Origin of the sequence: Klebsiella sp. K5-204 (assembly GCF_030128585.1) — a bacterium.
In the GTDB taxonomy this organism is placed as follows: domain Bacteria; phylum Pseudomonadota; class Gammaproteobacteria; order Enterobacterales; family Enterobacteriaceae; genus Klebsiella; species Klebsiella quasipneumoniae.
On sequence record NZ_JAKUZS010000003.1, the window covers coordinates 112,048 to 168,429 of the forward strand.

Genomic DNA, 56,382 nt, shown 5'->3' on the forward strand with positions numbered 1-56,382 from the left:
CCCTTCGACGGTAAAGTGCTCCACCACTTTGCCGCTCACCATGCCACCGAGAATACAGCCGAAGCCGTTGGTCATCATCAGGAACATCCCCTGGGCGCTGGCGCGGATTTCCGGGCGCACCTCTTTCTCAACGAACACTGAACCGGAGATGTTGAAGAAGTCGAAGGCGCAACCGTAGACGATCATCGACAGTACCAGCAGCACGGTGCCGAACGGCGTCGGGTCGCCAAAGGCGAACAGGCCGAAGCGCAGCATCCACGCCACGATACTCATCAGCATGACGTTCTTAATGCCGTAGCGGCTGAGGAAGAACGGGATGGTCAGGATAAACAGGGTCTCGGAGATCTGCGAGATCGACATCAGCACCGAGGCGTGTTCGACGATAAAGCTGCCGGCAAACAGCGGATCTTTATCGAAGCTGTGCAGGAAGGTATTACCGAACATGTTGGTGATTTGCAGCTCGGCGCCGAGCATCATTGAGAAGATAAAGAAGATGGCCATGCGCTTGTTTTTAAACAGCGCGAAAGCGTTAAGCCCCAGCATCTCCGTCCAGCTTTGATTACGCTGGGCGTTAGCCACCGGGATCGTCGGCAGCGTCAGGGTGAACAGCGCCAGCAATACCGACAGCGTCGCACCGATGTACAACTGCATATGGCTCAGCTCAAAGCCGGAGAAGCTGACGCCCCACATGGCGAAGATAAAGCCGATAGTGCCCCAGATACGGATCGGCGGAAAATCGGTAACGATATCCAGTCCCGCAGACTGCAGGCGATAGTAAGAGATGGTGTTAATCAGCCCCAGCGTCGGCATATAGGCCAGCGAGTTAAGCAGTATCACGAGGAACATTTCGCCCGGCGTGGTGACCTGCACCGCCAGATACAGCGTCAGCGCACCCACCAGGTGACAAACGGCATACACCCATTTGGCGCTAATCCACTTGTCGGCGACGATGCCGAGCAGCGTCGGCATCAGCACCGCAGCGATACCGAGCGAGCTATAAACCGCGCCGATTGCTGCGCCGTCAAACTTCAGGGTGACAAACATGTATGAGCCAAGCGTGGTAAGCCAGCTCCCCCAAAGACAGAACTGCAGGAACGACAGTATTTTGAGCTGCAGCTTAAGATTCATGTAGTTATCCTCACGAATATGGGCTTGTTATGTTTTTAAAATAACATTAAACCCGTTATTTTGATGCGATTCTATCATTCGCCAACCGAAGGCTTCTGTTAACTGCCGCAGAAAACCGAAAGATATTGCACCGTATGGCGCAGAAAAAACGCGGCCTCAGCGCGGGGCTGAGGCCGGTGTCAGGAGGGGGTTATTTACGGCGGTAGCTTTTCTGCGCCGTGTTAACTTTATACAGATAGCGGCGCGATTCCGCCGAAGGATGACGGGTAGTCAGGGTCTGGTAGACGTCCCCTGGCGCCATGCTGTTGATGATATTCGCCGCCTGGACTTTATCGCTGGAGAAGACCCGCAGCACGCTGCCGGCGCCGCCGTTATAGGCGGTGATCACCGCGTAGCGACGCGAGGTGGGGTTATCGATGCCGGCGAGGTAGACATTGTTCAGCATCGCCAGGTAGGCGGTACCGGTGTCAATGTTATTCGCCGGGTCGAACAGATAGCTGCGGCTTGGCAGGCCCGATTTACCCTGGGAACGGAAGACGTCTCTGCCGGCGCTGTGCTGGACCACCTGCATCAGCCCCATGGCGTCGGCATGGCTGACCGCATAAGGGTTAAAGGAGGATTCGGTCTGCATAATCGCGAGGATCAGCGACTCATCAACCCCATACTTACGCGAGGCCTGACGCACCATGCCGAGGTATTTATGCGCACGTTTGTCGAGGTGGTTCGGCACCAGGTTGATGGTGATGCTGTAGACCACGCGCAGGCCGTTGTTGCGGCTCTTCAGGCGGGTTTGCAGCAGATAGTCGGCAAAGCGCGCGGCGCGCCACTCCCAGCGAATCGATGCCCCGGTGTTATCCACCACCTGGCCATAGAGGAACGGCTCTTTGGAGATCTGAATGTCATCGACATCGGAATAGAGGTCGATGGAGTTGGGGTCATCGCCCATCAGCAGGGTTTTGACGATCGCCTGGCGCAGTCGTCCGCGCGGATCGGTGCCGGCGATGGTCTCGACGGTGATCGTCCCTTCATCGAAGTTGATGTGGCTGCGGGTTTGATACTGGTCGGTGTATTTGACGTAGTCCTTCGGCCCGGCGAGCAGGACTTCGTTGTACCCCCAAATGTTCTCGATGTTGTGGGCAAACTGGCCCATCAGGATATCAAAACCGTTGGTATCCTTGACCCAGGCCTCGTTGTATTCGGCGCCTTTTTTATTGGAGCTGGAACACGAAACGAGCAACGGCGCAATCAGCGCGAGCGCTAAGTATTTTTTCATCATTCCGGGCGTGCGTGTTGTGTTTGTTTTTAAAAGGCCGCAGGGCCCTTACTGTTTTTCCGGCGGCGTATAGCCTTCGATGTGCACGTCTTTCCCTTCAAACAGGAACTGCACCATCTCCTGCTCCAGCAGCTTGCGGTGCTCCGGGTTCATCATGCTGAGCTTTTTCTCGTTGATCAGCATGGTCTGCTTGTGCTGCCACTGCGCCCAGGCTTCTTTGGAGATTTCGTTGTAAATGCGCTTCCCGAGTTCGCCCGGATACAGCTGAAAATCCTGGCCGTCCGCTTCACGCTGCAGGAAGGTACAAAAAATGGTTCTGCTCATAATCAATCCTCTTTGATAGCCGAAAATTTATACCGGCGTTCCGGCTTTTAACTGTTGCAACAAGCGCTCCACGGGGGCCGCCAGACCGACGGACGGCGGCTGCGCTAAGTTATACCAGAGTGCGTTGCCTTCATCCATGCATGCGCCAGATGAGTGCACTGTAAGCCACATCGGCACAATATCCAGATGGAAATGGCTGAAAGTGTGGCGAAAAGCGGTGAGCTGCGTCAGATTATCGGCCTTAATCTGGCGCTGTGCCAGCCACTCGCGCAGGCCCGCTTCGTCGGCAAACTGCGGAAAACAGAACAATCCGCCCCACAGGCCCACCGGCGGACGCTGGGCGAGAAACACCTCGTCGCCGTGCTGCATCAGCAGGAAATAGCCGGTGCGTTCCGGAATGGTCTGCTTCGGTTTTTTGCCCGGATATTCTGCCCATGAATGATTGGCGTAGGCCACGCAGCCGTTGCTCAGCGGGCACAGTTCGCACTTCGGCTTCGAGCGGGTGCAGACCATCGCCCCGAGATCCATCATCGCCTGGTTAAAGCGCTCCACGCCCTTCGCCGGCGTGACCGCTTCGCTGATCTCCCACAGCCGTTTTTCCACCTCTTTTTTCCCCGGCCAGCCGCTGACAGCATAGCAGCGGGCGAGCACGCGCTTCACGTTGCCGTCGAGAATCGGATAATGCTGACCGAGCGAAAGGGATAAAATGGCCCCCGCCGTTGAGCGCCCGACGCCGGGAAGCGCCGCCACTTCGTCAAAGGTCTGCGGGAATTCGCCGCCGTGCTGCGTCGCCACCTGCTGCGCCGCTTTGTGTAAGTTGCGTGCCCGCGCGTAGTAACCCAGTCCGGTCCACAGATGCAGCACCTCATCCAGCGGCGCGTTGGCGAGATCGACCACCGTGGGGAAACGCGCCATAAAGCGTTCAAAATACGGGATAACCGTGGTCACCTGGGTTTGTTGCAACATCACTTCGGAGAGCCATACTTTGTAGGGCGTCTTGGCGATTTGCCAGGGCAGGGTTTTACGCCCGTATTTGTCGTACCAGTCCAGGACCTGGGCTGAAAATTGCGTGGCGAGAAAAGTCAAAGCTACGGCTCCGGGATCGCGATTACAGGGTGGCAGATTGCAGCACAAGGCCGAGTGGCTGTAAACCCTTGCATCCGCCGGGTAACTTTGGATAATGCCCGTTTTCCGAACACTTTCACTAGCAGACCTAACTTTTATGAAAAACGACGTCATCTCTCCGGAATTTGATGAAAACGGCCGTCCGCTGCGCCGTATTCGTAGCTTCGTCCGTCGCCAGGGCCGCCTGACGAAAGGGCAGCAGCATGCGCTGGATAACATTTGGCCGGTGATGGGCGTTGAATTCAACGATGCGCCGCTCGATTTCGCCGCCCTGTTTGGCCGCGAAGCGCCGGTCACCCTCGAAATTGGCTTCGGGATGGGCGCCTCGCTGGTGGCGATGGCAAAAGCCAAACCGGAACAGAATTTCCTCGGCATCGAAGTGCACTCCCCGGGCGTCGGCGCCTGTCTGGCCTCGGCCGAAGAAGAAGGTGTGCAAAACCTGCGCGTGATGTGTCACGATGCGGTGGAAGTGCTGCACACTATGATTCCGGATAACTCGCTGAATATGGTGCAGCTGTTTTTCCCTGACCCGTGGCACAAAGCGCGCCATAATAAACGTCGTATCGTGCAGCCGCCTTTCGCCGAGCTAGTGAAAAGTAAACTGAAGCTCGGCGGCGTCTTCCATATGGCGACCGACTGGGAAGCCTATGCCGTCCATATGCTGGAAGTGATGTCCTCGCTGGAAGGGTACCGTAACCAGTCGGCAAGCAACGATTACGTACCGCGCCCGGAATCGCGCCCGGTAACCAAATTTGAACAGCGTGGCCATCGTCTCGGCCACGGCGTATGGGACTTAATGTTCGAGAGGGTGAAATAATGGCCAAGAATCGTAGCCGTCGTCTGCGTAAAAAAATGCATATCGACGAGTTTCAGGAGTTAGGCTTCTCCGTCGCCTGGCGTTTCCCGGAAGGGACCAGTGAAGAGCAGATCGACCAGACGGTCAACGATCTGATCGAAGAGGTGATTGAGCCGAACAAGCTGGCCTTTGACGGCAGCGGCTATCTCTCCTGGGAGGGGCTGATCTGCATGCAGGAGATCGGTAAATGCACCGAAGAGCATCAGGCTATCGTGCGCCAATGGCTGGAAGCGCGTAAGTTAGAGGATGTGCGCACCAGCGAACTTTTTGACGTCTGGTGGGACTAAGTTTGACAAGGGTCGGCAACTGCCGGCCCGTTTTGTCTTAAGGGAGTTTTATGATGCGTAAAACGCTGCTGGCGGTGGCGCTCTCCGTCACCGCTTTGTCTGCCCATGCGGACTACCAATGTAGCGTCACGCCGCGTGACGATGTGATCCTCACCCCTCAGCAGGTACAGGTGAAAGGGGAAAACGGCAATCTGGTGATCAAACCAGACGGCAACCTGACCTTTAACGGCAAGGCTTATGCGCTCAGCGCCGCCCAGCGCGAACAGGCGCAGGATTACCAGGCCAGTCTGCGCAGCAGCCTGCCGTGGATTGACGAAGGCGCGCGTTCGCGAGTCGAAAAAGGCCGCAAGGCGCTGGATAAAATCATTACCGAACAGGTCGGCGCCAATAGCAGTATGCACGGTCGTCTGACCAAGCTGGACGCGCAGCTGAAAGAACAGATGAACCGCATCATTGAGCGCCGCAGCGATGGCCTGACCTTCCACTATAAAGCCATCGACCAGGTGCGCGCCGACGGCCAGCAGCTGGTAAATCAGGCGATGGGCGGCATTTTGCAGGACAGCATTAACGAGATGGGGGCGAAAGCGGTGCTCAAAGGCGGCGGCAACCCGCTGCAGGGCATTCTCGGCAGCCTCGGCGGTCTGCAAACCGCGATTCAGGACGAGTGGAAAAACCAGGAGGCCGATTTCCAGCAGTTTGGTAAAGACGTCTGCAGCCGAGTGGTCTCCCTTGAGGACAGCCGCAAAGCGCTGGTGGGCTCGTTAAAGTAAGCGACATCCCGCTACCTGCGTCCGCAGGTAGCAAAATCAGATTTCATTTATCCTGCCTGCGGTGGCGAACGCCTTATGATGCCTGCTGTATTCATAAAAGGAATTTGCTGATGAAAGAGGCATGGAAAACGCTCACCGTCCTGATGATCGCTTCCCCTTGTTACGTGCTGGCGGATGCCAACACGCCAACAGACGACGTGGTGAAAAAGCAGTTTGCTGAACAGACTGGCGGGATTATGCGCTTGCAACGTGTGACGCTAAAGCAGCTCGACGCCCGGGGAAATCAGGCGACCTATATGCTGGAAGGCGATATGGCCGCCACGGAAGATCTCTATATTTGCGTCGGCGTCGCGGGAGATTACTTTTTTTATGAGCGAGTCTGGACCAGGGGGCGGCCGGTAAAATTCTCCGCCATGATGACCGCGGTAGGGACCAAAGACTCCGGCTGGCAGACCGAATTCTTTTCGCTGCAAATGGCGGCGAAGAGGGGCGGGAGAACCTTGAAGGAAATCGGAGGGGATGAAAGTAAAAACCTGATCGTTAATGACCACAAATTTATGGCGCAATTTGCCAAAATTAACGCCAGCTTTGCCGCCAGCAAAGCCACGATGAAGACGTTGCAAGGGCAACAGGATGCGCTGAAAACCGAGATCGCCGCGTTAGAGGAGCAGATTAACCGTTCATGGGGTACGGATGCGAACGGCAAGACGCTCGATCGCAGCGACGTGCAGCAGGCGATGCTGGAAAAAATGTATGAAGTAGATCGGCAAAACGATCCGCTGAAATTCGAGAATCATTACTACAAAACTATCTATGAACCCGCCCTGGCCGCCTGTCAGAAAAAAGCGGTTTGCGATGCCGGGCCGCTGCGCGCCGAGCGCGATGCTGTGCTGAATGAGCAGAAGCGTAACTATTATCGCCAGCATAAAGAGATGAGTGAAAATATCAAAGCGGAGATGGCCGCGCGCGATAAAAAGATAGCGCCGCTGCAGAAGCAAAAAGGCGAACTGAGCGCGCAGCTGATGGCGCTGGAGATACGCTATCGGGATTTGGCTCGCGACGAAAAATACTGGCAGGAGGGGCTGGAGAAGATGCGCCGCGACGGGGTCCTTAAGTAGCCGAATCAGGTTCGGAATGGCCCGGCTGCGCCTGGCGGGTATAGGCTTGTCGGATAACACAATGTTCTGATATTGAAGATTTTTGCCTGATGGGCAGGGCGCTAACCGCCGCCCGGGCAGAAGCGTTAGCACGGGGGCTAACGCTTGTTTTTCCTCGGGGAGGAGAGCCCCTTCCCCTGGGCAAAACCCTACATTAGCCCCAGCAGCTGTGGAATAAACAGCGAGATCGGCGGGATATAAACAATCATCATCAGCGCGATCAGCAGGGCGGCGTAGAACGGCAGCAACGGTTTGATAAGCTGCTGAATTTTCACTCCTGAAATGGAGCAGCCGACAAACAGCGCGCTGCCTACCGGCGGGGTCAGCAGGCCGATGCACAGGTTAGCGACCATCATGATGCCGAAATGAACCGGGTTCATACCCAAATCCTCAGCAATGGGCAGAAATATCGGCGTGAAAATCAGCACCGCTGGGGTCATATCCATAAAAATGCCGACGATTAGCAGCACAATGTTAATCAACAGCAGGATCACCACCGGGTTTTCCGACACCCCCATTAGCGCATCGCTTATCATGTAGGGAATGTCGGCGTTGGTCATCGCCCACGACATGCCCACCGAAAAGCCAATCAGCAGCAGCACAATAGAGGTCATGACTACCGATTCCAGAATCAGCTTCGGCAGATCGCGCCACTTCACTTCCCGATAGATCAGTACCGACAGGATAAAGGTGTAGACCACGGCGATGGCAGAGGCTTCCGTCGCGGTAAAAATGCCGCCAAGGATCCCGCCCATCACAATGATGACCAGCAGCAGGCTGGGCAGAGCATCGAAAAAGGCCTTTGCCGCCTGGGCGCAGGTCGGCCGTTCGGAAACCGGATAGCCGCGGCGTTTAGCGATGCAGCCGCAGACCAGCATAATAGCCAGGCCCATCAGGATGCCCGGCAGATAACCGGCCATAAACAGCGAGGCCACCGAGACGCCGCCAGCTGTCAGGGAAAAGACGATAAGGACGTTTGACGGCGGAATAAGCAGACCCGTGATGCAGGATGAGACGTTTACCGCTGTGGAAAAGGTCGGATCGTAGCCTTTCTGCCTCTGTATGGGGTTGAGCGTGCCGCCTACCGCCGCGGCGGCGGCGACGGCTGAACCTGAAATCGAGCCGAACATCATATTGGCCAGCACGTTGACGTGGCCCAGAGAGCCCGGCATGCGTCCGACCATCACCTGCGCCAGATTGATTAAACGTATGGCAATCCCGCCGCTGTTCATCAGGGTTCCGGCAAAGATAAAAAAGGGGATGGCCAGCAGCGCGAAGTTATCAAGCCCGTTCGCCAGGCGTTGAGACACGGTAATCACCGCGATATCCCAGGGAAACATCAGCAGCATCGAACCAACGGTTGCGATACCGATGGCGAAGGAGATGGGAACGCCAATACAAACCAGAATAAAGAAAGCGCCAAACAGCGTAAGTGCAATATAGCTATCCATGAGTGCTCCTTATTCTGCATGTTTGATGTTTTTCAGGCCGTTACTGATAAAACACAATGCGTAAAACATCATCATGATGCCGGTGAGCGGCAGGATCAGATACACGTAGCCCATAGGGATCTGCATCGCGGCTGAGACCTGGGCGGTCGACAGCGTTTTTGCAATCAGTTTTACGCCGCCGGTCACAATCACTGCGCCGGCAAACAGCAGGATCAGCAGGTTAATGATGACGCTGAAAAGCGCCTGCCTGCGGGGAGAGAGCGTCATGGTGAGTAAATCAATCGCCAGGTGACGCTGGGCGCCGACGGTATAGGCCGCGCCCAGTAGCCCGACCCAGATCATTAAGAAGCGCGCCAGCTCGTCGGTCAGGGTGCTTGGCTGGTTGAGCACGTAGCGGCTAAATACCTGCCAGACGACGCAGACAACCAGCGCAATCATTACAGCGACAGAGAAGGCGGCGATGGTGCGGTCCACCGCCAGCTTAATGCGGTTAAGTATCATCGTTGATTTCCTGGTGCAAGCGGGCCAGCGGCCGGCCCGTTAAAGGTTATTCCGCGGCAGCTTCAAATTTGGCCAGCAGGGCGGCCTGGCTGGGATCTTTTTTAAAGTCATCGTATAGCGGCTGCACGGCGGCGCGGAACGGCGCTTTATCTATTTTGACTATTTCTCCGCCCAGGGCTTTGGCCTGCGCGCGGGTATCGGCATCGATCTTCCGCCACAGCTGTTGCTGATAAATCTCTGAGGCTTTCGCCGCTTTGATCAGAATGTGCTGCTGATCCGGCGTCAGCTTGTCCCAGGTTTTGCTGGAGATAACGAGGAAGTCAGGGATGGAGGCGTGCTCATCTTCAGAGAATACTTTCGCGATTTCGATATGGCGCGTCTGCACCCAGGAGGGAACGTTATTTTCCGCGCCGTCCACCACCCCCTGCTGCATGGCGGTATAAACTTCACCGAAGGAGATGGGGGTCGGGGAACCGCCCATTAATTCGACCATTTTTAACGTTGTCGGACTGGCCTGGACGCGGATCTTCAGTCCTTTTAAATCTTCCGGTTTAGTAATGGGCTTTTTGGCATAAAAGCTTCGCGTCCCGGCGACATAAGCGGAAAGGGCAAAGAATCCTTTCTCTTTCGTCGAGTTCATTATTTCCTTGCCCACCTCGCCGAAGACGACTTTATTGAAGTGATTCTGGTCGTTAAACAGGAAGGGTAAATTATAAATGGCGTAAATATTATCGAAGGACTCCAGATCGCTGGCGGAACCTTTGGTCATATCCAGCGCGCCGTTTTGTAATAACTCCATGGTTTCGCGCGCGCTGCCCATCTGACTACTGGGGTAAATACGAATCTTCATCTTACCGTCAGAAAGCTGGTTTACCTCTCTGGACATCTCCTCCAGCGCCTGATGCACCACATGGCTGCGCTCAAGGTTATGAGCCAGTTTTAACGTGACTTTTTCAGCCGCGACGGCCCCTGCGGAGAGTAGGGCCAGTAAAGCTATACCTACCAGAGAACGAGAAAAAGAATATTTTTTCATGAGTTGGCTCCATGCACTTGGGATAATTGGTCAATATCTTTAGCATCATGCTTTATTTCTGTATGACATATTATCTTTGTTGTCGTACATCTTTAAGCTACCTGACTCACACTTTCTGGCAATGAGGTAAGGAAATAACCGATCTTATTGCTGGATTGATATTTGGCTTGTATTAATTAATGCAAATTAATTTAAGGGTGGAATATTTAATAAGAATGAATCGGATATAATAAGGTATATATGGCGGAGGAATCGAGTTATTCCCATTCCCGCACTCTGCCTGGCGGGAATGGGATAACGATATTTATTCGCTAAGGAATAGTTCGAGAAGAGAATTTAAAAACAGCTTTCCATGCTCGGTGATCTGCCAGTTCTGCTCGTCTTCCTGCAGATAGCCCTGAGCTATCGCCGCGTCCAGCTGCGGACGGATCGCCGCTTCATCAAGACCGGTATAACGGCGGAATTCCGCGCGCGGCGCGGCCTCCAGCAGGCGAAAACGGTTCATAAAGAACTCAAACGGTTTATCCGCCTCTTCCACATCATGCTGACGTTCGAGGTAGCGGCCTTCCATATAGCCGCGCGGGTGGCGGGTTTTGGCGGTACGCAGAATGCGCCCGTCCGGGAAGGTTATCTTGCCGTGCGCGCCGCAGCCGATGCCAAGGTAGTCGCCAAAGCGCCAGTAGTTGAGATTATGCTGACACTGATAGCCCGGTTTGGCGTAAGCGGAAGTCTCGTACTGCTGGTAGCCGGCGGCGCTCAGCAGCTGATGCCCCTGCTCGAAAATATCCCATAGCGCGTCGTCATCCGGCAGCACCGGCGGCCGGGAGCCGAACAAGGTGTTCGGCTCAATGGTCAGCTGGTACCACGAGAGATGCGGCGGGTTGAGAGCAATGGCCTGACGCAGATCGTCCAGCGCCTCCTCCAGAGACTGGTCCGGCAAACCGTGCATCAGGTCGAGATTGAAACTGCGCAGGCCCAGGCCGCTGGCGAGGCGTGCCGCGCGTTTGGCCTCTTCCGGGCCGTGGATCCGCCCCAGCCGCTGCAGCTTCGGTTCGCTAAAGCTTTGTACGCCGATGGAGATGCGATTCACCCCGGCGCGCTGGTAATCCACGAAGCGATCGGCCTCCACGGTGCCCGGGTTGGCTTCCATGGTGATTTCCGCCCCGGCGGCCAGCGGCAGGCAGGCGCGGACGCCATCGAGCAGGGTTTGCATGGCCGGGCCGGACAGCAGGCTCGGCGTACCGCCGCCGATAAAAATGGTGCCTATTTCCCGTCCCTGGGCATACTGCGCATCGGCCCGCAGATCGTTCAGCAGATGCTGGACGTAGTCATCGTGCGGCACTTCGCCTTTCAGCGCATGCGAATTAAAGTCGCAGTACGGGCACTTCTGCACGCACCAGGGAATATGGATATAGAGACTCAGCGGCGGCAAATTAGCCATTACGTAATGCTTCCAGTAACAGTTTCAGCGCCTGCCCGCGATGGGAAATGGCGCTCTTTTCTTCACGGCTCAGTTCGGCCGCGGTTTTTCCTTCTGACGGGACGAAGAAGATCGGATCGTAGCCGAAACCGCCCTGACCCGCGGCTTTCCGGGCGATCACCCCAGGCCAGCTGCCGTGGCACACCAGCGGCGTGGGATCCTCGGCATGGCGCAGATAGACCAGTACGCAGTGGAATTGCGCCTGGCGCTGGTCGTCCGGCACGTCCTGCAGGGCGTCGAGCAGTTTCTCAAGGTTCTGCTGGTCGCTGGCGTCGACGCCGGCATAGCGGGCGGAGTAGATGCCCGGCGCGCCGCCCAGGGCATCGACGGCCAGACCGGAATCGTCGGCGATAGCCGGCAGGCCGGTGATCTGCGCCGCATGACGCGCCTTCAGAATCGCGTTTTCAATGAAGGTCAGGCCGGTCTCTTCCGCAGACTCGACGCCCAGCTCGGTCTGAGCGACGATATCGAGACCAAAATCTTCCAGCAGCGAGGCCAGTTCGCGCACTTTACCGGCGTTGCCGGTAGCGAGGACGACTTTTTGCATGATGAATCCTGTTTATTCAGTTAGCGCCGCGACCGCAGTCGGGATCTGTTGTGGGGCGATGATTTTAACTTGCTTATGGCGGCCCAGCTCGCCTTTTTCAATCAGTACCTGGCTTTTGGCGACGCGGAACTGTTTGGCGAGAAATTTCACCAGATGGGCATTGGCCTGGCCATCAACGGGCGGGGCGGTAATGGCGACTTTGAGCTCGTCGCCATGCACGCCCACGATGCTGTCGCGGCTGGCCTTCGGCTGAATATACAGCCTCAGCACCAGCCCGTCAGCGCAGCTTTCAACGGCACTCATAGCGCCATCCACAGCCCCGGCAGCAGTACGTTACCGGTGGCCTGCAGCACCTCGGCGATACCCATATTGATCACGTACAGCAGCAGCACCAGCACCATCGGCGAGAAATCGATACCGCCCATCGACGGCAGCAGGTTGCGGATAGGGCGCAGCAGCGGGTCCGCCAGCTGCATCAGCACATACTCCACCGGGCTGCGTCCCTGGCTGACCCAGCTCATGATCGCCATCAGCAGGAGCACCCAGAAGATCAGCGAGCCGATGGTTTTCAGCAGAATAAGCAGGGCGGAGATCCAGATGATCGGCTGGAAGGTGATCACCATAAACAGTACGATCGCTTTGATGACGCAGAGGATGAATGCCACCAGCAGCGAGGCGCTGTCAATCGGCCCCATTGCCGGGATAATCCGGCGCAGCGGCCCGACAATCGGCTGCGTGGCCTTTACCACAAACTGCGAAAACGGGTTGTAAAAGTCGCAGCGCGCCCACTGCATCCAGACGCGTAACAACACGACCATCGTGTAAAGCTCAATGACCGTTGAAAGCAGGAAAGTCAACGTCTTCATGGCGTTCCTCAGATTCCTTATTATTTGCTGTAGTCGCGCGCACCAAAAATGGCCGTGCCGATGCGCACCATTGTGCTTCCCGCCGCGATAGCGGCTTCCATATCGTCCGACATTCCCAGAGACAACGTATCGACCGTGGGGTACCGCGTTTTTAACCGCGCAAATGCTACCGCCATTTGCTGGGCGACGGCAAACTGCCTTACATATTCTGACTCAGGCGCGGGGATCGCCATCAGGCCGCGCAGCTCCAGATGAGGTAACTCAGCGATCTCCGCCGCTAAGGCATCGAGCGCTTCCAGCGGGATGCCGGATTTACTCTGCTCATCGCTAATGTTGATTTGAATCAGTACCTTCAGCGGCGGCAAATGCGCCGGGCGCTGCTCGTTCAGGCGGGTGGCGATTTTCAACCGATCGACGGTGTGGCACCAGTCAAAATGTTCGGCCACCAGCCGGCTTTTGTTGGACTGCAGGGGGCCAATAAAGTGCCACTGCAGACCGCTGACGCCTGCCTGCTGGAAATGGTTGATCTTCTCCACGCCCTCCTGGACGTAGTTTTCACCAAATGCCCGCTGGCCTGCCGCGATGGCTTCTTCGATCGCGCTCGCAGGTTTCGTTTTACTCACTGCAAGCAATGTCACTTCTTCTGGCGCACGCCCGCAACGGGCGGCGGCACCGGAGATTTTGTCCCGGACCTGTGCCAGGTTATGCGCAATATCGTTCATATTCCGAGGATGAGTTATGAAGCTGGAAGAAATCGTAGCCCTTAGTGTAAAGCATAATGTCTCCGATCTACACCTGTGCAATTCCGCCGCACCGCGCTGGCGGCGGCAGGGCAAGCTGGAGGCCGCTCCCTTTCCCGCGCCGGATATCGCGGATTTACTCAACGACTGGCTCGATGCCGCACAGTTCCAGCACTGGCAGGAGCACGGCCAGATTGACTTTGCGCTGACTCTGGCCTGCGGTTCGCGGCTACGCGCCAGCGCTTTCGCCCATACGCGCGGAATATCGCTGGTGCTGCGCCTGCTGCCCGTCCAGTGCCCGCGTCTGGAGACGCTGGGCGCGCCGCCTGCGCTAAGTGAACTACTGGCGGAAGAGAGTGGCTTGCTGCTGGTCACCGGGGCGACGGGCAGCGGCAAGTCGACTACCCTGGCGGCGATGGTCGGGCATCTCAACCAGCATCTTGATGGCCATATTCTGACGCTGGAGGATCCGGTGGAGTTTATTCATCACAGCGAGCGCTGCCTGATCCAGCAGCGGGAGATTGGCCGTCACTGTCCTTCGTTCTCCGCGGCGCTTCGGGTGGCGCTGCGCCAGGATCCGGATGTGATCCTGCTTGGGGAGTTACGCGACAGCGAAACCATCCGTCTGGCGTTGACGGCTGCGGAAACCGGGCATCTGGTGATGGCGACATTACACACCCGCGGCGCGGCGCCGGCGGTGGAGAGATTGATCGATGTCTTTCCGGCAGAGGAGAAAGATCAGGTTCGGAGTCAGCTGGCCGGAAGCCTGTGCGCGGTGCTGGCGCAAAAATTATTACCCGCACGTCAGGGCGGCAGAGTTGCGCTATACGAGCTTCTGGTCAATACGCCGGCGGTGGCGAATTTGATCCGCGAAGGAAAAGTGCACCAGCTGCCCGGTGTTATGCAGACCGGGATGCAGGCCGGAATGCTGACATTTACCCAGAGTTTTCAGCAACGTGTGGCCGCAGGCCAGCTGTAAGGGGGGCGTGAAGCGGGTTGGGTGGTTAAAATGATGTGTTAACTGAATGTTTAAATGCTGTTTCTGGATATTATTTGATAATACAAATAATCTTTCTGAATAAATTCAAATAAGACATTCAGCTAAGATATTTCGACAGTGAATACGCATTTCCAGGAAAAAAGTTTGATTACCTTTTGACAGCTTTGCGGTATTCGATTTATGCTGTTTACGGGAATAGGATGATTCTCATGGAATAACGTTTCAATTTGTAAATTGCTAAGGCTATTTATAAATTCATGACTGATTGTATATTTTTTTACTCATTTAACCACCATGATGGTGGATAGCAGCTAAGGAGAGTTTTAAGTGATTAATTTAAATGGAAATTCATCATCTTCTCGTCAGGTTACATTTATTACCCACCCTTCAATCCAGAGTAAAGCCTTTGCCAGCTATCTCAGCGAAACCCTGATGGCACCGGTAGTTTTACAAAATATTAATAAACCGCTGGCGCAGCGTCTGGCGAAAGACTCTGTAATATTATTTGATATCGCCGTTTCAAATAAGAAATTAAACGGGGTGTGGCGAGATATTATTCGGCTGCAGTTAGATAATCCCCGCTTGCTGATTATCAACAGCGCGCAAAAGTATGAGTTATACGAAATGGCGCAGTGGCCGGCTTTATATGGCGTGTTCCGCCATGACGATGATGAATCGCGCTTAATTGAGGGCGTCAAGGCCGTGCTGAACGGCGAACAGACGGCTGAATTGAGCGTGATGCACCCGGCGATGTACGCTGCGGACCATACATCGGCGCCGGTTGAAAACTCGCCGCTGACCGAACGAGAATGCGAGATCCTCAACGAACTGCGCTGCGGCGCGACCAACCTGGATATTGCCCGCGCGCTGTTTATCAGCGAGAACACGGTGCGGACGCACCTGTATAACGTGTTCCGTAAGCTGAGCGTTAAGAATCGCACCCAGGCGGTGAGCTGGGCTAACGAACATCTGCGCCACTAGGCGGGAGGATGTGCGCCGTTAGCGGTTCGCCGGCGGCGCAGAAGACAGAGCTTAAAAGCTCTGCTCGAAGTAGCTTTCCAGAATGACCACCGCAGAGGCCGAATCGACGCTGCCTTTATTTAGCGCCCGATAGCCGCCGTGTTCGAACAGGCCCGCCCGGGCCTCAACCGTACTCAGACGTTCATCGTGGAGAAGGATCGCGACGCCAAAGCGGCCATGAATTTTATTGGCGAAATTACGTGCGCGCGCCGTCAGCGGTTGCTCGGTGCCGTCCATATTCAGCGGCAGGCCGACGATCACCGCCTCAGGCTGCCACTCCTTAAGCAGTTTTTCGATGATATTCCAGTCCGGTTTGCCGTCCTGCGCCTTCAGCGCCGGCAGTGGCCGGGCGGTGGCGGTGATGCGTTGCCCCACCGCCACACCGATGCTTTTCGTCCCGAAATCAAAGCCGAGAAAGGTTCCGCTCATCATGCATGCCCCGCGACGCCTGGCATCGTCACGATGTCGATGCCAATCAGTTTAGCCGCCTCGCGCCAGCGATCGGCGATGGGCGTACGGAAAAGAATATTCTGGTCCGCCGGGGCGGTGAGCCAGGCATTATCTAAAATCTCCTGCTCCAGCTGCCCTTTCTCCCACGAGGAGTAGCCCAGCGCAACCAGCACGTTGCCCGGCTGCCGGTCGGTGCCTAAGGTTTCGAGGACATCCCGCGAGGTGGTGATCACCGTGTTATCCGAGATACGGATGCTTGAGGAAAAGTCAGAGGGCGGGGTATGTAAAATAAAGCCGCGGTCTTCCGCCAGCGGGCCGCCCAGCATCACCGGTTTATCCAGGCGGATCTCCGGATTACGCGGCTCCGGGACAATTTTGAGCTTCTCAAGGATCCCTTCCACCTGCAGATTTTCCAGCGGCTTATTGATAATAATGCCCATGGCACCCTCGTCGTTATACTCGCAGATATAGACCACGGAGCGGCGGAAAATGGGGTCCTGAAGCGCAGGCATGGCAATCAGAAAGTGATGCTGTAAATTCATTGTCAGAGGTTCTGTTCCTGGTTCAAAAAGCAACACCCAGTATGCGGGCAAAGTAGAATGGTGTCGATGCACTTTATCTGGCAGGCGCCTGAGCGGCGCCTGGCTGGAAGGGTTTCACCAGCGCGGCGATCCGCGCTCGCTGTGCCCTGAGCGGACGTTCGTCCGCCGTAGTGCTTATCGGGCGAGACGTCTTTCGATAGCGTCCATCAGCATGCCGGTGATCGAAATATCCGGGAAGGCGGCTTCGATCTCACGTACGCAGGTGGGGCTGGTGACGTTAATTTCCGTCAGACGGTCGCCGATGATATCCAGGCCGACGAAGATAAGACCTTTGGCCTTCAGCGTCGGGCCGACGCGGCGGGCGATGTCCCAGTCGCTTTCGGTTAGCGGGCGGGCTTCGCCGCGGCCGCCGGCGGCCAGATTGCCGCGGGTCTCGCCGCCCTGCGGAATGCGCGCCAGGCAGTAAGGAACCGGCTCGCCATCCACCACCAGCACGCGCTTGTCGCCATCTTTAATGGCTGGCAGATAGTTCTGCGCCATGCAGTAGCGGCTGCCCAGCTCGGTCAGCGTCTCGGCGATCACCCCAAGGTTCGGATCGCCGGCTTTGACGCGGAAAATAGAGGCGCCGCCCATGCCGTCGAGCGGCTTCATGATGATATCGCCGTGCTTTTCCCAGAAGGCTTTCAGCTGGGCTTTATTGCGGGTGACCAGCGTTTCCGGGGTCAGCTCGGAGAACCAGGCGGTGAACAGCTTCTCGTTACAGTCGCGCAGGCTCTGCGGCTTGTTGACGATAAGCGTGCCTTTCTCTTCCGCTCGCTCCAGAATATAGGTCGCATAAATAAATTCGGTATCAAACGGCGGATCCTTACGCATCAGAATGACGTCAAGATCCGCCAGCGGCAGGTCCTGTTCGCCGGTGAAGTCATACCATTTGTCGTAGTTCTGTTCGACGCTCAGCGTGCGCGTCCGGGCGCGGGCTTCGCCGTTGATCAAATAGAGGTCGTTCATCTCCATATAATGGAGTTCATAGCCGCGACGCTGCGCCTCCAGCAACATAGCGAAGCTGGTGTCTTTCTTGATGTTGATGGTTGCGATGGGATCCATCACGATGCCGAGCTTGATCATGGTTCTTCTCCGTTAACGCCTCAACCTAAGTCGCCAAAACGCACCTGCAGGGCGGTGATGGCGGTGAGCGCAGTAGTCTCTGTACGCAGAACGCGCGGTCCCAACAGGATATCAGTAAACTGGTATTTCGCGGTCATCGCTATCTCTTCAGCCGAGAGCCCGCCTTCCGGGCCAATCAGCAGACGGACACGTTCAACCGGCAGCGGCAGCGTGTTAATGCTGGCGCTGGCGCGCGGGTGCAGGTTGAGCTTCAGCCCGCTGTCCTGCTCGGCGCACCACTCCTCCAGCTGCATCGCCGGACGAATTTCCGGTACCACATTACGACCGCTCTGTTCGCAGGCGGCAATAGCGATTTTCTGCCACTGCTGGATCTTTTTCTGCAAACGTTCGGCGTCCAGTTTAACGCCGCAGCGCTCGGAAAACAGTGGCGTTATGAGGCTTACCCCGAGTTCGATCGATTTCTGGATGGTGAATTCCATTTTTTCGCCGCGGGACATCACCTGGCCTAAATGGATATGCAGCGGCGATTCCCGATCGTCGGGTTCGCCACTGAGGACTTCAACCGCGACGTTTTTCTTACCGGCCTCGGTGATGACGGCGTCAAACACCTGGTTACTGCCGTCGAAGAGCTGAAGGTGCTGACCAGCGGTCATGCGCAGGACGCGGCCGACGTGGTTGGCCGCGTCATCGCTCAACGCGATCAGGCTGCCGACAATGAGGCGTTCTGGATGATGGATGCGAGGAATGCGCATGCTTGATATTCCGTTCTTTGCGCAGATGCCAGCTTCCCGCCATTGGGCGGGAAGCACAGGGCTGCAAATTAACAATTGCCGCTAGTGTAGGTTAGCTCTTTTGCGCCTGGCAAGCCTGCAGGACATACGGATTATGGTTGCCCTGTACTTTCGCGATGCGTTCATCGCGTTCACACTCCCAGGCGGTGACCGGGTACTGTTTATTCCAGGCGGTAAACAGCTGAGTTTGCTGGCGGGAAAGATTCAGCTGGTAGCGGTCGCGCATATAGAAGTAGGTGCGGGCGATGGCGCCGCGTGCGCGGGCAGGGGGCTCGGCGATTTTATCTTTAAAATCGACCTTCATGGTGCACTGGCCGTACTGGCCTTCACCGCCGTTCCACTGGCTGTACATAAAGTTGCCGCGATCGCCATTCACTTCTCCCACCGCCGGCTGCAGATTGTGCATGTCGCTTTCCATCTTGCGGTACTCCGGATCTTTGGCGCAGTTTTTACGTCCACCCTCCTGCCAGCACTGGCGCTGATGGCCGAACTGCCACGCCGGCACCACGTGTTCCCATTCAACCCGGCTGGCGCGGTTCTCATTTTTACGCACTTTATAGCCGCAAGATTCCAGATCGATAACGCCTTTTTTACCCTGCCAGTCAATTTTACAGCCGCAGTAAAAGTCGCCGGGAACGTCGGCGTTTACTTTGACGCCAGCGGCCTTGGCCTGGGAAAAGCTGGTAATTTCGGCGGCCGCAAGCGGGCCACTCACTGCCGTGCACAATACTGCAACGGCTAAAACATGCATACGGGACATCGTTCACTCCGTGTCAAAACGAGCCCGCAACGTAGCGAATGAGGGTGCCGGATGCAATCAGTCAGATCAGAAAGTTTCTAATTAATTCCAATGGTTATTTTTCAGCCACCAGCAGATCGCCGCAGCGCACGCAGCGGTAAGTGGCTTCGCCGCGCACCACCCGGTTATGGCGACGAACGGTGAGCTGATGCTGCTGGCAGCGGCAGCGGTAGGGGAAGGTATTCTGGCGGACCGAATCAAGTTCAAAACGGTGGGTGCGACGCGCGGGAACGCCCAGGACGCTCTCCATCATCCATTTCCACTCTTTGCCGTGCGGGGCTACCCGGCCAAAGTGTTGCCACACCAGCAGGTGCGCCAGCTCATGGGGCACCACTTCATCGATAAACTCCTGCTGATTCTCCAGCAGCAGCACCGGGTTTAAACGAATTTCGTTTTTCTCCAGCCAGGCGGTGCCGGCGGAGGTACCGCGCTGCTGGTAGACCAGCGTCGGCTCCGCGTAGCGGCGTTCCAGCTTGAGGTTCGCTTTGGCGAGATGCTCCCGCAGGCTGCGCATCACGGCCTGCTGAATAGCGATGGGAATACGGGGTGTTTTCATAGCGCCAGAGGATAGTGCGGCGGAGGGGGGAGAGCAAGAGGAAGCTTCCTCCCGTGAGGGGAGGAAGCTCAGGCGGGTTAATCGCGGGCGCCGATCTCGCGCAGCGGACGACCCTGCATCAGGTTGCGTTCGATATGTTCCAGCGAGACGTTTTTGGTTTCCGGGATCAGCCACAGCGTCAGCAGGATAAACAGCACGTTCAGACCGCCGTACAACCAGAAGGTGTTGGCGCTGCCCAGCGAATTGAGCATGGTCAGGAAGGTAGCCCCGACAATCATGTTGGCAATCCAGTTGGTCGCTGTGGAGCAGGTGATACCGAAGTCGCGGCCTTTCAGCGGCTGGATTTCGGAACACAGTACCCAAATCAGCGGGCCGGCGCTCATGGCGAAACCGACGATAAACATCAGCAGCATCAGGACGGCGATGTACTGGGCGGTTGAGGAGTGAATGCCGATGTGCATCATGCTGCCCAGCACGCCCATCCCCGCGGCCATGACGATAAAGCCAAGGATCAGCGTCGGTTTACGGCCCCAGCGGTCGACCAGACCGATGGCGATAAAGGTAGCCAGCACGTTAGTCAGGCCGACGATCACCGTCCCCCACATCTGCTCGGTGGTGTTGGCATAGCCCGCCAGCTCAAAGATCTTCGGCGCGTAGTACATGATGACGTTCATCCCGGTGAACTGCTGCATCACCTGCAGCAGAATGCCGAGGAACACCGCGCGGCGGAAGTTGCTGTTGTCTTTAAACAGCGACCAGCCGGACTGTTTTACCTTCAGGCTTTCGCGGATCTCGTCGAGTTCGCGTTTCGCTTCGGCGCTGGTATCGCGCAGGCGCAGCAGCACGCGCTCGGCATCGACAAAGCGACGTTTAGCGGCGAACCAGCGCGGGCTGTCCGGCAGGAAGATAACGCCGATCAGCAGCAATACCGCCGGAATAATGATTACGCCGAGCATCCAGCGCCATGCGCCGCTGTAGCTGAAAGCGGTGTCGGAGAGGTAGGCGCCAAGAATACCGATGGTGATCATCAGCTGGTACATGGAAATCATACTGCCGCGAATTTTCTCCGGAGCGATTTCCGACAGATACAGCGGCGCGGTGTAGGAGGCGACGCCCACCGCCAGGCCCAGCAGCACGCGGGAAACCAGCAGGATCTCGACGTTTGGCGCGGCGGCGGAGAACAGAGAGCCGGCGACGAAGAGGATGGCGCCGATCATCAGGCTCTTTTTACGGCCCAGTTTGAAGGAGAGCCAGCCGCTGCCGACCGCACCGACGGCGGCGCCGAACATCATGGAGCTGACCACCCACTCCTGAGTGTGAGCGGAAATCTGGAACTCATTGGCAATAAAGGGTAACGCACCCGCAATAACACCGATATCAAGGCCGAACAGCAGGCCAGCCAGCGCGGCGAGGAAACAGACGAAGAACGTCATGGTCTTGTTTGAACGCCCTTGTTTTTTGTTGTCAGGCATAACGCCCTCCAGTTGAGTTATTGATTCTGTCGATGGTTAGCGTAGGACACTCGTCGGTAAAAAAACGTGATTATAGTCACGGCTGTGTAATCGTTTCCACAAAGGTAAAGAAACGTAATTCATTAAATGCTTTTTAAATCAGCAATATAAATAAGGATAGACGACAATTTTAAAAACGGTAATCAGAGTTAACCGAAACAATATGTAACATTGTGAAAAATGCACGCATGTGAAGGCGCTTGCAGGCAGCAATCGACCATTGTCATGATGTAATCGCTTTCATTGCATCGCCGCGGTTCGCTGAAGCAGGGCATGGGAGGGTGGGTAATGGACATAAAAAGGCCAGCGCGAGGCTGGCCTTGAAGAGTGGAAGCGGGGAGATTATTTCAGACCAGCCGCTTCGCGCAGCAGGGCCGCTTTGTCGGTTTTTTCCCATGGGAAATGTTCGCGACCAAAGTGACCGTAGGCAGCGGTTTCTTTGTAGATCGGGTGCAGCAGATCCAGCATCTGAATCAGGCCGTACGGACGCAGGTCGAAGAACTCGCGCACCAGCAGGGTCAGCTGTTCAGAAGGCACTTTTTCTGTACCAAAGGTTTCCACCATGATGGAAGTCGGCTCTGCAACGCCGATGGCGTAGGAAACCTGAATTTCGCAACGGTCAGCCAGGCCTGCGGCAACGATGTTTTTCGCCACATAGCGCGCCGCATAGGCTGCGGAACGGTCAACTTTAGACGGATCCTTACCGGAGAAGGCGCCGCCGCCGTGACGAGCCATGCCGCCGTAGGTATCGACGATGATCTTACGACCGGTCAGACCGCAGTCGCCCATCGGGCCGCCGATAACGAAACGGCCGGTTGGGTTGATGAAGAATTTAGTGGACGCGCTCAGCCATTCGGTTGGCAGAATCGGTTTGATGATCTCTTCCATCACCGCTTCCTGCAGCGATTTCTGGTCGATATCTTCCGCGTGCTGCGTGGACAGCACCACCGCGTCGATGCCGACGATTTTGCCGTCGTCATACTGGAAGGTCACCTGGCTTTTCGCATCCGGACGCAGCCACGGCAGGGTGCCGTTTTTACGTACTTCAGCCTGGCGCTGCACCAGACGGTGAGCGTAGGTCACCGGCGCCGGCATCAGCACGTCGGTTTCGTTGGTGGCGTAGCCAAACATCAGCCCCTGGTCGCCTGCGCCCTGTTCCAGCGGATCGGCACGGTCAACGCCCTGGTTGATGTCCGGAGACTGTTTACCAATGGCGCTCAGTACGGCACAGGAGTTGGCGTCAAAGCCCATATCGGAATGCACGTAGCCAATTTCGCGGACGGTGTTGCGGGTGATCTCTTCGATGTCAACCCATGCGCTGGTGGTGATTTCGCCGCCTACCAGCACCATGCCAGTTTTGACATAGGTTTCACATGCGACACGCGCTTTCGGATCCTGCTCGAGGATCGCATCCAGCACGGCATCAGAGATTTGGTCAGCAATTTTGTCAGGATGCCCTTCTGATACGGACTCAGACGTAAAAAGGTGTTTTGCCATATTTTATTTCACCTGTGGACGATTCGGATAGCTCATACTGTTGTGTAATGTGGCTTTGGTGGATAATCAGCGCAAAGCCGCGCAGGTAGCGACACGAGCAGTCTGAGTGTTAATCAGTATAGACGGATTAACTTCTGGACGGCTATTTTAGGTCAAATCTTAAGCCCATTTCCAGCCTTTTTTGATGGCGGTCGCATTTATCGGAAAACTCGCCTGGCAAATTTTCCTGACAACCGCGCAAACCTGCACATTTTTATTTTGCTTTTTACCCCGCTTCTCGGTATAAAACGCCGCGCGCGGCTCATTAAAAAAGCGCACGGGGATCTCCCCGTGGTGCCACTTCCAGCCGGGTTAAGCAGTCTGTATTTACAGAATCTCGCAACGGCATAGCGCCTGTTGCCCGGTATGTATAGCTTTGGCTTGTCGCCGACCCTGACCCAGGGCGGTGTGGAGGTGATACCAGATAATGAACCAACGTTTTTCGCTTGATTCGTCGCGTCGTTCTGTCGCGCGTCAGCACTCCGCAACCTGCATCTCTCTCATGCAAACCAGCCGATGTTCACCCCATCTCGGCGCTTCTCAGGATTCCAGGGCCGGTCGGTCGTCAGAAAACTGAACAAGGGCGCTCTTGCCTGGCAAGAGTTTTCTCGTGGTTTCTCCGGACTGTCATACTCTGTTCGGCTACGTGTTTTACGATGATATGAATAAGAAACCGGTCGCGCAGTCGCAAAACCAGCAGATAGTGCTGGGCTTTAGGACTGTTCATGGGTTGTTATCGCATCTTTGGACTGCGATAGTAGTTAACTGTCTTACACTTATTATTAAAAATTGAGGTTCGCTATGTCTGACGACATGTCTATGGTTTCGCCTTCGTCAGCAGGCGAACACGGTGTACTACGTTCCATGCAGGAGGTAGCGATGAGCTCCCAGGAAGCCAGCAAGATGCTGCGTACTTATAATATTGCCTGGTGGGGCAATAACTATTATGACGTCAACGAACTGGGCCACATCAGCGTTTGCCCGGATCCGGACGTCCCGGAAGCGCGCGTTGACCTCGCTGAATTAGTCAAAGCGCGCGAAGCGCAAGGGCAACGCTTGCCGGCGCTGTTCTGCTTCCCGCAGATCCTGCAGCACCGCCTGCGCTCAATCAACGCCGCATTCAAGCGCGCGCGCGAATCCTACGGCTATAACGGCGATTACTTCCTGGTCTACCCGATCAAGGTGAACCAGCATCGTCGCGTCATCGAATCGTTGATCCATTCCGGCGAGCCGCTGGGTCTGGAAGCCGGTTCGAAAGCGGAACTGATGGCCGTGCTGGCGCACGCCGGGATGACCCGCAGCGTCATCGTCTGTAACGGCTATAAAGACCGCGAATACATCCGCCTGGCGCTGGTGGGCGAGAAGATGGGCCACAAGGTCTATCTGGTCATCGAGAAGATGTCGGAGATCGCCATCGTGCTGGAAGAGGCCGAGCGCCTGAACGTGGTGCCGCGCCTTGGCGTGCGCGCGCGTCTGGCCTCGCAGGGGTCCGGTAAATGGCAGTCTTCCGGCGGCGAGAAGTCCAAGTTCGGCCTCGCGGCGACCCAGGTTCTGCAGCTGGTGGAGATCCTGCGTGCCGCAGGACACCTCGACAGCCTGCAGCTGCTGCACTTCCACCTCGGCTCGCAAATGGCTAACATTCGCGATATCGCCACCGGCGTGCGTGAATCGGCGCGTTTCTACGTCGAGTTGCATAAGCTGGGCGTCAATATCCAGTGCTTCGACGTCGGCGGCGGCCTGGGCGTGGATTACGAAGGCACCCGCTCGCAGTCTGACTGCTCGGTGAACTACGGCCTGAACGAATACGCTAACAATATCATCTGGGCCATCGGCGACGCCTGTGAAGAGAACGGCCTGCCGCACCCGACGGTGATCACCGAGTCCGGCCGCGCGGTGACCGCGCACCACACCGTGCTGGTTTCCAACATCATCGGCGTGGAGCGCAACGAATACACCGAGGCGACCCCGCCGGCGGAAGACGCCGCGCGCCCGCTGCAGAGCATGTGGGAAACCTGGCTGGAGATGCACGAAACCGGCAATCGCCGCTCGCTGCGCGAATGGCTGCACGACAGCCAGATGGACCTGCACGATATCCATATCGGCTACTCCTCCGGCACTTTCAACCTGCAGGAGCGCGCCTGGGCAGAACAGCTGTATCTGAACATGTGTCATGAAGTGCAGAAGCAACTCGACCCGAGCAACCGCGCCCATCGCCCGATTATTGATGAGCTGCAGGAGCGCATGGCGGATAAAATCTACGTCAACTTCTCGCTGTTCCAGTCGATGCCGGATGCGTGGGGGATCGATCAGCTGTTCCCGGTGATGCCGCTGGAAGGGCTGAACAAGTCGCCGGAGCGCCGCGCGGTGCTGCTGGACATCACCTGCGACTCGGATGGCGCCATCGATCACTACGTGGACGGCGACGGGATCGCCACCACCATGCCGATGCCGGAATATGACCCGGAGAACCCGCCGATGCTGGGCTTCTTTATGGTCGGCGCCTATCAGGAAATCCTTGGCAACATGCACAACCTGTTCGGCGATACCGAGGCGGTAGACGTGTTCGTCTTCCCTGACGGTAGCGTTGAGGTTGAGCTGTCCGACGAGGGCGATACCGTGGCGGATATGCTGCAGTACGTGCAGCTGGATCCCAACACGCTGCTGACCCAGTTCCGCGATCAGGTGAAAAACACCGGCCTCGACGACGCGCTGCAGCAGCAGTTCCTCGAAGAGTTCGAGGCGGGTCTGTACGGGTACACTTATCTGGAAGACGAGTAACCGCTGATGCCCGGTGGCGCTGCGCTTACCGGGCCTGCGTATGTCGGCCGCCTAAGGCGAAGCCGTCATCCGGCAGAAGGCGATACTCACTTGAACCCGTATGCATTACCGGCGATAATTCACGCCAATAAGCGATTTATCTATCAAACCCTTCCTCGTCGGGCCTAACGACGCGGAGGGGTTTTTTTATACTTATTTTTTACGTTCCACGACTGTGAAAAGAGGTCATATCCATGAGCACTTTAGGTCATCAATACGATAACTCCCTGGTATCCAATGCCTTTGGCTTCCTGCGTCTGCCGATGAATTTCATGCCCTACGACAGCGATGCTGACTGGGTGATCACCGGCGTCCCGTTCGATATGGCGACCTCCGGGCGCGCGGGCGGCCGTCATGGCCCGGCGGCGATCCGTCAGGTTTCCACCAATCTCGCCTGGGAGCACAACCGTTTTCCGTGGAACTTCGACATGCGCGAACGCCTGAACGTGGTTGACTGCGGGGATCTGGTGTACGCCTTCGGCGACGCGCGCGAAATGAGCGAGAAGCTGCAGGCCCACGCCGAGAAGCTGCTGGCGGCCGGCAAGCGCATGCTCTCCTTTGGCGGCGACCACTTCGTTACGCTGCCGCTGCTGCGCGCCCACGCCAAGCACTTCGGTAAAATGGCGCTGGTGCATTTCGATGCCCACACCGACACTTACGCCAACGGCTGCGAGTTCGACCACGGCACCATGTTCTACACCGCGCCGAACGAAGGGCTCATCGATCCGAACCACTCCGTACAGATCGGTATTCGCACCGAATTCGATAAAGATAACGGTTTCACCGTGCTTGATGCGGGCCAGGTTAACGACCGCAGCGTCGATGACGTGATTGCCCAGGTGAAGCAGATCGTTGGCGATATGCCGGTGTACCTGACCTTTGATATCGACTGCCTGGATCCGGCGTTTGCGCCAGGAACCGGTACCCCGGTTATCGGTGGGCTCACCTCTGACCGCGCGATCAAGCTGGTGCGCGGTCTGAAGGATCTGAACATCGTCGGGATGGACGTGGTGGAGGTCGCCCCGGCCTACGATCAGTCCGAAATCACCGCCCTGGCGGCGGCGACCCTCGCGCTGGAGATGCTGTACATCCAGGCGGCGAAGAAGGGCGAATAACCCGAGGTCACCCCAACCCTCTCCCTTCCGGGGAGAGGGTACCGCACGGCACAGGGGGTTAATCAAGGCGCCGGACGGTTGCTCCTGCGGGCCGGGAGAGGGCCGACCCGCAGGAGAGGGTTCATCAGGTGCTTAAAACACGTTAAATGGATATTCGACGTAGAACCGCACTTCATTACCGCTGACGTTATAGTCGCTGGCGTTGCTGGAAACCCGCAGTACCGAATAGCGAAGCCTGAATTTCAAATCTTTCGCCGCCCCGTTTTGCACCTGGTATTGAACCTGGTTAAACCATTCATGTTCTTTGCCGTTGCTGGTCTCTGACGTTTTAATGTTATCCCCGCGCACGTAGGCGGTGGTCCAGGTCAGCCCCGGTAGCCCCAGCCCGGCAAAATCCAGTCCATACGATGCCTGCCAGGAGCGTTCATCTTCCCCGTTAAAATCAGACCAGTAGGAGTTGGCCAGCCAGATGGTGTTCCCGCCATCGCCGACGCCGCCCTGGTTCTGGTAGCCGCCGTAGTGGTAGCCGGTGCTGCCGCTGCTTTGCTGGTAAGCGACCTTAAAGGTATGGATATCCCAGATGTAGCTGGCGGCCAGGCTCCAGATACTGTTGCTGCGTCCGGTGTCATTGGCATCGGCATATTGCTGATCCAGGCGTGAGTGATAGCCGTTGAAGTCGAGAACCAGTTGTTGGTTGGCGGCGAACGGCTGCTGATAGTTCAGGCCGAGATACTGTTTGTTCAGCACATCTTCGACATGCGACGCGTACAGCGCGCCGCTGAGCTGGTCGTTGAACCGGTAGCTGGCGCCGCCGAAGGACAGGCTTTTCAGACCGCTGTTATGGCTGTCGTCGCTTTTACGCTGCTGATCGGTCAGGTAGCCGGCGTTAATTTCCAGACCGTCGATTTCGCGTGAGGTCAGCATGGTGCCGGTATAGCTCTCGTAGAGCAGGCGCGAGTCGTCGGCGTAGACAATAGGCAACATCGGGCGCTGACTGCCGTAGCTGAGCACGGTATTCGAAAAGCGCATTTTGCCGGTGGCGCCGAATTTCGCGAGGTCGGATTTTGCCCGGCCGTCGTCATCCTGGGCGAAAAAGTCAATGCCGCCCGCGCCGCTGCGGCCGCGGCCGCCGTCGAGGCGCACGGCGTACTGGGCGATGCCGTCCACGCCGAAGCCGACCGGTCCCTCGGTAAAGCCGGATTCGAAGGTGGCGATAATTCCCTGGCCCCATTCGGCTTTATCCGGCAGCCCATCGCGATAATCGCGTTTGATATACGCGTTACGTAAAAAGAGATCCAGATGGCTGTCTTCAATAAAGCCCTGGCTGGTAGATTGTTGGCTGGCGAAAGCCGGCGCGGCGGCAATAATGCCAAGTGCGATGAATGATAATTCTTTTTTCACTGAGGGCACTTCTCTGTCTGTCGATATATTCAAGGGAATCACTGCAATCGCGATATTCTCCTGAAATAATGTCAAAAGCAATCATTGTGTGAGCAATGGTATCGGCAGGAAACAAGCGGTGTGGCGCATGCTGGCCAGGTTTGGCGAAGAGGGGTGGACTATTTAATATTTGGTCTAACCCGGCTCTGAAAGGCGGATTGTGTACGCCGTTTTTCATTTGCCAAATAATATTTTGCTGAGTGACAGCATATAAAATAATTGGCTGCGACGAGGTGAAATAATAATTAACGGTTTGTGCGCTTAAGTTATCAATTGATGCGGCTAAATATTTTTACTGGCAGATATAAAAGGGAGGCAGTCATGCCTCCCGCTGGCGATTATTTAATCCCGTCGGCCTTCATGCGATCGCGAATATGCTGGGCGCGCGCTTCTGAGGCCGGGTGATCGTCAAACATCGAGCTCTGACGGCCGGCTTCCAGCTTGGCCAGTTTTTCGAAGCTGGTGGCCAGTCCCGACGGATTGATGCCGCGCTTACGCAGCAGGTCGTAAGAGTAGTCGTCCGCTTCCGATTCCTGGCGCTGGGAGAACTGCGAGTTCACCAGCTTTTCACCCAGATCGCCGAGCTGCGACTGGGACAAGCTGCCGACGATGCCGCCGGCGGAGGCCGCCGCCGCGCGCACGGCGTTGGTGCCCAGGGCGACCTGCATGCCTTTCTTCACATGGCCCAGCGCGACGTGGCCCATTTCATGGCCGATCACCGCCTCGACTTCATTATCGTTCATCAGATCCATCAGCCCGCTGTAAACGCGGATGCAGCCGTTGGCCATGGCGAAGGCGTTGACATCCTTGGTCTCATAGACCTTGTAGTTCACGGGCTGACCATTGATGTTATCGCCCAGCGCGGCCGCGATTTTGTTCAGCCGCTGGCTGTATTCACTGCTGGCCGGGGCGATTTTCGCTTTGGCGTCCATCTCTTTACAGGCCTGGTCGCTTAAGGTTTTCACCTGCGCGTCGCTGAGGGAGTATGCCTGGAAGGCTTCGGCCCCTGAGCTGAGCAGACCGTTGGAGTCCATGTTCTGACATCCGGTGAGCGTTGCTGCGATCCCAAGAGCAAGTACGGTTGAGCGAATTTTCATTTTTTATCTTCCACAATCTTATGGTTGTTTATCCGACAATACGGCGACGGCAGGGAACCGTATTCTGCGTAAATTATAAAGAGTATCGCAGGATGCGGGCGAGCGGATTCCGGCGTAGCACAACCTGTTCCAGAGATTTCTTAAAGGGCAAAAGGATGCTCCATGTACATGACTTGTCGCTTGGGTTACATTGTTCACACTTTTTTCCGGCGTAGCCCAAAACGCGCTCTCGTCAAGTCGTTAAGGGCATGGCCTTCAACAGTCCGAACTGGAGTCAAAATGTCCTCACGTAAAGAGCTTGCTAACGCTATTCGTGCGCTGAGCATGGACGCTGTACAGAAAGCCAAATCCGGCCACCCGGGTGCCCCGATGGGTATGGCTGACATTGCCGAAGTGCTGTGGCGTGATTTCCTGAACCATAACCCGAACAATCCGGCCTGGGCTGACCGTGACCGTTTTGTACTGTCCAATGGCCATGGTTCGATGCTGATTTACAGCCTGCTGCACCTCACTGGCTACGATCTGCCGATTGAAGAGCTGAAAAACTTCCGCCAGCTGCACTCCAAAACGCCGGGCCACCCGGAAGTCGGCTACACCGCGGGCGTGGAAACCACCACCGGTCCGCTGGGCCAGGGTATCGCTAACGCGGTCGGGATGGCTATCGCCGAGAAAACCCTGGCGGCGCAGTTCAACCGTCCGGGCCACGACATCGTCGACCACTACACCTACGCCTTCATGGGCGACGGCTGCATGATGGAAGGCATTTCTCACGAAGTGTGCTCCCTGGCCGGTACCCTGAAGCTGGGCAAACTGGTGGCCTTCTATGATGACAACGGCATCTCCATCGACGGCCACGTTGAAGGCTGGTTCACCGACGATACCGCCAAACGCTTTGAAGCCTACGGCTGGCACGTGGTGCGCGGCGTTGACGGTCACGACGCTGACGCCATCAAACGCGCAGTAGAAGAAGCGCGCGCGGTCACCGACAAACCGTCCCTGCTGATGTGCAAAACCATCATCGGCTTCGGTTCGCCGAACAAAGCCGGTACCCACGACTCCCACGGCGCGCCGCTGGGCGACGCCGAAATCGCCCTGACCCGCGAAGCGCTGGGCTGGAAACACGCGCCGTTTGACATCCCGTCTGACATCTATGCGCAGTGGGACGCCAAAGAAGCCGGTCAGGCGAAAGAAGCGGCATGGAATGAGAAGTTCGCTGCTTACGCCAAAGCCTTCCCGCAGGAAGCAGCCGAATTCACCCGTCGTATGAAAGGCGAGATGCCGTCTGACTTCGACGCAAAAGCCAACGAGTTCATCGCGAAGCTGCAGGCCAACCCGGCGAAAATCGCCAGCCGTAAAGCCTCTCAGAACGCCATCGAAGCTTTCGGTCCGCTGCTGCCGGAATTCCTCGGCGGTTCCGCTGACCTGGCGCCGTCCAACCTGACCCTGTGGTCTGGTTCTAAGCCGATCAACGAAGACACCGCGGGTAACTACATTCACTACGGCGTGCGTGAGTTCGGTATGACCGCTATCGCCAACGGTATCGCGCTGCACGGCGGCTTCCTGCCGTACACCTCCACCTTCCTGATGTTCGTGGAATACGCGCGTAATGCGGTACGTATGGCCGCGCTGATGAAACAGCGTCAGGTGATGGTCTACACCCACGACTCCATCGGTCTGGGCGAAGATGGCCCGACTCACCAGCCGGTAGAGCAGGTGGCTTCTCTGCGCGTAACGCCGAACATGTCCACCTGGCGTCCGTGTGACCAGGTTGAATCCGCGATTGCATGGAAATATGGCGTCGAGCGTCAGGACGGCCCGACCGCGCTGATCCTCTCCCGTCAGAACCTGGCGCAGCAGGAGCGTACCGAAGAGCAGCTGGCGAACGTGGCCCGCGGCGGTTACGTGCTGAAAGATTGCGCCGGCCAGCCGGAGCTGATCTTCATCGCCACCGGTTCCGAAGTGGAGCTGGCGGTTGCCGCGTGGGACAAACTGACCGCCGAAGGCGTGAAGGCGCGCGTGGTCTCCATGCCGTCCACCGACGCGTTCGACAAGCAGGATGCGGCCTACCGTGAATCCGTACTGCCGAAAGCCGTGACCGCGCGCGTTGCCGTGGAAGCGGGTATTGCTGATTACTGGTTCAAATACGTTGGCCTGAACGGGGCGATCGTTGGCATGACCACCTTCGGTGAGTCTGCGCCGGCTGAGCAGCTGTTCGAAGAGTTCGGCTTCACCGTCGACAACGTGGTCGCTAAAGCGAAAGCGCTGCTGTAATTGCGGTTACGGTGCGGGCTGATGCCCGCACCGTAACCCTCTCCCACAGGTGAGGGGGCAAACGCCAAAAACGGTAACCCCTGGGTTACCGTTTTGCTTTTACCTCGCCACCCGGCTTTTTTGTATCTGCTATTCCTGAACCATGTAATACGGTTGTAAATTATTCCAGCAAAAATGTGATGTGAGTCATATAGCTGGTTTATTACGCTGGACAAACATTCCTTTTATTCCTCGTTTGGCTTATTCTAGCTGAAGCGTTTCAGTCGTTTAAATGTTCGACAATTAATCAATCAGTCGCAGTTTGCAGCTGGTAAGGTTTCCCTCAGAGCGTAGCTGGATTACTCTGTCAGCCACCTCATAACAGGGACAGCCTTGCAGGAGATCTATGACCATTCGCATCGCGATTAATGGCTTCGGTCGTATTGGACGCAACGTGGTTCGTGCGCTATATGAATCCGGGCGCCGTGCGGAAATCACCGTGGTGGCTATCAATGAGCTGGCGGATGCTGCGGGCATCGCGCATTTGTTGAAATATGACACCAGCCATGGCCGTTTCGCCTGGGATGTTCGTCAGGAGCGCGAGCAGCTGTTTGTTGGCGATGATGCCATCCGTCTGCTGCACGAGCCGACCATTGCGGCGCTGCCCTGGCGCGAGCTGGCGGTAGACGTGGTGCTCGACTGCACCGGCGTTTACGGGAGCCGTGAGCACGGTGAGGCGCACCTGCAGGCTGGGGCGAAGAAAGTGCTCTTCTCCCATCCCGGCGGCAACGACCTCGACGCGACGGTGGTGTACGGCGTCAATCAGGATGAACTCCGCGCCGAGCATCGCATTGTCTCCAACGCCTCCTGCACCACCAACTGCATTATTCCGATCATTAAACTGTTAGATGATGCCTATGGCATCGAGTCCGGCACCGTCACCACCATTCACTCGGCGATGCATGACCAGCAGGTGATTGACGCCTACCATCCGGATCTCCGGCGTACCCGCGCGGCCAGCCAGTCGATCATTCCGGTGGATACCAAACTGGCGGCAGGGATCACCCGTATTTTCCCGCAGTTTAATGACCGTTTTGAAGCGATTGCCGTGCGGGTGCCGACGATAAACGTGACGGCAATTGACCTGAGCGTGACGGTCAAAAAACCGGTAAAAGCATGTGAAGTCAACCAGTTGCTGCAAAAAGCAGCACAAGGTGCATTTCATGGTATAGTTGACTATACGGAATTACCGTTGGTCTCAACAGATTTTAACCACGATCCGCACAGCGCCATCGTCGATGGCACGCAAACCCGGGTCAGTGGCGCGCATCTGATCAAAACGCTGGTCTGGTGCGATAACGAATGGGGCTTTGCTAACCGAATGCTCGACACGACGTTAGCGATGGCGGCTATTGGTTTCAGGTTCGACGCGTAAACGTCGACAAAACTTTATGAATCAACGAGAGGATTCACCATGTCTGTAATTAAGATGACCGATCTGGATCTGGCTGGTAAACGCGTTTTTATCCGTGCGGATCTGAACGTACCAGTTAAAGACGGGAAAGTAACCAGCGACGCACGTATCCGTGCCTCTCTGCCGACCATTGAACTGGCGCTGAAGCAGGGCGCGAAAGTCATGGTTACTTCTCACCTGGGTCGTCCGACCGAAGGCGAGTACAACGAAGAATTCTCTCTGCTGCCGGTTGTTAATTACCTGAAAGACAAACTGTCCAGCCCGGTACGTCTGGTTAAAGACTACCTGGACGGCGTGGAAGTCGCTGCCGGCGAGCTGGTGGTGCTGGAAAACGTTCGCTTCAACAAAGGCGAGAAAAAAGACGACGAAGCGCTGTCCAAAAAATACGCCGCGCTGTGCGACGTGTTCGTGATGGACGCTTTCGGTACCGCGCACCGCGCGCAGGCTTCCACCCACGGTATCGGCAAATTTGCTGACGTGGCGTGCGCAGGCCCGCTGCTGGCCGCTGAACTGGACGCGCTGGGTAAAGCGCTGAAAGAGCCGGCTCGTCCGATGGTCGCTATCGTCGGTGGTTCTAAAGTATCCACCAAACTGACCGTGCTGGATTCCCTGTCTAAAATCGCTGACCAGCTGATCGTCGGCGGCGGTATCGCCAACACCTTCGTTGCCGCTCAGGGCCACAACGTCGGTAAATCCCTGTACGAAGCGGATCTGGTTGATGAAGCCAAGCGCCTGCTGAGCACCTGCGATATCCCGGTTCCGACTGACGTTCGCGTCGCGACCGAGTTCTCCGAAACCGCAACGGCGACTCTGAAATCTGTTAACGACATTAAAGATGACGAGCAGATTCTGGACCTCGGCGACGTTTCCGCACAGAAACTGGCTGACATCCTGAAAAACGCCAAAACCATTCTGTGGAACGGCCCGGTTGGCGTATTCGAATTCCCGAACTTCCGTAAAGGGACTGAAATCGTGGCTAACGCTATCGCGGACAGCGAAGGTTTCTCCATCGCCGGCGGCGGCGACACCCTGGCAGCGATCGACCTGTTCGGCATCGCTGACAAAATTTCCTACATCTCCACTGGCGGCGGCGCGTTCCTTGAATTCGTCGAAGGCAAAGTCCTGCCGGCAGTAGCGATGCTCGAAGAGCGCGCTAAGCAGTAATTCAGTTCAGGCGGGGAAACCCGCCTGTTTTTCAGCGCGCTTAAGGGCTCGCGAACCTTCTTCAACGGTCGAAGATACAGATACAGGACTAAGTAACATGTCTAAAATTTTTGATTTCGTAAAACCGGGCGTCATCACTGGCGACGACGTTCAGAAAGTGTTCCAGGTAGCGAAAGAAAACAACTTTGCACTGCCGGCGGTAAACTGCGTAGGTACTGACTCCATCAACGCCGTTCTGGAAGCTGCTGCGAAAGTTCGCTCTCCGGTTATCGTTCAGTTCTCTAACGGCGGCGCGGCGTTCATCGCAGGTAAAGGCGTGAAAACTGACGTTCCTCAGGGTGCTGCTATCCTCGGCGCTATCTCTGGCGCGCACCACGTGCACCAGATGGCTGAGCACTACGGCGTGCCGGTTATCCTGCACACTGACCACTGCGCGAAGAAACTGCTGCCGTGGATCGACGGCCTGCTGGACGCGGGTGAAAAACACTTCGCCGCTACCGGCAAACCGCTGTTCTCTTCTCACATGATCGACCTGTCTGAAGAGTCTCTGCACGAAAACATCGAAATCTGCTCTAAATACCTGGCGCGCATGGCCAAAATGGACATGACCCTGGAAATCGAACTGGGTTGCACCGGTGGCGAAGAAGACGGCGTGGACAACAGCCACATGGACGCTTCCGCCCTGTACACCCAGCCGGAAGACGTGGATTACGCGTACACCGAGCTGAGCAAAATCAGCCCGCGCTTCACCATCGCCGCTTCCTTCGGTAACGTACACGGCGTGTACAAACCGGGTAACGTCGTTCTGACCCCGACTATCCTGCGCGACTCTCAGGAATATGTTTCCAAGAAACACAACCTGCCGCACAACAGCCTGAACTTCGTCTTCCACGGCGGTTCCGGTTCTTCCGCTCAGGAAATCAAAGACTCCGTTAGCTACGGCGTAGTGAAAATGAACATCGATACCGACACCCAATGGGCAACCTGGGACGGTATCCTGCAGTACTACAAAACTAACGAAGCTTACCTGCAGGGCCAGCTGGGCAACCCGAAAGGCGAAGACCAGCCGAACAAGAAATACTACGATCCGCGCGTATGGCTGCGTGCTGCACAGACTTCCATGGTGACTCGTCTGGAGCAGGCATTTAAAGAGCTGAACGCGATCGACGTTCTGTAAGAAAAATCTGTTTCTTACCCTGAAGCCCGCAGTAATGCGGGCTTTTTTATTAGCTTAACAACAGGATAGCGCGGCAGAAAACTGTGATCCATTTGGCAAAACGTGCACTTATTGTTTACCCTATAACCTGACTGCCCTGTCGCAGGCTGAGTTATTTACTTCCCCCTGGGGGATTCATAAGGAATGTTAAATGGAAGATTTGAACGTTGTCGATAGCATCAACCACGCCGGGACGTGGCTGGCACGCAACCAGGAGCTGCTGCTGAGCTATGCCGTCAACATCGTCGCGGCTATCGCTATCCTGATCGTCGGGATGATCGTGGCGCGCGTCGTCTCTAACACCGTCAACCGCCTGATGCTGGCGCGTAAAATTGACGCCACCGTTGCCGATTTCCTCTCCGCGCTGGTGCGCTATGCGGTTATCGCCTTTACGCTGATTGCCGCCCTGGGCCGCGTGGGCGTGCAGACCGCCTCGGTCATTGCGGTGCTGGGCGCCGCGGGTTTAGCCGTCGGTCTGGCGCTGCAGGGGTCACTGTCTAACCTCGCGGCTGGCGTACTGCTGGTGATGTTCCGCCCGTTCCGCGCCGGTGAATATGTCGATCTCGGCGGCATTGCGGGTACCGTACAGAATGTGCAGATTTTCTCCACGACCCTGCGCACCGTCGATGGCAAAATCGTGGTGGTGCCGAACGGCAAAATTATCGCCGGCAACATCATTAACTTCTCCCGCGAACCGGCGCGCCGCAATGAGTTTATTATCGGCGTCTCTTACGATGCCGATATCGACAAGGTGAAGCAGCTCCTGACCTCGATTATCGAATCTGACGATCGTATTCTGCGCGATCGGGAAATGACGGTGCGCCTGAACGAACTCGGCGCCTCGTCGGTGAACTTCGTGGTGCGCGTGTGGAGCAAAAGCAGCGATCTGCAAAACGTCTACTGGGATATCCTCGAGCGCATCAAGCGTGAATTTGACGCCAATGGCATCAGCTTCCCTTATCCGCAGATGGATGTTCATGTGGTGCGCCTGCCGGAAAAAGCCGAGTAAACCACTACTCAGTGACTCAGGCCGGCCATGCCGGCCTTTTTTAATGGCTCATTATTAGCTTCGCTTATTAATGATTAATACTTTCAATTTCTGCTAATAATTTATTCGCGTTATAGTCAGCGCCACTCTCGAAGACAGCGGAAAAATCCTCATGTTTACCTATTACTTTCAGGGCCTTGCCCTGGGAGCGGCAATGATTTTGCCGCTTGGCCCACAAAATGCTTTCGTGATGAACCAGGGCATCCGTCGTCAGTATCACCTGATGATTGCCTTGCTGTGCGCCGTCAGCGACTTGCTGCTGATCTGCGCCGGCATTTTTGGCGGCAGCGCGCTGCTGATGCAGTCCCCCTGGCTACTGGCGCTCGTGACCTGGGGCGGCGTGGCCTTTTTACTGTGGTACGGCTTTGGCGCGCTGAAGACGGCGTTCAGTCAGAATCTTGAGCTCGCCAGCGCCGAGGCGATGCAGCAGGGGCGCTGGAAAATCATTATCACTATGCTGGCGGTCACCTGGCTGAATCCGCACGTTTATCTGGATACGTTTGTGGTGCTGGGCAGCCTGGGAGGCCAGCTGGCGATGGAGCCGAAGCGCTGGTTTGCGCTGGGAACCATTAGCGCCTCTTTCCTGTGGTTCTTTGGTCTGGCGCTGTTGGCCGCCTGGCTGGCGCCGCGGCTGCGTACCGCCAGAGCCCAGCGGATCATCAACATTGTGGTCGGCGCCGTCATGTGGTTTATTGCGTTTCAGCTGGCAAAAGAGGGCGTCGTCCATATCCAGGCGTTGCTCAACTAAGCGTTGTCCGATGGACTTTCCTGCTGTACGCGCTAAGCTTGCTGGCATGCGTCCCGTAAGGGCGATTTAAGTAACATGGAGAAACGACAGTGAAGTTAAAAGTCTTAGCCCTGGCGGCAACACTCGGATTTAGCACGATGGCGGCACAGGCAAGCGAATTGCCGGACGGTCCGCACATTGTGACTTCAGGCACAGCAAGCGTTGCTGCGGTTCCGGATATCGCTACCCTGGCGATCGAAGTGAACGTGGCGGCAAAAGATGCCGCATCGGCAAAAAAACAGGCTGACGATCGCGTTGCGCAATACCTCTCTTTCCTCGAAAAGAGCGGCATTGCGAAAAAAGACATCAACTCGGCGAATCTGCGTACCCAACCTGATTACGACTATCAGAACGGGAAAAGCATTCTGAAAGGCTATCGCGCGGTGCGCACCGTCGAAGTGACCTTGCGCCAGCTGGATAAACTCAACGGTCTGCTGGATGGCGCCCTGAAAGCCGGTCTGAACGAAATTCGCTCCGTCTCGCTGGGCGTTGCGCAACCGGACGCCTACAAAGATAAAGCGCGTAAAGCGGCGATCGACGACGCCGTGCACCAGGCGCAGGAGCTGGCCGCAGGTTTCCACAGCAAGCTGGGGCCGGTGTACAGCGTACGCTACCATGTCTCTAATTATCAGCCGAGCCCGATGGTTCGCATGATGAAGGCCGCTGACGCTGCGCCGGTTTCCGCCCAGGAAACCTACGAGCAGGCGACTATCCAGTTTGACGACCAGGTCGACGTCGTGTTTGAACTGCAGCCGGCGCAGGCCGCGGCTCCGGCGAAACCGGCTGAAGCGCCGAAACCGGCCCAGTAAGCGATAGAAACAAAAAAGCCACTTCAGCGAAGTGGCTTTTTTTATGCCCGCGGTTTAATCCTGACGCAGCACCTTGTGACCGTAGTCGATGAGCGCATCGGTCACCCGCCGCATCATACGGCTTTCCGGGGCAAAGCGGTGCCAGTAGAGCATACGGCGCTGAAACAGGCCGGGAGTGAGATCGATAAGCTCGCCGCTGTTGAGCTCTTTTTCGATCTGCAGATGCGGGATCATACAGCAGGTAGTGCCCTGGCGCGCCAGCTGGACGAAGGCTTCCGACGAATTGACGATATGGCAAGGGACGCTGCCCGGCGGCAGGTCGAAGTTTTGCTGCAGAAAGGCCTGATGCATATCGTCCAGATGGTCGAAGGCGACGACCGGGGCTTTCAGCAGCGCCGAACGCGTTACGCCGTTCGGGAAGTAGCGTTGCGCAAACTCTTTTGAGGCGACAAACAGGTAATCGAGCGCGCCGAGCTGATCCACCAGGCAGCTTGGCAGCGCCTGCGGCTGGATACTTACCGCGCCGACCACTTCGCCACGGCGCAGGCGCTCCTGGGTGCGGGTTTCATCTTCCACCTGCAGGTTGAGACGAATAGGGGAGTCCGACAGCACATTAGCCAGCGCCGGCAGCAGCCAGGTCGCCAGACTGTCGGCGTTCACCGCCAGCGACAGCAACAGCGGCGTGGAGCCAGTCTGCTCGTCGCCCAGCCACTCCTCTTCCAGCAGTTCAACCTGGCGCAACAGAGCCAGCAATTTTTGTCCTTGCTCGGTTGGGCGCGGCGGCACGGTACGTACCAGCAGCGGCTGGCCGAACATATTTTCCAGCTGCTTGATTCGCTGTGAGACGGCGGACTGGGTAATACATAGCTTCTGCGCGGCGCGCTCAAATCCTCGTTCTCTAATCACCGCGTCCAGCGCTTGTAGTGTCCTGTAGTCCGGTCGTTTCATTATTCTGGCGTGCCCCCATAACTAATCGTTATCTCGCACTATGACATAAATTTTTATTTGATACAGACGAAATTGGTCTGCTCTGTTGTGTGATCTGCATCGCAGGGACATTTCCACTGTCGATGTTCTATAATGCGCCACAGGCATTCACATCTCGGACCATGATTATGACGCAGGATGAACTGAAAAAAGCGGTAGGTTGGGCAGCGCTGCAATACGTACAGCCAGGGACCATTGTGGGCGTTGGCACCGGCTCGACGGCGGCCCATTTTATTGACGCGCTGGGCACCATGAAAGGGCAGATCGAAGGGGCGGTCTCCAGCTCCGATGCCTCCACCGAGAAGCTGAAAAGCCTCGGGATCACCGTCTTCGATCTCAACAGCGTCGATCGCCTGGGGATCTACGTTGACGGCGCGGATGAGATCAACGGTCACATGCAGATGATCAAAGGCGGCGGCGCGGCGCTGACCCGTGAGAAGATCATCGCTTCGGTGGCCGATAAATTTATCTGCATCGCCGATGCCTCCAAGCAGGTCGATATTCTGGGCAAATTCCCGCTGCCGGTTGAAGTCATTCCGATGGCGCGCAGCGCCGTTGCACGCCAGCTGGTCAAGCTGGGCGGTCGTCCGGAATACCGTCAGGGCGTGGTGACCGATAACGGCAACGTGATCCTTGACGTGCACGGCCTGGAAATTCTCGATGCTATCGCGCTGGAAAACGCGATTAACGGCATTCCTGGCGTCGTGACCGTAGGGCTGTTCGCCAATCGCGGCGCCGACGTGGCGCTGATCGGCACCGCTGACGGTGTGAAAACCATCGTAAAATAGTCTGTCCGCAGGGAGCCAACCGGCTCCCTCGCAAATATTTTTTCACCTGGTGCAATTTAGTGACTTCTGTCACATTTGTGCAACCATTCTGATTAACGCGCTACCGTTCATTATCTTTCTGGTGTTTTGTCCTGCCATTTCCTTCTGAATGACATTTCTTCAGGACGGCGACGCAAACGTTCATATTGCCGCGATAGTTTTTTTTGATATGTTGCTGAGACGAACTTTCGTTCAGCACGACATCAGTTAAGACAAAACAGGACGGGGAAATGGCTAAGGTATCACTGGAAAAAGACAAGATTAAATTTCTGCTGGTTGAAGGTGTGCATCAAAAGGCAATCGATAGCCTTCGCGCGGCAGGTTACACCAACATTGAATTTCATAAAGGCGCGCTGGATTCCGAACAGCTGAAAGCGTCGATCCGTGATGCCCATTTCATCGGCCTGCGTTCCCGTACCCATCTGACTGAAGAGATTTTCGCCGCGGCGGAAAAACTGGTTGCCGTCGGCTGCTTCTGCATCGGTACCAACCAGGTGGATCTGAACGCCGCCGCGAAGCGCGGTATTCCGGTGTTTAACGCGCCATTCTCTAATACCCGTTCGGTGGCCGAGCTGGTGATCGGTGAGCTGCTGCTGCTGCTGCGCGGCGTGCCGGAAGCCAACGCCAAGGCGCATCGCGGCGTATGGAATAAGCTGGCGGTGGGGAGCTTTGAAGCGCGCGGCAAGAAACTGGGGATTATCGGTTACGGCCACATCGGCACCCAGCTCGGCATTCTGGCGGAATCGCTGGGGATGCATGTCTTCTTCTATGATATTGAAAACAAACTGCCGCTCGGCAACGCCACTCAGGTACAGCATCTCTCCGACCTGCTGAACATGAGCGACGTGGTCAGCCTGCACGTGCCGGAAAACGCCTCCACCAAAAATATGATGGGCGCGGAAGAGCTGGCGCTGATGAAGCCTGGCGCGCTGCTGATCAACGCCTCCCGCGGCACCGTGGTGGATATTCCGGCGCTATGCGATGCGCTGGCGAGTAAGCATCTGGCCGGGGCGGCAATCGACGTCTTCCCGACCGAACCCGCGACCAACAGCGATCCCTTCACTTCGCCGCTGTGCGAATTTGATAACGTGATCCTGACTCCGCATATCGGTGGCTCCACTCAGGAAGCGCAGGAGAACATCGGTCTGGAAGTGGCCGGCAAGCTGGCGAAGTACTCTGACAACGGGTCAACCCTGTCAGCGGTTAACTTCCCGGAAGTTTCTCTGCCGCTGCACGGCGGACGCCGTCTGCTGCACATCCATGAGAACCGGCCGGGCGTCCTGACCGCCATCAACCAGATCTTCGCCGCGCAGAGCATCAACATTGCCGCCCAGTATCTGCAAACGTCGCCGCAGATGGGCTACGTTGTTATTGATATCGAAGCGGAAGAAGACGTTGCCCAGCAGGCGCTGCAGGCAATGAAAGCGATCCCGGGGACTATCCGCGCCCGTCTGCTGTTCTAATCATTTTTGCCTCTCGGGCAGGTCGCGTACCTGCCCGTTTTTTTGTTAATACTTTCCAGGCTGAATTTCTCGTCCCCGCGTACCTACCAACACCAGATTTTGCCCGGGGTGATCACCGCCGGCAGCGGGATATCCCACTCTTCGCTCGGCAGGGTGTCCACCTGCTGGCAGTCGTGCGCGTAGCCCACCGGCTGCAGGCGATATTGCTGCCAGTTTTGCAGCGTCCGGTCGTAAAAACCGCCACCCATCCCCAGCCGTTGGCCGCCGGCATCGAAGGCCACCAGCGGGGTGACCAGCACATCAAGTTCAGCGAGCGGCAGCACGTCGCGCACGTCGAGCTTCGGTTCGCGGATCTTCAGGCGATTCACTATCAGTTCGCTCTGGGGATGGTAATGTAAAAACAGCAGGTTACCGGGGCTAAACGGATGCAGCACCGGGAGATAGACTCGCTTACCGGCCCGCCAGAGCTGGTCGATCAGCGGTTGGGTGTCCAGCTCGCCGTCAAAGGAGAGAAACAGCGCCACGGTGTGGGCGAGAACCACCGGCGGCCAGGCCATCATCCGCTCTGCGGCCTGCAGGGCAAACTGCCGCTGTTGCTCAGGGCTGAGCGCGCGTCGACGCTCGCGGATCTGCTGGCGAATGTGCTGGCGGGAGAGCAGGGTATCGGGCTGTAGAGTCATGCAGGTCTCATGGCGAGCAGGCGAAACAATAGAAAACAGTGTAATACAGTGCGGCATCAGCCGAAAACAGGCGTGGGGAAATAATGCGAGGTAAGGAAGGGAATCTCCGAGATGCCGCCGCAGGCTGTAACCCTTGAACCCTTGGTTCAAGGTGAATGTGTCGTCACAGTTTTAAGGCTTCTCGGACGGACCGAGCATGCTCACCAACCGTGGAGCGCCACATTCTTGTGGTATGAAATATCGGCTCAGGGGACTGGCCCGCTTGCAAACATCTCAGAGAAATTTTGTTCCTGGAGTTACTCTAACACAGTTAACTGCAAAGTGTTATTCAAACTTCGACCCTGGTCTTTCGCTTATGCGACCTTGCTCAAGCAATGCTTGCTCGATGGTCTGCTGAAGCATGCGAATGCGCTGCTCCATACTGGAAGCGTAGTCGCGGGTCTTCGCTTTTTCCTGAGTCAACTCATAGCTGATGTTCAACGCGGCGATGAAGACCAGCTGCTCAGTATTTGTGACTCTAGTGCGTTCTTTTAAATCTTGCAACCGCTGATTAAGGTCTTCAGCTGCCTGATTCAGGGCATCCCTTTGTTCAGGCGGGCAATTCACTCGCAGTGAACGGCCGAAAATTTGGAGATCTACGGGTTGTGCAGACATGCCACCTTCCTGCTGATTGACTGCGCTGCCTTCACACCCTGACCCGGGTCTGCGAAGGGGCGACACTATAGCTACCCTGGTGCGAAGATACAAGCCCTATTCTGGTTCACCAGGGTCCAAAGTGGTAGCATACCATGAATATTCCTCCCAACGATGACGAATGCGCATGTCTATACAGAACGAAATGCCTGGTTACAACGATGTAGACCAGTTACTGAACCAACAAGGGGTAGGGCTTACCCCGGCCGAGATGCACGGTTTGATCAGCGGATTACTGTGCGGCGGCAACACGGACAGCAGCTGGCAGCCGCTGGTGCACGACCTGACCAACGAAGGTCTCGCCTTCGGCCATGAGCTTGCCCAGGCGCTGCGTAACATGCATTCCGCCATCAGCGACTCACTGGATGACGATGGCTTCCTCTTTCAACTGTATCTGCCGGAAGGCGATGCGGTGAGCGTCTTTGACCGCGCCGACGCCCTCGCCGGCTGGGTCAACCACTTCCTTCTCGGCCTTGGCGTTAGCCAGCCGAAGCTGGATAAAGTGAAAGACGAAACCGGGGAAGCGATTGACGATCTGCGTAATATTGCCCAACTGGGCTACGATGAAGACGAAGATCAGGAAGAGCTGGAGATGTCTCTGGAGGAGATTATCGAGTATGTCCGCGTTGCCGCACTGCTGTGCCACGACACCTTTGCGCGTCAGCAGCCAACCGCACCGGAAGTCCGCAAACCGACATTACACTAACTAAAATTCGTTCAGGGGGCGTCATGACTCAGCAGGAATTTCTCTCGCGTCGCCAGGCGCTGTTGGCGCAGATGCAGCCAGGCAGCGCGGCGCTGATTTTCGCCGCACCGGAAGCGGTGCGCAGTGCAGATTCGGAATATCCCTACCGGCAGAACAGCGATTTCTGGTACTTCACCGGCTTCAACGAACCGGAAGCGCTGCTGGTGTTGATTAAAAGCGATGAAACCCACAACCATAGCGTGCTGTTCAACCGGGTTCGCGATCTGACCGCTGAGATCTGGTTCGGTCGCCGTCTGGGCCAGGAGGCCGCGCCGGCGAAGCTGGGCGTTGACCGGGCGCTGGCGTTCAGCGAAATCAACCAGCAGCTGTATCAGCTGCTCAACGGTCTGGACGCTATCTATTTTGCCCAGGGCGAATATGCCTATGCCGATGAGATTGTGTTCAACGCCCTCGAAAAACTCCGCAAAGGCTCGCGGCAGAACCTGCAGGCGCCGAACTCGGTGATCGACTGGCGGCCCATTGTGCATGAGATGCGCCTGTTCAAATCCGCGGAAGAGCTGGCCGTGATGCGCCGCGCCGGGGAGATCAGCGCCCTGGCCCATACCCGGGCGATGGAAAAATGCCGCCCTGGCATGTTCGAGTATCAGCTGGAGGGCGAAATTCTCCATGAATTCAATCGCCACGGCGCGCGCTTCCCCTCCTATAACACCATCGTTGGCGGCGGCGAAAACGGCTGCATTCTGCACTACACCGAAAACGAATCTGAACTGCGCGACGGCGACTTAGTGCTGATTGACGCCGGCTGCGAGTATCGCGGCTATGCCGGCGACATTACCCGCACCTTCCCGGTGAACGGCAAATTCAGCCAGCCGCAGCGCGAAATCTACGATATCGTGCTGGAATCGCTGGAGACCGCGCTGGAACTCTATCGCCCGGGCACCTCAATCTGCCAGGTGAACCAGGAAGTGGTGCGCATTATGATCACCGGCCTGGTGCGGCTGGGGATCCTCAAAGGCGAGGTTGACGAGCTGATCGCCAACAATGCCCACCGCCCGTACTTTATGCACGGTCTGAGCCACTGGCTGGGGCTGGATGTACACGATGTCGGTCACTACGACACCGACCGTTCTCGCGTCCTGGAGCCGGGGATGGTGCTGACCGTCGAACCGGGGCTGTATATCGCCGCCGACGCCGACGTGCCGGCGCAGTACCGCGGCATCGGCATCCGTATTGAAGATGACATCGTCATTACCGAAGACGGCAACGAAAATCTCACCGCCGGCGTGGTGAAGAAGGCGGATGAGATCGAAGCGCTGATGGCGGCGGCGCGCCAGTCATGAGCGTGCTGATCGTCGGCGGCGGGATGACCGGGGCGACGCTCGCCCTGGCCATCTCCCGTTTGACCGGCGGCGCGCTGCCGGTCCATCTGATTGAGGCGCAGGATCCCCAGTCGGCTCGCCATCCCGGCTTCGACGACCGGGCGATCGCCCTGGCCGCCGGCACCTGCCAGCAGCTGGCGCGTATCGGTGTCTGGCAACGTCTCGCCGAGCGGGCGACGGCTATCCAGCGGGTACACGTCAGCGACCGCGGCCATGCCGGTTTTGTGAATCTGGCGGCGGCGGATTATCGCCTGCCGGCGCTGGGTCAGGTGGTTGAACTCCACGATGTCGGCCAGCGACTGTTTAGCCTGCTGCGCGAGGCGCCGGGCGTGACGCTGCATTGCCCGGCGAAGGTGGCAGCGGTCAGCCGCAGCCAGGAGAGCGTCAGCCTTACCCTTGAGGGTGGCGAAACGATCAGCGGCAAGCTGCTGGTGGCAGCGGACGGTTCGCGTTCGTCGCTGGGCGCCCGCTGCGGCATCAGCTGGCAACAACAGCCCTATGAGCAACTGGCGATTATCGCCAACGTAAGCACCGCGCTGCCCCACGAAGGCCGCGCTTTCGAACGTTTTACCGAGCATGGCCCGCTGGCGATGCTGCCGATGTCGCAAGGGCGCTGCTCGCTGGTGTGGTGTCATCCGCAGTCGCGCCGCGACGAGGTGCTGAGCTGGTCTGACGAACGCTTTTGTCAGGAGCTGCAGCAGGCGTTCGGCTGGCGTTTGGGGCGCATTACCCACGCCGGGAAGCGCAGCGTCTATCCGTTGGCCCTCACCACCGCCAGCCGCGCGGTGTCGCACCGCCTGGCGCTGGTCGGTAACGCGGCGCAGACGCTGCACCCGATTGCCGGGCAGGGCTTTAATCTCGGCCTGCGCGATGTGATGAGTCTGGCGGAGCTGCTCGCTGACGCCCATCTCAGCGGCGAAGATGTCGGCCATTATCCGCTGCTGTGTCGCTATCAGGCGCGCAGAACAGGGGATAAAGCCGCCACCATCGGCGTGACCGATGGGCTGGTGCATCTGTTTGCCAACCGTTGGGCGCCGCTGGTGGCGGGGCGCAATGTCGGTCTGATGGCCATGGAATTATTTACCCCGGCGCGCGATGCGCTGGCGCAGCGTACCCTCGGTTGGGTTCCCCGTTAAGGAGTAGAACGTGCAAAGTGTTGATGTTGCCATTGTTGGCGGTGGAATGGTGGGGCTGGCGGTAGCCTGCGGTTTACAGGGCAGCGGCCTGCGCGTCGCGGTGCTGGAGAAAGCGGAGCCGCAGCCGCTGGCTGCCGATGCGCCGCCGGCGCTGCGCGTGTCGGCAATAAACGCCGCCAGCGAAAAGCTGCTGACGAAGCTGGACGTCTGGCGCGAGATCGTTGCCCGACGCGCCAGCTGCTATCACGGAATGGAAGTGTGGGACAAAGACAGCTTCGGCCGCATTAGCTTTGATGACCAGAGCATGGGCTTCAGCCATCTGGGCCATATTATTGAAAACGCCGTGGTGCATTATGCGCTGTGGCAGAAGGCGCAGCGCTGCGCCGACGTCACCCTGCTGGCGCCTGCGCAACTGCAGCAGGTGGCGTGGGGCGAAAATGAGGCCTTTCTCAGCCTGCAGGACGGCAGCATGCTCACCGCGCGTCTGGTGATCGGCGCCGATGGGGCGAATTCGTGGCTGCGCAATAAAGCCGATATTCCGCTGACCTTCTGGGATTACCATCATCACGCGCTGGTGGCGACTATCCGTACCGCTGAGCCGCATCAGGCGGTGGCGCGCCAGGTATTTCATGGCGACGGGATCCTCGCCTTCCTGCCGCTCTGCGATCCGCACCTGTGCTCGATCGTCTGGTCGCTGTCGCCGGCGGAGGCGCAGCGGATGCAGGAGGCTGATGAAGCCACCTTTAACCAGGCGTTAAATATCGCCTTCGATAATGGCCTTGGCCTCTGCCAGCTGGAAAGCGCACGTGAAGTCTTCCCGCTGACCGGCCGCTATGCCCGCCAGTTCGCCGCCCACCGCCTGGCGCTGGTCGGCGATGCCGCGCATACCATCCACCCGCTGGCCGGGCAGGGCGTCAACCTCGGCTTTATGGATGCCGCCGAGCTTATCGACGAACTGAAGCGTCTGCACGCCCAGGGCAAAGATATCGGCCAGCATCTTTATCTGCGCCGCTACGAGCGCAGCCGCAAGCACAGCGCCGCGCTGATGCTGGCGGGTATGCAGGGCTTCCGCGACATGTTTTCCGGTAGCCATCCGGCGAAGAAGTTCCTCCGCGACATGGGGCTGAAACTGGCCGATACGCTGCCGGGCGTGAAACCGCAGCTGATTCGCCAGGCGATGGGCCTTAACGATCTGCCTGCCTGGTTACGTTAACCGCGTCACACTTCTTTCACCCGGCCTGCACGCCGGGTTTTCCCCCTCATTTGAAATATTCTAATTTCACCTCTTTTTTCGCATTAGATTTATTAATGCGTCCTTTTTTTTGTTAAAGAAATTAGGGCTATAAAATCGCACAAAACACCATCATTACCTAATTAGAGTCGCGGTATTGTTAATTTTATGTGGCGTAAATCGCTTTTTTCCAGTCAATAACTCTGTAGGCTTTTCGGCGGATTTTAGTCATAAGCTAATGTGATGCCCTGAATGAGCTTATGGTTTAGCGCCGGGTTCGGTGGTAAGTTCAGGCAAAAGAGAACGTTTGCGTCGGTGTCCGTCAGCGATGCCGACGCCCCATTTCGTGGCGAAAAATCGCCGACAATCTCGTGGCTGGTTCCGTTTTATTCGATGAGGAAAAGATGGCTCAACAGACTCCGTTGTATGAACAACACACGCTGTGCGGCGCGCGCATGGTGGATTTCCATGGCTGGATGATGCCGCTGCATTACGGATCCCAGATTGATGAGCACCATGCGGTGCGCGGCGACGCAGGCATGTTCGATGTGTCGCATATGACCATCGTTGATTTCCACGGCAGCCGGACCAGAGAGTTCTTGCGCTATTTGCTGGCCAACGACGTGGCGAAGCTCACCACTCCGGGCAAAGCGCTCTACACCGGCATGCTGACCGCCTCCGCCGGCGTCATCGACGACCTGATTGTCTATTTCCTCTCTGAAGATTATTTCCGCCTCGTTGTTAACTCCGCCACCCGCGAAAAAGACCTCGCCTGGATTTCCGAACAAGCTGAACCTTACGGCCTTGAAATCATCGTTCGCGACGATCTGTCGCTGATCGCGGTTCAGGGGCCGCAGGCGAAAGCGAAGGCGGCGACGCTGTTCACCGACGCGCAGCGTCAGGCCGTGGAAGGTATGAAGCCGTTCTTCGGCGTGCAGGCCGGCGAGCTGTTTATCGCCACCACCGGCTATACCGGCGAAGCGGGTTATGAAATCGCCATGCCGAACGAGCAGGCGGCGGATTTCTGGCGCGGTCTGCTGGACGCTGGCGTTAAGCCGTGCGGTCTCGGCGCGCGCGATACCCTGCGCCTGGAGGCCGGGATGAACCTGTATGGCCAGGAGATGGACGAAGGCGTCTCTCCGCTGGCGGCGAATATGGGCTGGACTATTGCCTGGGAACCGGCGGATCGTAATTTTATCGGTCGCGAAGCGCTGGAGATGCAGCGTGAAAAGGGCACCGAACAGCTGGTTGGCCTGGTGATGACCGAGAAAGGCGTCCTGCGCGGCGGCCTGCCGGTACGTTTTACCGATAGCGACGGTAATCAAAAAGAAGGCATTATCACCAGCGGCACCTTCTCGCCGACCCTGGGCTACAGTATCGCGCTGGCTCGCGTGCCGGCCGGGATAGGCGACACCGCGGTGGTGCAAATTCGTAACCGTGAAATGCCGGTAAAAGTGACTAAACCTGGTTTTGTACGCAATGGCAAAGCCATTGTGTGATTTCCCTTTTTTGGAGATGAATTGATGAGCAACGTACCAGCAGAACTGAAATACAGCAAAGAACACGAGTGGCTGCGTAAAGAAGCGGACGGCACCTATACCGTCGGGATCACCGAGCATGCGCAGGAGCTGCTGGGCGATATGGTATTCGTTGATCTGCCGGAAGTGGGCGCCACCGTTGAAGCGGGCGCCGATTGCGCGGTTGCCGAATCCGTGAAGGCGGCTTCCGATATTTATGCCCCGATCAGCGGTGAAATCGTTGCCGTTAACGAAGAGCTGAACGACTCGCCGGAACTGGTCAACAGCGACCCGTACACCGACGGCTGGATCTTCAAAATCAAAGCCAGCGATGAAGCGCAGGTTGCCGCGCTGCTGGATGCGACCGCCTATGAAGCTCTGTTAGAAGACGAATAAATACGTTTCATCCTTCACGCTGCAGGGGCGTTGGCTTCCTGCCGCGCGCATGATTTTGCGTATTCCGGCCCGGTAAGCATCAGCGTTTGCCGGGCAAACCAGTCAGACAATCACGATTCACCGCACGTTTCAGGAACCATCGCTCATGACTCAGACTTTAAGTCAGCTTGAAAACCGCGACGCCTTTATCGAACGTCACATTGGCCCGGACGCTCAGCAGCAGCAAGAGATGCTGAAGACCGTCGGCGCGGATTCGCTTAACGCCCTGATCGGCCAGATTGTGCCGCAGGATATCCAGCTGGCGACCCCACCGCAGGTGGGCGACGCGACAACCGAATTCGCCGCGCTGGCAGAGCTGAAGGCGATCGCCGGTCGCAACAAGCGCTTCAAGTCTTACATCGGCATGGGCTACACCGCCGTGCAGCTGCCGCCGGTTATTCAGCGCAACATGCTGGAAAATCCGGGCTGGTATACCGCCTATACCCCTTACCAGCCGGAAGTCTCCCAGGGCCGTCTGGAATCGCTGCTCAACTTCCAGCAGGTTACGCTGGATCTCACCGGGCTGGATATCGCTTCCGCTTCGCTGCTCGATGAAGCGACCGCCGCCGCCGAAGCGATGGCGATGGCCAAACGCGTCAGCAAACTGAAAAACGCCAACCGTTTCTTCGTCGCCGCCGACGTCCATCCGCAAACCCTGGACGTGGTGCGCACTCGTGCGGAAACCTTCGGTTTCGACGTGATCGTCGATGACGCCGACAAAGTGCTCGATCACCAGGATGTTTTCGGCGTGCTGCTGCAGCAGGTGGGCACCACCGGCGAAATCCACGATTACAGCAAACTGATCGCCGAGCTGAAAGCGCGCAAAGTGATTGTCAGCGTCGCTGCCGACTTTATGGCGCTGGTGCTGCTGACGGCGCCGGGCAAGCAGGGGGCGGATATCGTCTTCGGCTCCGCCCAACGCTTCGGCGTGCCGATGGGCTATGGCGGCCCGCACGCGGCCTTCTTCGCGGCGAAAGATGAATTCAAACGCTCCATGCCGGGCCGGATTATCGGCGTATCGAAAGATGCGGCGGGGAACACCGCGCTGCGCATGGCGATGCAGACTCGCGAACAGCACATCCGCCGCGAGAAAGCGAACTCCAATATTTGTACCTCGCAGGTGCTGCTGGCCAACATCGCCAGCCTGTACGCGGTATTCCACGGCCCGGCGGGTCTGAAACGTATCGCAGGCCGCATTCATCGCCTGACCGACATTCTGGCCGATGGCCTGCAGAAGAAAGGGCTGAAGCTGCGTCATGCCCACTACTTTGACACCCTGTGCGTGGACGTGGCGGATAAAGCCGCGGTGCTGGCGCGTGCCGAAGCCCTGCAGATTAACCTGCGCAGCGATATTCACGGCGCGGTGGGCATTACGCTCGATGAAGCGACCACCCGCGAAGACGTGCTCAACCTCTTCCGCGCCATCGTCAGCGACGATCATGGTCTGGACATCGATACCCTGGATAAAGACGTGGCGCTGGACAGCCGCTCCATCCCGGCGGCGATGCTGCGCGACGATGCGATCCTCACCCATCCGGTGTTCAACCGCTACCATAGCGAGACCGAGATGATGCGCTACATGCACGCCCTGGAGCGTAAAGATCTGGCGCTGAACCAGGCGATGATCCCGCTGGGTTCCTGCACCATGAAGCTGAACGCCGCGGCGGAGATGATCCCCATCACCTGGCCGGAGTTCGCTGAGCTGCACCCGTTCTGCCCGGTAGAGCAGGCGGAAGGGTATCATCAGATGATCGCTCAGCTCTCCGACTGGCTGGTGAAACTGACCGGCTATGACGCCGTCTGCATGCAGCCGAACTCCGGCGCGCAGGGCGAATATGCTGGCCTGCTGGCGATTCGCCACTACCATGAGAGCCGCAACGAAGGCCATCGCGATATCTGCCTGATCCCAAGCTCCGCGCACGGCACCAACCCGGCTTCCGCGCAGATGGCGGGTATGCAGGTGGTGGTGGTCGCGTGCGACAAAAACGGCAACATCGATCTCGCCGACCTGCGTGAAAAAGCAGAGCAGGCGGGAGCGAATCTCTCCTGCATCATGGTCACCTATCCGTCGACCCACGGCGTATATGAAGAGACCATTCGCGAAGTGTGCGAGATCGTGCACCAGTTCGGCGGCCAGGTTTACCTTGACGGCGCCAACATGAACGCCCAGGTCGGGATCACCTCTCCGGGCTTTATCGGCGCTGACGTTTCGCACCTCAACCTGCATAAAACGTTCTGCATTCCGCACGGCGGCGGCGGCCCGGGTATGGGCCCAATCGGCGTGAAAGCGCACCTGGCGCCGTTCGTGCCGGGTCACAGCGTGGTGCAGATTGAAGGGATGCTGACCCGTCAGGGCGCGGTTTCCGCTGCGCCGTTCGGCAGCGCGTCCATCCTGCCGATCAGCTGGATGTATATCCGTATGATGGGCGCGGAAGGGCTGAAGCAGGCGAGCCAGAACGCGATCCTTAACGCCAACTACATCGCTACCCGTCTGAAAGACGCCTACCCGGTGCTCTACACCGGTCGCGATGGTCGCGTGGCGCACGAATGTATTCTCGATATTCGTCCGCTGAAAGAAGAGACCGGCATTAGCGAGCTGGATATCGCCAAGCGCCTGATCGACTTTGGCTTCCATGCGCCGACCATGTCCTTCCCGGTAGCGGGTACGCTGATGGTTGAGCCGACGGAATCGGAAAGCAAGGTGGAGCTGGACCGCTTTATCGACGCGATGCTGGCGATCCGCGCGGAAATCGACCGCGTCAAAGCCGGTGAATGGCCGCTGGAAGACAACCCGCTGGTGAACGCGCCGCATACCCAGGGTGAGATCGTTGGGGAATGGAACCATCCGTACAGCCGCGAGCTGGCGGTATTCCCGGCGGGTCTGCACAACAAATACTGGCCGACGGTGAAACGCCTGGACGACGTGTACGGCGACCGTAATCTGTTCTGCTCCTGCGTGCCGATGAGCGAATATCAGTAACGTGCGGAATTAGCTATACTTTTAAAGGCGCTGCGGCGCCTTTACTTTTTGGGAGAGAAGCATGGGGATAGCACTGATTAGCGGCGCGAGCCGCGGAATAGGCCGGGCGACGGCGCTGCTGCTGGCGCAGGAAGGGTATACTGTCGCGGTCAATTATCATCACAATATTAACGCTGCCACCGAGGTGGTGAATACCATTGTTGCCGCCGGCGGCAAAGCCACGGCGCTGCGGGCGGATATCAGTGATGAAGCGCAGGTGATGGCGATGTTTGAGGCGATTGACCGCATGGGCGAGCCGCTGACGGCGTTGGTCAACAACGCCGGGATCCTCTTTACCCAGTGTACGGTGGAGAGCCTGAGCGCCGAGCGCATTAACCGCGTGCTGGCGACCAACGTGACCGGCTATTTCCTCTGCTGCCGCGAGGCGGTCAAGCGCATGGCGCATCAGCATGGCGGCAAGGGCGGGGCGATAGTTAACGTGTCGTCGGCGGCGTCGCGCCTTGGTTCGCCGGGAGAATATGTAGATTACGCCGCGTCGAAAGGGGCGGTGGATACCCTGACCACCGGGCTGGCGCTGGAGGTGGCGGCGCAGGGGATCCGGGTAAATGGCGTGCGCCCTGGGCTGATTTATACCGAGATGCACGCCTCCGGCGGCGAACCGGGGCGCGTGGATCGGGTGAAGCATTCGCTGCCGATGCGGCGCGGCGGTCAGCCGGAAGAGGTCGCTCAGGCCATTGCCTGGCTGCTGAGCGACAAAGCGTCCTATGTGACGGGCAGTTTCCTCGAACTGGCGGGCGGTAAATAACCCGCTGATGTCAATTGCCCGGCGGCGCTGCGTTTGCCGGGCATGGGGGTAAGGCGAACGGTAGGCCGGGTAAGGCGTAGCCGTCACCCGGCATAAAGTCCGGTAAGGTGGCTGGCCTACCAGGAGGCCAGCCACAGCCGTAGACGCATTCCCCAGCCGCTGGTCCAGCCGGTGGTGACCGACTTCACCTCGCCTCGATAAATCACCACCAGCGTTGGCGTCACCCGAATGTCCCACTGCCGCGCCAGCTGGCCGCTCGGGTCATTCACCGTCGGCAGCGCCAGTTTCTTTCTGGCAAGCCACGTCTCCAGCGCGGCGTTATCGCCGGATCGCAGGGCCACGGTCAGCACATTGCCGCCATCGGCGGCAAGCGATGCCACCGACGGCGTGGTGTAGCGACAGACCCCGCACCAGGTGGCCCAGACGTACAGCAGCAGCGGCTTTTGCTGGCTCATGGCGTTCAGATCCACCGTCCTGCCGTCGAGGGTGTGCAGCGATGTGGCGCTGACGTTTTGCGGCAGCGCGGGCTGGCGAAAATAATCCACCGCCAGGCCCACCGCCGCGCCAATCAGCAGCCACACCGCCAGCTCACGCAGCTAGCGCCTGAGCTTACTGGCCACGGGCTTTCGCCAGTTGCTCTTTCACCAGCCCCTCCAGTTCGTCAGCAGGGATCGCCCCGGCCACCATCTGATCGCCGATGATGGTCGCCGGCGTGCCCTGAATATTCAGCACCTGCGACAAAATCAGGTTCATCTTCAGCGAATTCATGGTCTTGTCATCGAGACTGACGCTGTCGGTGGCGGTTTTCTTCTGCGCCGCGGCGATGCTGGCGTCATCGTGATAGCCTTTTTTCGCCATCAGCCGCTGATGCAGCGCCCAGAACTTATCGGGCTGCTGGCGCCAGGTAGAGAGCGCCGCTTTGGCGGCATTGACCGAACTTTGCCCCTTGAACGGCAGCAGCTTCACGATCAGCTGGATGTCCGGGTTATCGTGGACGATTTTTTCCAGCATCGGATCAAACTGTTTACAGTAAGGACAGTTGTAATCGGTAAACGAGACGATCGTCAGCTTCGGCGCTTTGGCGCCGGTGCGCGGGCTGTTCGGATCGTTAAACAGCAGCTGCGCCAGCTGGTCATTACCGTTTGCTGGTGGTTCTTCCGCCGGGGCGGCGAAGCTGAAGGCGGATACGCACAGCAGCAATAAGGCGGTGATAGCTCTCATGTTAGTTTCCTTTGGCGGCGGACAGGGTGGCGAGGAGGTGGTCGCGATCTAACAGCGCAGGCAGGATCTCTCCCTGCGGCAATCCCGGTCCGTAAATCTGGTTAAACGGCACCGCGGCGCTGCCGCGGTCGGTTAAAAACTGACTAATCGTGGCGGAGGGGCGGCTCCAGTCGCCGCGCAGGGCGACCACGTCCGGCGCTAACAGCGCCTGCTGGACGTTATCGCGCAGCAGCACGTTGTATTTATTGGCTTTACAGGTCACGCACCAGTCGGCGGTGACATCAATAAACACCCGCTTATGTTCCGCCAGGGCGCTGGCGATAGCCTGCTCGCTGAGCGGCTGCCAGTTAACCCGGTCGCGGCGCGGGCCCTCGCCGTCAGGTTGGGAGACAAAGGCGACGGCGCCGGCCACCACGATGGCCAGAGCCCCTGCGCGCAGCGCTGTCCGCCAGCGGTAGCGCCAGGCGGTGGCCAGCAGCACGGCTACGGTCAGTATCACCAGCAGGGTTAGCACCGGGGTACGGCCGATGTGGATCGTCAGCAGGCTGACCAGCCATAGCGCCGAGCCCAGCATCATCACCCCCAGCGCCACCCGCAGATGATTCATCCAGCGGCCTGGGCGCGGAAGGCGTTGCGCCAGCCCCGGCCAGGCGACGATCAGCAGCCACGGCAGGCTCATACCGATCCCCATGGCGAAGAAAATCCCCCACAGCAGCGGCAGCGGCGCCACCAGCGCCACCGACACGGCGGTGCCGAGGAACGGCGCGGTGCAGGGCGTCGCCAGCAGGGTGGCGAAGGCGCCCTGCCAGAAATGGCCCATTAAGCCGTTGCCGCCTCGGGTGGCGAGGAAGGTGCTGGCGGTGGAGGAGAGGCGGATTTCGAACAGCCCCAGCAGACTGGCGCTGAACAGGACCATCACCAGCGCCATGGCGCCGATAAACCACGGGTTCTGAAACTGGATCCCCCAGCCGAGCGCCTGATTACCCAGGCGTAGCGCGGTCATCATCAGCGCCAGCGCCAGGAACGAGACGACGATCCCGCACGCCGAGGCGAGGAACTGTCGGCGCACCGCGCCGCGTTCGCGATGTTCGGTTTGCACCAGCGAGCCGAGCTTCATCGCCAGCACCGGCAGGACGCAGGGCATTACATTGAGGATAAGCCCCCCGGCCAGCGCCATCAGCAGCACCCAGCCTAACGCCGCTCCCGGCGCGGCGCTGCCTGCGCTGATAGCGAGCTGGCTTTCCTGCGCCTGGCCGCTATCCGCCAGCACCAGCGACAACGTTTTACCGCGTAGATCCGGCGCCGCTTCGCCCCAGCTATCGGTGACCGGCACGCTGGCGGTCAGCGTATCGCCGCGGGTGGTAAAGCTCGGCTTGCCGAAATCGACATCCTCCATGCCGTCGATAAACAGCGCTGGCTGCTGCCAGCCGGCATCACGGCGGGCGGTCACCGTCAGTTTGCCGCTGACGTAGCTGGCGCTCAGCTGCGAAGTCAGGCCATCGCGCAGCGGCAGCGTGCCCATCGCACGGGTGTAATCGTAGGCAAAACCCTCCCCTGGCGGGGCCGTCATATCCAGCGAAAAGGGATAATCAGTGAGAATGCAGACATTGCTGCAGGTGGATAATGTCAGTACGCCGCTGAGCGTCGGCGGTATCTTCCCGCGCAGGGTCATCGGGAAGCTGACGTCGCCGTGATACCCCTGAGTGGAAATGCCCGCAACGTCGAAACGCTGCGGCGTCGGCCAGCGCCAGTCAACCGCCAGCGGCGTGCCCCAGGCGATAGCCGGCGCGACGCCGCCTTCCCCTGGCGAGCGCCAGTAGGTTTTCCAGCCCTTTTCCAGCGCCACGTCTAAAAGCAGGCGGGTATCGCCATTGCTCTCGGTTTGCGCCCGCAGGCGCACGCTGGCGTGTTGATTATCGGCGGCGCGTAGCCAGCCGCTGTCGGCGGCCTGGCTGACGGGCAGCCATAGCCAAAGCAGGCAGACCAGTAGTCGCCTGAATAACATAGACATAAATTTGCTCCATAAATGATGAATTAACCTGAACTGTCAGGAAAATCAGTCACTCACGGAAGACGCATAATCGCAGATGCACCCGCAATCGGGGCGGGGAGATAACGCGGGGAGGCCACTGGCGTTCGATACGCGGCGGGATCGCCGCCAGCACCGCCAGCAGCAGGGTGATAGCCAACAGCGCCCCTTCGAACAGCATCGGCGGGACGGCCATCAGCGACTTGGC

The 56,382-nt window shown here is 57.8% G+C and carries 56 protein-coding genes and 1 other RNA gene (2 of these 57 cut by a window edge); 26 read left to right on the top strand and 31 right to left on the bottom strand.

What is annotated here, in order from left to right:
• From MKR05_RS09210 to mutY, 4 genes are all read right to left on the bottom strand, one after another.
• Nucleotides 1-1,128 carry the 5' portion of a nucleoside permease gene (locus MKR05_RS09210; RefSeq protein WP_238875628.1) on the bottom strand. The gene continues 126 nt to the left of window position 1, outside the view, so the window shows 1,128 of its 1,254 coding nt (coding positions 1-1,128); the start codon lies at nt 1,126-1,128; the stop codon falls past the left edge of the window.
• A 190-nt stretch (nt 1,129-1,318) separates the two neighbouring features.
• Nucleotides 1,319-2,401 carry a membrane-bound lytic murein transglycosylase MltC gene (gene mltC / locus MKR05_RS09215; protein WP_002916629.1) on the bottom strand — a complete coding sequence of 361 codons (1,083 nt, stop codon included), beginning with the start codon at nt 2,399-2,401 and terminating at the stop codon, nt 1,319-1,321.
• A gap of 48 nt (nt 2,402-2,449) precedes the next feature.
• Complete coding sequence (locus MKR05_RS09220) at nt 2,450-2,725, bottom strand: oxidative damage protection protein (protein WP_004105744.1); 276 nt, start codon at nt 2,723-2,725, stop codon at nt 2,450-2,452.
• Nucleotides 2,726-2,752: 27 nt separating this feature from the next.
• The gene (gene mutY, locus MKR05_RS09225) at nt 2,753-3,811 is read right to left on the bottom strand and encodes an A/G-specific adenine glycosylase (protein WP_017899765.1); all 1,059 of its coding nucleotides are present in this window, start codon (nt 3,809-3,811) and stop codon (nt 2,753-2,755) included.
• Between the two features lie 136 nt (nt 3,812-3,947).
• On the opposite strand from mutY, the gene trmB reads away from it, so the two are divergent.
• From trmB to MKR05_RS09245, 4 genes are all read left to right on the top strand, one after another.
• Nucleotides 3,948-4,667 (top strand): tRNA (guanosine(46)-N7)-methyltransferase TrmB, encoded by a 720-nt coding sequence (gene trmB, locus MKR05_RS09230; RefSeq protein ID WP_004205192.1) that lies wholly within the window; start codon nt 3,948-3,950, stop codon nt 4,665-4,667.
• Complete coding sequence (locus MKR05_RS09235) at nt 4,667-4,993, top strand: YggL family protein (protein WP_023291003.1); 327 nt, start codon at nt 4,667-4,669, stop codon at nt 4,991-4,993. The genes trmB and MKR05_RS09235 overlap by 1 nt, the downstream gene beginning before the upstream one ends.
• A gap of 50 nt (nt 4,994-5,043) precedes the next feature.
• Nucleotides 5,044-5,763, top strand: coding sequence for a DUF2884 domain-containing protein (locus MKR05_RS09240; protein WP_004205190.1), 720 nt, complete (start codon nt 5,044-5,046; stop codon nt 5,761-5,763).
• A 110-nt stretch (nt 5,764-5,873) separates the two neighbouring features.
• On the top strand, nt 5,874-6,881 hold the full coding sequence (locus tag MKR05_RS09245; RefSeq protein WP_101995640.1) for a DUF1202 family protein: 1,008 nt from the start codon (nt 5,874-5,876) through the stop codon (nt 6,879-6,881).
• A gap of 188 nt (nt 6,882-7,069) precedes the next feature.
• Here MKR05_RS09245 and MKR05_RS09250 read toward each other — a convergent pair whose 3' ends face one another.
• From MKR05_RS09250 to MKR05_RS09285, 8 genes are all read right to left on the bottom strand, one after another.
• Nucleotides 7,070-8,371, bottom strand: coding sequence for a TRAP transporter large permease (locus MKR05_RS09250; protein ID WP_284118241.1), 1,302 nt, complete (start codon nt 8,369-8,371; stop codon nt 7,070-7,072).
• 9 nt (nt 8,372-8,380) lie between these two features.
• Nucleotides 8,381-8,872, bottom strand: coding sequence for a TRAP transporter small permease (locus MKR05_RS09255; RefSeq protein WP_044524703.1), 492 nt, complete (start codon nt 8,870-8,872; stop codon nt 8,381-8,383).
• Between the two features lie 46 nt (nt 8,873-8,918).
• The gene (locus tag MKR05_RS09260; protein ID WP_072421875.1) at nt 8,919-9,905 is read right to left on the bottom strand and encodes a TRAP transporter substrate-binding protein; all 987 of its coding nucleotides are present in this window, start codon (nt 9,903-9,905) and stop codon (nt 8,919-8,921) included.
• Between the two features lie 304 nt (nt 9,906-10,209).
• Nucleotides 10,210-11,346: a radical SAM family heme chaperone HemW gene (gene hemW / locus MKR05_RS09265; RefSeq protein WP_023319135.1), complete on the bottom strand. Its 1,137-nt coding sequence runs from the start codon at nt 11,344-11,346 to the stop codon at nt 10,210-10,212.
• Entirely contained in the window at nt 11,339-11,932 is a 594-nt protein-coding gene (locus tag MKR05_RS09270; protein WP_023290995.1) for an XTP/dITP diphosphatase, read from the bottom strand. The genes hemW and MKR05_RS09270 overlap by 8 nt, the downstream gene beginning before the upstream one ends.
• Nucleotides 11,933-11,944: 12 nt before the next feature.
• Complete coding sequence (gene yggU, locus MKR05_RS09275) at nt 11,945-12,235, bottom strand: DUF167 family protein YggU (protein ID WP_004205183.1); 291 nt, start codon at nt 12,233-12,235, stop codon at nt 11,945-11,947.
• A complete protein-coding gene (locus MKR05_RS09280; protein WP_002916613.1) occupies nt 12,232-12,798 on the bottom strand; it encodes a YggT family protein in 567 nt (188 codons plus the stop codon). Before MKR05_RS09280 ends, yggU begins: the two co-directional genes overlap by 4 nt.
• 20 nt (nt 12,799-12,818) lie before the next feature.
• The gene (locus tag MKR05_RS09285; RefSeq protein WP_004205181.1) at nt 12,819-13,520 is read right to left on the bottom strand and encodes a YggS family pyridoxal phosphate-dependent enzyme; all 702 of its coding nucleotides are present in this window, start codon (nt 13,518-13,520) and stop codon (nt 12,819-12,821) included.
• 16 nt (nt 13,521-13,536) lie between these two features.
• On the opposite strand from MKR05_RS09285, the gene MKR05_RS09290 reads away from it, so the two are divergent.
• Nucleotides 13,537-14,517, top strand: coding sequence for a type IV pilus twitching motility protein PilT (locus MKR05_RS09290; protein WP_049014209.1), 981 nt, complete (start codon nt 13,537-13,539; stop codon nt 14,515-14,517).
• Between the two features lie 348 nt (nt 14,518-14,865).
• The gene (locus MKR05_RS09295) at nt 14,866-15,519 is read left to right on the top strand and encodes a LuxR C-terminal-related transcriptional regulator (protein WP_044524701.1); all 654 of its coding nucleotides are present in this window, start codon (nt 14,866-14,868) and stop codon (nt 15,517-15,519) included.
• A gap of 51 nt (nt 15,520-15,570) precedes the next feature.
• Here MKR05_RS09295 and ruvX read toward each other — a convergent pair whose 3' ends face one another.
• The 9 genes from ruvX to MKR05_RS09340 all read right to left on the bottom strand — a co-directional run bounded on the left by ruvX (nt 15,571) and on the right by MKR05_RS09340 (nt 23,147).
• Nucleotides 15,571-15,987 carry a Holliday junction resolvase RuvX gene (gene ruvX, locus MKR05_RS09300; RefSeq protein WP_004205178.1) on the bottom strand — a complete coding sequence of 139 codons (417 nt, stop codon included), beginning with the start codon at nt 15,985-15,987 and terminating at the stop codon, nt 15,571-15,573.
• The gene (locus MKR05_RS09305; protein WP_002916603.1) at nt 15,987-16,550 is read right to left on the bottom strand and encodes a YqgE/AlgH family protein; all 564 of its coding nucleotides are present in this window, start codon (nt 16,548-16,550) and stop codon (nt 15,987-15,989) included. Before MKR05_RS09305 ends, ruvX begins: the two co-directional genes overlap by 1 nt.
• A 174-nt stretch (nt 16,551-16,724) precedes the next feature.
• Nucleotides 16,725-17,675, bottom strand: a complete 951-nt coding sequence (gene gshB / locus MKR05_RS09310) for a glutathione synthase (RefSeq protein WP_004205176.1) — start codon at nt 17,673-17,675, stop codon at nt 16,725-16,727.
• A gap of 20 nt (nt 17,676-17,695) precedes the next feature.
• The gene (gene rsmE, locus MKR05_RS09315) at nt 17,696-18,427 is read right to left on the bottom strand and encodes a 16S rRNA (uracil(1498)-N(3))-methyltransferase (protein ID WP_023290991.1); all 732 of its coding nucleotides are present in this window, start codon (nt 18,425-18,427) and stop codon (nt 17,696-17,698) included.
• A gap of 91 nt (nt 18,428-18,518) precedes the next feature.
• On the bottom strand, nt 18,519-19,226 hold the full coding sequence (endA, locus tag MKR05_RS09320; RefSeq protein ID WP_032454045.1) for a deoxyribonuclease I: 708 nt from the start codon (nt 19,224-19,226) through the stop codon (nt 18,519-18,521).
• Between the two features lie 94 nt (nt 19,227-19,320).
• Nucleotides 19,321-19,821, bottom strand: coding sequence for a SprT family zinc-dependent metalloprotease (locus MKR05_RS09325; protein WP_032428989.1), 501 nt, complete (start codon nt 19,819-19,821; stop codon nt 19,321-19,323).
• 77 nt (nt 19,822-19,898) lie between these two features.
• Nucleotides 19,899-21,293 (bottom strand): sugar porter family MFS transporter, encoded by a 1,395-nt coding sequence (locus MKR05_RS09330; RefSeq protein WP_238875626.1) that lies wholly within the window; start codon nt 21,291-21,293, stop codon nt 19,899-19,901.
• Nucleotides 21,294-21,674: 381 nt separating this feature from the next.
• A complete protein-coding gene (gene metK, locus MKR05_RS09335) occupies nt 21,675-22,829 on the bottom strand; it encodes a methionine adenosyltransferase (protein WP_004205170.1) in 1,155 nt (384 codons plus the stop codon).
• Nucleotides 22,830-22,988: 159 nt separating this feature from the next.
• The gene (locus MKR05_RS09340) at nt 22,989-23,147 is read right to left on the bottom strand and encodes a hypothetical protein (protein ID WP_032428987.1); all 159 of its coding nucleotides are present in this window, start codon (nt 23,145-23,147) and stop codon (nt 22,989-22,991) included.
• Between the two features lie 382 nt (nt 23,148-23,529).
• Between MKR05_RS09340 and yqgB the strand changes: the two genes are divergently transcribed.
• From yqgB to speB, 3 genes are all read left to right on the top strand, one after another.
• Complete coding sequence (gene yqgB / locus MKR05_RS09345) at nt 23,530-23,661, top strand: acid stress response protein YqgB (protein ID WP_002916578.1); 132 nt, start codon at nt 23,530-23,532, stop codon at nt 23,659-23,661.
• An 8-nt stretch (nt 23,662-23,669) separates the two neighbouring features.
• Complete coding sequence (speA, locus tag MKR05_RS09350) at nt 23,670-25,646, top strand: biosynthetic arginine decarboxylase (RefSeq protein WP_004205167.1); 1,977 nt, start codon at nt 23,670-23,672, stop codon at nt 25,644-25,646.
• A gap of 233 nt (nt 25,647-25,879) precedes the next feature.
• The gene (gene speB / locus MKR05_RS09355; RefSeq protein ID WP_004205166.1) at nt 25,880-26,800 is read left to right on the top strand and encodes an agmatinase; all 921 of its coding nucleotides are present in this window, start codon (nt 25,880-25,882) and stop codon (nt 26,798-26,800) included.
• 132 nt (nt 26,801-26,932) lie between these two features.
• Here the strand turns inward: speB and MKR05_RS09360 are convergent, their stop codons facing one another.
• On the bottom strand, nt 26,933-28,201 hold the full coding sequence (locus tag MKR05_RS09360) for an OprD family outer membrane porin (RefSeq protein ID WP_023290988.1): 1,269 nt from the start codon (nt 28,199-28,201) through the stop codon (nt 26,933-26,935).
• Between the two features lie 377 nt (nt 28,202-28,578).
• The gene (locus tag MKR05_RS09365; RefSeq protein ID WP_017899781.1) at nt 28,579-29,337 is read right to left on the bottom strand and encodes a M48 family metallopeptidase; all 759 of its coding nucleotides are present in this window, start codon (nt 29,335-29,337) and stop codon (nt 28,579-28,581) included.
• A 279-nt stretch (nt 29,338-29,616) separates the two neighbouring features.
• Here MKR05_RS09365 and tkt point away from each other — a divergent pair, with 279 nt between their 5' ends.
• From tkt to MKR05_RS09400, 7 genes are all read left to right on the top strand, one after another.
• Nucleotides 29,617-31,608, top strand: a complete 1,992-nt coding sequence (gene tkt / locus MKR05_RS09370) for a transketolase (protein WP_044524697.1) — start codon at nt 29,617-29,619, stop codon at nt 31,606-31,608.
• Nucleotides 31,609-31,993: 385 nt separating this feature from the next.
• The gene (epd, locus tag MKR05_RS09375) at nt 31,994-33,022 is read left to right on the top strand and encodes an erythrose-4-phosphate dehydrogenase (RefSeq protein WP_004205289.1); all 1,029 of its coding nucleotides are present in this window, start codon (nt 31,994-31,996) and stop codon (nt 33,020-33,022) included.
• A gap of 39 nt (nt 33,023-33,061) precedes the next feature.
• Nucleotides 33,062-34,225: a phosphoglycerate kinase gene (gene pgk / locus MKR05_RS09380; RefSeq protein WP_023290986.1), complete on the top strand. Its 1,164-nt coding sequence runs from the start codon at nt 33,062-33,064 to the stop codon at nt 34,223-34,225.
• A 97-nt stretch (nt 34,226-34,322) separates the two neighbouring features.
• Nucleotides 34,323-35,402: a class II fructose-bisphosphate aldolase gene (gene fbaA / locus MKR05_RS09385; protein WP_008806452.1), complete on the top strand. Its 1,080-nt coding sequence runs from the start codon at nt 34,323-34,325 to the stop codon at nt 35,400-35,402.
• 190 nt (nt 35,403-35,592) lie between these two features.
• Entirely contained in the window at nt 35,593-36,450 is an 858-nt protein-coding gene (locus MKR05_RS09390; RefSeq protein ID WP_023290985.1) for a small-conductance mechanosensitive channel MscS, read from the top strand.
• A 151-nt stretch (nt 36,451-36,601) separates the two neighbouring features.
• On the top strand, nt 36,602-37,237 hold the full coding sequence (gene argO / locus MKR05_RS09395) for an arginine exporter ArgO (protein ID WP_048298259.1): 636 nt from the start codon (nt 36,602-36,604) through the stop codon (nt 37,235-37,237).
• Between the two features lie 89 nt (nt 37,238-37,326).
• Complete coding sequence (locus MKR05_RS09400) at nt 37,327-38,085, top strand: oxidative stress defense protein (RefSeq protein ID WP_023290983.1); 759 nt, start codon at nt 37,327-37,329, stop codon at nt 38,083-38,085.
• 54 nt (nt 38,086-38,139) lie between these two features.
• On the opposite strand, the gene argP is transcribed toward MKR05_RS09400, so the two are convergent.
• Nucleotides 38,140-39,033 carry a DNA-binding transcriptional regulator ArgP gene (argP, locus tag MKR05_RS09405; protein ID WP_002916497.1) on the bottom strand — a complete coding sequence of 298 codons (894 nt, stop codon included), beginning with the start codon at nt 39,031-39,033 and terminating at the stop codon, nt 38,140-38,142.
• Between the two features lie 167 nt (nt 39,034-39,200).
• Here argP and rpiA point away from each other — a divergent pair, with 167 nt between their 5' ends.
• Together rpiA and serA are read left to right on the top strand one after the other, a co-directional pair.
• Nucleotides 39,201-39,860 carry a ribose-5-phosphate isomerase RpiA gene (rpiA, locus tag MKR05_RS09410; RefSeq protein WP_002916495.1) on the top strand — a complete coding sequence of 220 codons (660 nt, stop codon included), beginning with the start codon at nt 39,201-39,203 and terminating at the stop codon, nt 39,858-39,860.
• A 269-nt stretch (nt 39,861-40,129) separates the two neighbouring features.
• Entirely contained in the window at nt 40,130-41,362 is a 1,233-nt protein-coding gene (serA, locus tag MKR05_RS09415; protein ID WP_008806446.1) for a phosphoglycerate dehydrogenase, read from the top strand.
• An 83-nt stretch (nt 41,363-41,445) separates the two neighbouring features.
• On the opposite strand, the gene MKR05_RS09420 is transcribed toward serA, so the two are convergent.
• The 3 genes from MKR05_RS09420 to zapA all read right to left on the bottom strand — a co-directional run bounded on the left by MKR05_RS09420 (nt 41,446) and on the right by zapA (nt 42,696).
• Nucleotides 41,446-42,042 carry a 5-formyltetrahydrofolate cyclo-ligase gene (locus tag MKR05_RS09420; RefSeq protein ID WP_044524691.1) on the bottom strand — a complete coding sequence of 199 codons (597 nt, stop codon included), beginning with the start codon at nt 42,040-42,042 and terminating at the stop codon, nt 41,446-41,448.
• Between the two features lie 99 nt (nt 42,043-42,141).
• Nucleotides 42,142-42,325, bottom strand: a non-coding RNA gene (gene ssrS, locus MKR05_RS09425) — 6S RNA.
• Between the two features lie 41 nt (nt 42,326-42,366).
• Nucleotides 42,367-42,696 carry a cell division protein ZapA gene (gene zapA, locus MKR05_RS09430; RefSeq protein WP_004205298.1) on the bottom strand — a complete coding sequence of 110 codons (330 nt, stop codon included), beginning with the start codon at nt 42,694-42,696 and terminating at the stop codon, nt 42,367-42,369.
• A 166-nt stretch (nt 42,697-42,862) separates the two neighbouring features.
• Here zapA and MKR05_RS09435 point away from each other — a divergent pair, with 166 nt between their 5' ends.
• The 8 genes from MKR05_RS09435 to MKR05_RS09470 all read left to right on the top strand — a co-directional run bounded on the left by MKR05_RS09435 (nt 42,863) and on the right by MKR05_RS09470 (nt 52,924).
• The gene (locus MKR05_RS09435; protein ID WP_002916486.1) at nt 42,863-43,441 is read left to right on the top strand and encodes a YecA family protein; all 579 of its coding nucleotides are present in this window, start codon (nt 42,863-42,865) and stop codon (nt 43,439-43,441) included.
• Nucleotides 43,442-43,464: 23 nt separating this feature from the next.
• On the top strand, nt 43,465-44,781 hold the full coding sequence (gene pepP / locus MKR05_RS09440) for a Xaa-Pro aminopeptidase (protein ID WP_004205299.1): 1,317 nt from the start codon (nt 43,465-43,467) through the stop codon (nt 44,779-44,781).
• Nucleotides 44,778-45,956, top strand: coding sequence for a 2-octaprenyl-6-methoxyphenyl hydroxylase (ubiH, locus tag MKR05_RS09445; RefSeq protein WP_023290982.1), 1,179 nt, complete (start codon nt 44,778-44,780; stop codon nt 45,954-45,956). Before pepP ends, ubiH begins: the two co-directional genes overlap by 4 nt.
• A gap of 10 nt (nt 45,957-45,966) precedes the next feature.
• Nucleotides 45,967-47,169, top strand: a complete 1,203-nt coding sequence (ubiI, locus tag MKR05_RS09450) for an FAD-dependent 2-octaprenylphenol hydroxylase (protein ID WP_032454040.1) — start codon at nt 45,967-45,969, stop codon at nt 47,167-47,169.
• Nucleotides 47,170-47,591: 422 nt separating this feature from the next.
• Complete coding sequence (gene gcvT, locus MKR05_RS09455; protein ID WP_004205303.1) at nt 47,592-48,686, top strand: glycine cleavage system aminomethyltransferase GcvT; 1,095 nt, start codon at nt 47,592-47,594, stop codon at nt 48,684-48,686.
• 24 nt (nt 48,687-48,710) lie between these two features.
• Nucleotides 48,711-49,100 carry a glycine cleavage system protein GcvH gene (gene gcvH / locus MKR05_RS09460; RefSeq protein ID WP_023290979.1) on the top strand — a complete coding sequence of 130 codons (390 nt, stop codon included), beginning with the start codon at nt 48,711-48,713 and terminating at the stop codon, nt 49,098-49,100.
• A gap of 145 nt (nt 49,101-49,245) precedes the next feature.
• Nucleotides 49,246-52,119 carry an aminomethyl-transferring glycine dehydrogenase gene (gene gcvP / locus MKR05_RS09465; protein ID WP_238875624.1) on the top strand — a complete coding sequence of 958 codons (2,874 nt, stop codon included), beginning with the start codon at nt 49,246-49,248 and terminating at the stop codon, nt 52,117-52,119.
• Nucleotides 52,120-52,180: 61 nt separating this feature from the next.
• Nucleotides 52,181-52,924 (top strand): SDR family oxidoreductase, encoded by a 744-nt coding sequence (locus MKR05_RS09470; RefSeq protein ID WP_023290977.1) that lies wholly within the window; start codon nt 52,181-52,183, stop codon nt 52,922-52,924.
• A 116-nt stretch (nt 52,925-53,040) separates the two neighbouring features.
• Here the strand turns inward: MKR05_RS09470 and MKR05_RS09475 are convergent, their stop codons facing one another.
• The 4 genes in view from MKR05_RS09475 to MKR05_RS09490 are tightly spaced (at most 49 nt apart) and all read right to left on the bottom strand, a layout consistent with a single transcriptional unit that may run on beyond the window.
• Nucleotides 53,041-53,520, bottom strand: a complete 480-nt coding sequence (locus MKR05_RS09475; protein WP_196240057.1) for a protein disulfide oxidoreductase — start codon at nt 53,518-53,520, stop codon at nt 53,041-53,043.
• Nucleotides 53,521-53,533: 13 nt separating this feature from the next.
• Nucleotides 53,534-54,145, bottom strand: coding sequence for a DsbA family protein (locus tag MKR05_RS09480; protein ID WP_064158012.1), 612 nt, complete (start codon nt 54,143-54,145; stop codon nt 53,534-53,536).
• Between the two features lies 1 nt (nt 54,146).
• Nucleotides 54,147-56,156, bottom strand: a complete 2,010-nt coding sequence (locus MKR05_RS09485; RefSeq protein WP_238875622.1) for a protein-disulfide reductase DsbD — start codon at nt 56,154-56,156, stop codon at nt 54,147-54,149.
• 49 nt (nt 56,157-56,205) lie between these two features.
• Nucleotides 56,206-56,382, bottom strand: partial view of a hypothetical protein gene (locus MKR05_RS09490; protein WP_023290973.1) — the 3' end only. It continues 183 nt past the right edge of the window; 177 of the gene's 360 nt are visible here — the last part of the coding sequence; the start codon falls outside the window, past its right edge; the stop codon is at nt 56,206-56,208.

What these genes read in the sequence shown, in the direction of transcription:
- gcvP (WP_238875624.1), top strand. Translation starts at nt 49,246, where the DNA reads ATGACTCAGACTTTAAGTCAGCTTGAAAACCGCGACGCCTTTATCGAA.
- MKR05_RS09250 (WP_284118241.1), bottom strand. Translation starts at nt 8,371, where the DNA reads ATGGATAGCTATATTGCACTTACGCTGTTTGGCGCTTTCTTTATTCTG.
- MKR05_RS09280 (WP_002916613.1), bottom strand. Translation starts at nt 12,798, where the DNA reads ATGAAGACGTTGACTTTCCTGCTTTCAACGGTCATTGAGCTTTACACG.
- fbaA (WP_008806452.1), top strand. Translation starts at nt 34,323, where the DNA reads ATGTCTAAAATTTTTGATTTCGTAAAACCGGGCGTCATCACTGGCGAC.
- MKR05_RS09235 (WP_023291003.1), top strand. Translation starts at nt 4,667, where the DNA reads ATGGCCAAGAATCGTAGCCGTCGTCTGCGTAAAAAAATGCATATCGAC.
- yqgB (WP_002916578.1), top strand. Translation starts at nt 23,530, where the DNA reads ATGAATAAGAAACCGGTCGCGCAGTCGCAAAACCAGCAGATAGTGCTG.
- rpiA (WP_002916495.1), top strand. Translation starts at nt 39,201, where the DNA reads ATGACGCAGGATGAACTGAAAAAAGCGGTAGGTTGGGCAGCGCTGCAA.
- MKR05_RS09325 (WP_032428989.1), bottom strand. Translation starts at nt 19,821, where the DNA reads ATGAAAACACCCCGTATTCCCATCGCTATTCAGCAGGCCGTGATGCGC.
- MKR05_RS09270 (WP_023290995.1), bottom strand. Translation starts at nt 11,932, where the DNA reads ATGCAAAAAGTCGTCCTCGCTACCGGCAACGCCGGTAAAGTGCGCGAA.
- tkt (WP_044524697.1), top strand. Translation starts at nt 29,617, where the DNA reads ATGTCCTCACGTAAAGAGCTTGCTAACGCTATTCGTGCGCTGAGCATG.
- MKR05_RS09330 (WP_238875626.1), bottom strand. Translation starts at nt 21,293, where the DNA reads ATGCCTGACAACAAAAAACAAGGGCGTTCAAACAAGACCATGACGTTC.
- MKR05_RS09285 (WP_004205181.1), bottom strand. Translation starts at nt 13,520, where the DNA reads ATGAACGATATTGCGCATAACCTGGCACAGGTCCGGGACAAAATCTCC.
- speB (WP_004205166.1), top strand. Translation starts at nt 25,880, where the DNA reads ATGAGCACTTTAGGTCATCAATACGATAACTCCCTGGTATCCAATGCC.
- ubiH (WP_023290982.1), top strand. Translation starts at nt 44,778, where the DNA reads ATGAGCGTGCTGATCGTCGGCGGCGGGATGACCGGGGCGACGCTCGCC.
- MKR05_RS09245 (WP_101995640.1), top strand. Translation starts at nt 5,874, where the DNA reads ATGAAAGAGGCATGGAAAACGCTCACCGTCCTGATGATCGCTTCCCCT.
- metK (WP_004205170.1), bottom strand. Translation starts at nt 22,829, where the DNA reads ATGGCAAAACACCTTTTTACGTCTGAGTCCGTATCAGAAGGGCATCCT.
- hemW (WP_023319135.1), bottom strand. Translation starts at nt 11,346, where the DNA reads ATGGCTAATTTGCCGCCGCTGAGTCTCTATATCCATATTCCCTGGTGC.
- MKR05_RS09255 (WP_044524703.1), bottom strand. Translation starts at nt 8,872, where the DNA reads ATGATACTTAACCGCATTAAGCTGGCGGTGGACCGCACCATCGCCGCC.
- argP (WP_002916497.1), bottom strand. Translation starts at nt 39,033, where the DNA reads ATGAAACGACCGGACTACAGGACACTACAAGCGCTGGACGCGGTGATT.
- MKR05_RS09470 (WP_023290977.1), top strand. Translation starts at nt 52,181, where the DNA reads ATGGGGATAGCACTGATTAGCGGCGCGAGCCGCGGAATAGGCCGGGCG.
- endA (WP_032454045.1), bottom strand. Translation starts at nt 19,226, where the DNA reads ATGTCCCGTATGCATGTTTTAGCCGTTGCAGTATTGTGCACGGCAGTG.
- yggU (WP_004205183.1), bottom strand. Translation starts at nt 12,235, where the DNA reads ATGAGTGCCGTTGAAAGCTGCGCTGACGGGCTGGTGCTGAGGCTGTAT.
- MKR05_RS09260 (WP_072421875.1), bottom strand. Translation starts at nt 9,905, where the DNA reads ATGAAAAAATATTCTTTTTCTCGTTCTCTGGTAGGTATAGCTTTACTG.
- mltC (WP_002916629.1), bottom strand. Translation starts at nt 2,401, where the DNA reads ATGAAAAAATACTTAGCGCTCGCGCTGATTGCGCCGTTGCTCGTTTCG.
- argO (WP_048298259.1), top strand. Translation starts at nt 36,602, where the DNA reads ATGTTTACCTATTACTTTCAGGGCCTTGCCCTGGGAGCGGCAATGATT.
- pepP (WP_004205299.1), top strand. Translation starts at nt 43,465, where the DNA reads ATGACTCAGCAGGAATTTCTCTCGCGTCGCCAGGCGCTGTTGGCGCAG.
- ruvX (WP_004205178.1), bottom strand. Translation starts at nt 15,987, where the DNA reads ATGAGCGGAACCTTTCTCGGCTTTGATTTCGGGACGAAAAGCATCGGT.
- serA (WP_008806446.1), top strand. Translation starts at nt 40,130, where the DNA reads ATGGCTAAGGTATCACTGGAAAAAGACAAGATTAAATTTCTGCTGGTT.
- speA (WP_004205167.1), top strand. Translation starts at nt 23,670, where the DNA reads ATGTCTGACGACATGTCTATGGTTTCGCCTTCGTCAGCAGGCGAACAC.
- MKR05_RS09480 (WP_064158012.1), bottom strand. Translation starts at nt 54,145, where the DNA reads ATGAGAGCTATCACCGCCTTATTGCTGCTGTGCGTATCCGCCTTCAGC.
- rsmE (WP_023290991.1), bottom strand. Translation starts at nt 18,427, where the DNA reads ATGCGCATTCCTCGCATCCATCATCCAGAACGCCTCATTGTCGGCAGC.
- MKR05_RS09390 (WP_023290985.1), top strand. Translation starts at nt 35,593, where the DNA reads ATGGAAGATTTGAACGTTGTCGATAGCATCAACCACGCCGGGACGTGG.
- MKR05_RS09220 (WP_004105744.1), bottom strand. Translation starts at nt 2,725, where the DNA reads ATGAGCAGAACCATTTTTTGTACCTTCCTGCAGCGTGAAGCGGACGGC.
- MKR05_RS09305 (WP_002916603.1), bottom strand. Translation starts at nt 16,550, where the DNA reads ATGAATTTACAGCATCACTTTCTGATTGCCATGCCTGCGCTTCAGGAC.
- zapA (WP_004205298.1), bottom strand. Translation starts at nt 42,696, where the DNA reads ATGTCTGCACAACCCGTAGATCTCCAAATTTTCGGCCGTTCACTGCGA.
- epd (WP_004205289.1), top strand. Translation starts at nt 31,994, where the DNA reads ATGACCATTCGCATCGCGATTAATGGCTTCGGTCGTATTGGACGCAAC.
- gcvT (WP_004205303.1), top strand. Translation starts at nt 47,592, where the DNA reads ATGGCTCAACAGACTCCGTTGTATGAACAACACACGCTGTGCGGCGCG.
- MKR05_RS09420 (WP_044524691.1), bottom strand. Translation starts at nt 42,042, where the DNA reads ATGACTCTACAGCCCGATACCCTGCTCTCCCGCCAGCACATTCGCCAG.
- MKR05_RS09485 (WP_238875622.1), bottom strand. Translation starts at nt 56,156, where the DNA reads ATGTCTATGTTATTCAGGCGACTACTGGTCTGCCTGCTTTGGCTATGG.
- gshB (WP_004205176.1), bottom strand. Translation starts at nt 17,675, where the DNA reads ATGATCAAGCTCGGCATCGTGATGGATCCCATCGCAACCATCAACATC.
- MKR05_RS09365 (WP_017899781.1), bottom strand. Translation starts at nt 29,337, where the DNA reads ATGAAAATTCGCTCAACCGTACTTGCTCTTGGGATCGCAGCAACGCTC.
- MKR05_RS09435 (WP_002916486.1), top strand. Translation starts at nt 42,863, where the DNA reads ATGTCTATACAGAACGAAATGCCTGGTTACAACGATGTAGACCAGTTA.
- trmB (WP_004205192.1), top strand. Translation starts at nt 3,948, where the DNA reads ATGAAAAACGACGTCATCTCTCCGGAATTTGATGAAAACGGCCGTCCG.
- MKR05_RS09290 (WP_049014209.1), top strand. Translation starts at nt 13,537, where the DNA reads ATGAAGCTGGAAGAAATCGTAGCCCTTAGTGTAAAGCATAATGTCTCC.
- gcvH (WP_023290979.1), top strand. Translation starts at nt 48,711, where the DNA reads ATGAGCAACGTACCAGCAGAACTGAAATACAGCAAAGAACACGAGTGG.
- MKR05_RS09240 (WP_004205190.1), top strand. Translation starts at nt 5,044, where the DNA reads ATGATGCGTAAAACGCTGCTGGCGGTGGCGCTCTCCGTCACCGCTTTG.
- pgk (WP_023290986.1), top strand. Translation starts at nt 33,062, where the DNA reads ATGTCTGTAATTAAGATGACCGATCTGGATCTGGCTGGTAAACGCGTT.